The sequence below is a fragment of the Arthrobacter sp. NPDC055138 genome (assembly GCF_053607305.1).
Window position 1 is genome coordinate 253,209 of the sequence record NZ_JBSGTH010000002.1, and the last position, 56,062, is coordinate 309,270.

At 67.2% G+C, this 56,062-nt stretch carries 53 protein-coding genes and 1 tRNA gene (1 of these 54 running past the window's edge); 21 read left to right on the forward strand and 33 right to left on the reverse strand.

All coding sequences use genetic code 11. The features are described from left to right. Positions 1–114 precede the first annotated feature (114 nt). Positions 115–2,178, reverse strand: a complete 2,064-nt coding sequence (locus tag ACWF5H_RS06340) for a S9 family peptidase (protein ID WP_452035641.1) — start codon at positions 2,176–2,178, stop codon at positions 115–117. A gap of 74 nt (positions 2,179–2,252) precedes the next feature. On the opposite strand from ACWF5H_RS06340, the gene ACWF5H_RS06345 reads away from it, so the two are divergent. Beyond that, a complete protein-coding gene (locus tag ACWF5H_RS06345; protein WP_452035643.1) occupies positions 2,253–3,143 on the forward strand; it encodes a putative RNA methyltransferase in 891 nt (296 codons plus the stop codon). A 7-nt stretch (positions 3,144–3,150) separates the two neighbouring features. On the opposite strand, the gene yczE is transcribed toward ACWF5H_RS06345, so the two are convergent. Next, on the reverse strand, positions 3,151–3,813 hold the full coding sequence (gene yczE, locus ACWF5H_RS06350) for a membrane protein YczE (protein ID WP_452035645.1): 663 nt from the start codon (positions 3,811–3,813) through the stop codon (positions 3,151–3,153). Positions 3,814–4,080: 267 nt separating this feature from the next. Between yczE and ACWF5H_RS06355 the strand changes: the two genes are divergently transcribed. The 3 genes from ACWF5H_RS06355 to ACWF5H_RS06365 all read left to right on the forward strand — a co-directional run bounded on the left by ACWF5H_RS06355 (position 4,081) and on the right by ACWF5H_RS06365 (position 6,172). Continuing rightward, positions 4,081–4,554: an NfeD family protein gene (locus ACWF5H_RS06355; protein WP_452035647.1), complete on the forward strand. Its 474-nt coding sequence runs from the start codon at positions 4,081–4,083 to the stop codon at positions 4,552–4,554. 61 nt (positions 4,555–4,615) lie between these two features. After that, positions 4,616–5,548 (forward strand): SPFH domain-containing protein, encoded by a 933-nt coding sequence (locus ACWF5H_RS06360; protein WP_452035648.1) that lies wholly within the window; start codon positions 4,616–4,618, stop codon positions 5,546–5,548. Between the two features lie 276 nt (positions 5,549–5,824). After that, entirely contained in the window at positions 5,825–6,172 is a 348-nt protein-coding gene (locus tag ACWF5H_RS06365; protein WP_452035649.1) for an RNA polymerase-binding protein RbpA, read from the forward strand. Between the two features lie 76 nt (positions 6,173–6,248). Here ACWF5H_RS06365 and ACWF5H_RS06370 read toward each other — a convergent pair whose 3' ends face one another. The 18 genes from ACWF5H_RS06370 to ACWF5H_RS06455 all read right to left on the reverse strand — a co-directional run bounded on the left by ACWF5H_RS06370 (position 6,249) and on the right by ACWF5H_RS06455 (position 27,036). Beyond that, positions 6,249–6,980, reverse strand: a complete 732-nt coding sequence (locus ACWF5H_RS06370; protein ID WP_452035650.1) for a polyprenol monophosphomannose synthase — start codon at positions 6,978–6,980, stop codon at positions 6,249–6,251. A 491-nt stretch (positions 6,981–7,471) separates the two neighbouring features. Beyond that, positions 7,472–9,106, reverse strand: coding sequence for an amidohydrolase (locus tag ACWF5H_RS06375; RefSeq protein ID WP_452035651.1), 1,635 nt, complete (start codon positions 9,104–9,106; stop codon positions 7,472–7,474). Positions 9,107–9,141: 35 nt separating this feature from the next. Then, positions 9,142–11,961, reverse strand: coding sequence for a DEAD/DEAH box helicase (locus ACWF5H_RS06380; protein ID WP_452035652.1), 2,820 nt, complete (start codon positions 11,959–11,961; stop codon positions 9,142–9,144). A gap of 67 nt (positions 11,962–12,028) precedes the next feature. Then, entirely contained in the window at positions 12,029–12,883 is an 855-nt protein-coding gene (gene tatC / locus ACWF5H_RS06385; RefSeq protein ID WP_452036055.1) for a twin-arginine translocase subunit TatC, read from the reverse strand. A gap of 47 nt (positions 12,884–12,930) precedes the next feature. Beyond that, positions 12,931–13,215: a Sec-independent protein translocase subunit TatA gene (gene tatA, locus ACWF5H_RS06390; RefSeq protein WP_364647605.1), complete on the reverse strand. Its 285-nt coding sequence runs from the start codon at positions 13,213–13,215 to the stop codon at positions 12,931–12,933. Between the two features lie 42 nt (positions 13,216–13,257). Then, complete coding sequence (locus ACWF5H_RS06395) at positions 13,258–13,593, reverse strand: hypothetical protein (RefSeq protein WP_452035653.1); 336 nt, start codon at positions 13,591–13,593, stop codon at positions 13,258–13,260. 10 nt (positions 13,594–13,603) lie between these two features. Next, entirely contained in the window at positions 13,604–15,601 is a 1,998-nt protein-coding gene (locus tag ACWF5H_RS06400) for a helix-turn-helix transcriptional regulator (RefSeq protein WP_452035654.1), read from the reverse strand. A gap of 112 nt (positions 15,602–15,713) precedes the next feature. Continuing rightward, on the reverse strand, positions 15,714–16,109 hold the full coding sequence (locus ACWF5H_RS06405; RefSeq protein ID WP_127512574.1) for an FKBP-type peptidyl-prolyl cis-trans isomerase: 396 nt from the start codon (positions 16,107–16,109) through the stop codon (positions 15,714–15,716). 73 nt (positions 16,110–16,182) lie between these two features. Beyond that, a complete protein-coding gene (locus tag ACWF5H_RS06410) occupies positions 16,183–17,091 on the reverse strand; it encodes an FKBP-type peptidyl-prolyl cis-trans isomerase (RefSeq protein ID WP_452035656.1) in 909 nt (302 codons plus the stop codon). Positions 17,092–17,179: 88 nt separating this feature from the next. Further along, positions 17,180–18,541, reverse strand: a complete 1,362-nt coding sequence (gene pafA, locus ACWF5H_RS06415) for a Pup--protein ligase (RefSeq protein WP_364647620.1) — start codon at positions 18,539–18,541, stop codon at positions 17,180–17,182. Between the two features lie 2 nt (positions 18,542–18,543). Beyond that, positions 18,544–19,275 (reverse strand): proteasome subunit alpha, encoded by a 732-nt coding sequence (prcA, locus tag ACWF5H_RS06420; protein ID WP_364647623.1) that lies wholly within the window; start codon positions 19,273–19,275, stop codon positions 18,544–18,546. A 2-nt stretch (positions 19,276–19,277) separates the two neighbouring features. Next, positions 19,278–20,114 carry a proteasome subunit beta gene (gene prcB, locus ACWF5H_RS06425; protein ID WP_452035659.1) on the reverse strand — a complete coding sequence of 279 codons (837 nt, stop codon included), beginning with the start codon at positions 20,112–20,114 and terminating at the stop codon, positions 19,278–19,280. Positions 20,115–20,117: 3 nt separating this feature from the next. Then, on the reverse strand, positions 20,118–20,321 hold the full coding sequence (locus tag ACWF5H_RS06430; protein ID WP_452035661.1) for a ubiquitin-like protein Pup: 204 nt from the start codon (positions 20,319–20,321) through the stop codon (positions 20,118–20,120). A gap of 44 nt (positions 20,322–20,365) precedes the next feature. Beyond that, complete coding sequence (gene dop, locus ACWF5H_RS06435) at positions 20,366–21,964, reverse strand: depupylase/deamidase Dop (RefSeq protein ID WP_452036057.1); 1,599 nt, start codon at positions 21,962–21,964, stop codon at positions 20,366–20,368. A gap of 14 nt (positions 21,965–21,978) precedes the next feature. Continuing rightward, the gene (arc, locus tag ACWF5H_RS06440) at positions 21,979–23,736 is read right to left on the reverse strand and encodes a proteasome ATPase (protein WP_452035662.1); all 1,758 of its coding nucleotides are present in this window, start codon (positions 23,734–23,736) and stop codon (positions 21,979–21,981) included. A gap of 265 nt (positions 23,737–24,001) precedes the next feature. Then, positions 24,002–25,042, reverse strand: coding sequence for a tRNA (adenine-N1)-methyltransferase (locus ACWF5H_RS06445; RefSeq protein WP_452035664.1), 1,041 nt, complete (start codon positions 25,040–25,042; stop codon positions 24,002–24,004). Between the two features lie 111 nt (positions 25,043–25,153). Further along, on the reverse strand, positions 25,154–26,311 hold the full coding sequence (locus tag ACWF5H_RS06450) for a site-2 protease family protein (protein WP_452035666.1): 1,158 nt from the start codon (positions 26,309–26,311) through the stop codon (positions 25,154–25,156). Further along, positions 26,308–27,036, reverse strand: coding sequence for an HAD family hydrolase (locus ACWF5H_RS06455; RefSeq protein ID WP_452035667.1), 729 nt, complete (start codon positions 27,034–27,036; stop codon positions 26,308–26,310). The genes ACWF5H_RS06450 and ACWF5H_RS06455 overlap by 4 nt, the downstream gene beginning before the upstream one ends. A 186-nt stretch (positions 27,037–27,222) precedes the next feature. Here ACWF5H_RS06455 and ACWF5H_RS06460 point away from each other — a divergent pair, with 186 nt between their 5' ends. Further along, on the forward strand, positions 27,223–28,083 hold the full coding sequence (locus ACWF5H_RS06460) for a PAC2 family protein (protein ID WP_364647910.1): 861 nt from the start codon (positions 27,223–27,225) through the stop codon (positions 28,081–28,083). Between the two features lie 17 nt (positions 28,084–28,100). Here ACWF5H_RS06460 and ACWF5H_RS06465 read toward each other — a convergent pair whose 3' ends face one another. From ACWF5H_RS06465 to ACWF5H_RS06480, 4 genes are all read right to left on the reverse strand, one after another. Continuing rightward, positions 28,101–28,331, reverse strand: a complete 231-nt coding sequence (locus ACWF5H_RS06465; RefSeq protein WP_452035669.1) for a hypothetical protein — start codon at positions 28,329–28,331, stop codon at positions 28,101–28,103. Between the two features lie 156 nt (positions 28,332–28,487). Then, positions 28,488–28,922 carry a MarR family winged helix-turn-helix transcriptional regulator gene (locus ACWF5H_RS06470; RefSeq protein WP_452035671.1) on the reverse strand — a complete coding sequence of 145 codons (435 nt, stop codon included), beginning with the start codon at positions 28,920–28,922 and terminating at the stop codon, positions 28,488–28,490. A 497-nt stretch (positions 28,923–29,419) separates the two neighbouring features. Next, positions 29,420–30,682, reverse strand: coding sequence for a cysteine--1-D-myo-inosityl 2-amino-2-deoxy-alpha-D-glucopyranoside ligase (gene mshC / locus ACWF5H_RS06475; RefSeq protein WP_364647645.1), 1,263 nt, complete (start codon positions 30,680–30,682; stop codon positions 29,420–29,422). Between the two features lie 111 nt (positions 30,683–30,793). After that, positions 30,794–31,618, reverse strand: coding sequence for an undecaprenyl-diphosphate phosphatase (locus ACWF5H_RS06480; protein ID WP_364647648.1), 825 nt, complete (start codon positions 31,616–31,618; stop codon positions 30,794–30,796). A 171-nt stretch (positions 31,619–31,789) separates the two neighbouring features. Here ACWF5H_RS06480 and ACWF5H_RS06485 point away from each other — a divergent pair, with 171 nt between their 5' ends. Continuing rightward, the gene (locus tag ACWF5H_RS06485; RefSeq protein WP_452035673.1) at positions 31,790–32,725 is read left to right on the forward strand and encodes an aldo/keto reductase; all 936 of its coding nucleotides are present in this window, start codon (positions 31,790–31,792) and stop codon (positions 32,723–32,725) included. A gap of 60 nt (positions 32,726–32,785) precedes the next feature. Here ACWF5H_RS06485 and ACWF5H_RS06490 read toward each other — a convergent pair whose 3' ends face one another. After that, positions 32,786–33,064 carry a hypothetical protein gene (locus tag ACWF5H_RS06490; protein ID WP_364647654.1) on the reverse strand — a complete coding sequence of 93 codons (279 nt, stop codon included), beginning with the start codon at positions 33,062–33,064 and terminating at the stop codon, positions 32,786–32,788. 52 nt (positions 33,065–33,116) lie between these two features. Here ACWF5H_RS06490 and ACWF5H_RS06495 point away from each other — a divergent pair, with 52 nt between their 5' ends. Beyond that, a complete protein-coding gene (locus ACWF5H_RS06495; RefSeq protein ID WP_127512560.1) occupies positions 33,117–33,350 on the forward strand; it encodes a DUF5703 family protein in 234 nt (77 codons plus the stop codon). A 39-nt stretch (positions 33,351–33,389) separates the two neighbouring features. On the opposite strand, the gene ACWF5H_RS06500 is transcribed toward ACWF5H_RS06495, so the two are convergent. Both ACWF5H_RS06500 and ACWF5H_RS06505 read right to left on the reverse strand, forming a co-directional pair. Then, positions 33,390–34,547 (reverse strand): acyl-CoA dehydrogenase family protein, encoded by a 1,158-nt coding sequence (locus ACWF5H_RS06500; RefSeq protein ID WP_452035676.1) that lies wholly within the window; start codon positions 34,545–34,547, stop codon positions 33,390–33,392. A gap of 47 nt (positions 34,548–34,594) precedes the next feature. Next, the gene (locus ACWF5H_RS06505) at positions 34,595–35,899 is read right to left on the reverse strand and encodes a M20/M25/M40 family metallo-hydrolase (RefSeq protein WP_452035677.1); all 1,305 of its coding nucleotides are present in this window, start codon (positions 35,897–35,899) and stop codon (positions 34,595–34,597) included. Between the two features lie 239 nt (positions 35,900–36,138). Here ACWF5H_RS06505 and ACWF5H_RS06510 point away from each other — a divergent pair. Continuing rightward, positions 36,139–36,222: transfer RNA gene (locus ACWF5H_RS06510), tRNA-Leu, on the forward strand. Positions 36,223–36,302: 80 nt separating this feature from the next. Here ACWF5H_RS06510 and ACWF5H_RS06515 read toward each other — a convergent pair. Further along, on the reverse strand, positions 36,303–36,932 hold the full coding sequence (locus ACWF5H_RS06515) for a DNA alkylation repair protein (protein ID WP_452035678.1): 630 nt from the start codon (positions 36,930–36,932) through the stop codon (positions 36,303–36,305). Positions 36,933–37,044: 112 nt separating this feature from the next. On the opposite strand from ACWF5H_RS06515, the gene ACWF5H_RS06520 reads away from it, so the two are divergent. Then, complete coding sequence (locus ACWF5H_RS06520; RefSeq protein ID WP_452035679.1) at positions 37,045–37,596, forward strand: flavin reductase family protein; 552 nt, start codon at positions 37,045–37,047, stop codon at positions 37,594–37,596. 13 nt (positions 37,597–37,609) lie between these two features. Here ACWF5H_RS06520 and ACWF5H_RS06525 read toward each other — a convergent pair whose 3' ends face one another. Beyond that, positions 37,610–38,116 carry a hypothetical protein gene (locus ACWF5H_RS06525; RefSeq protein WP_364647669.1) on the reverse strand — a complete coding sequence of 169 codons (507 nt, stop codon included), beginning with the start codon at positions 38,114–38,116 and terminating at the stop codon, positions 37,610–37,612. 131 nt (positions 38,117–38,247) lie between these two features. Between ACWF5H_RS06525 and ACWF5H_RS06530 the strand changes: the two genes are divergently transcribed. The 5 genes from ACWF5H_RS06530 (at position 38,248) to ACWF5H_RS06550 (ending at position 43,322) form a co-directional block, all read left to right on the forward strand. Further along, complete coding sequence (locus ACWF5H_RS06530) at positions 38,248–39,423, forward strand: type III polyketide synthase (protein ID WP_452035681.1); 1,176 nt, start codon at positions 38,248–38,250, stop codon at positions 39,421–39,423. Positions 39,424–39,438: 15 nt separating this feature from the next. Beyond that, entirely contained in the window at positions 39,439–40,164 is a 726-nt protein-coding gene (locus ACWF5H_RS06535; protein ID WP_452035682.1) for a class I SAM-dependent methyltransferase, read from the forward strand. After that, a complete protein-coding gene (locus ACWF5H_RS06540) occupies positions 40,157–41,425 on the forward strand; it encodes an FAD-dependent oxidoreductase (RefSeq protein ID WP_452035684.1) in 1,269 nt (422 codons plus the stop codon). Before ACWF5H_RS06535 ends, ACWF5H_RS06540 begins: the two co-directional genes overlap by 8 nt. 122 nt (positions 41,426–41,547) lie before the next feature. After that, entirely contained in the window at positions 41,548–42,780 is a 1,233-nt protein-coding gene (mshA, locus tag ACWF5H_RS06545) for a D-inositol-3-phosphate glycosyltransferase (protein ID WP_452035685.1), read from the forward strand. Between the two features lie 29 nt (positions 42,781–42,809). After that, positions 42,810–43,322, forward strand: coding sequence for an N-acetyltransferase family protein (locus ACWF5H_RS06550; protein ID WP_452035686.1), 513 nt, complete (start codon positions 42,810–42,812; stop codon positions 43,320–43,322). Positions 43,323–43,360: 38 nt separating this feature from the next. Here ACWF5H_RS06550 and kynU read toward each other — a convergent pair whose 3' ends face one another. Beyond that, positions 43,361–44,590, reverse strand: coding sequence for a kynureninase (kynU, locus tag ACWF5H_RS06555; protein ID WP_452035687.1), 1,230 nt, complete (start codon positions 44,588–44,590; stop codon positions 43,361–43,363). 151 nt (positions 44,591–44,741) lie between these two features. Between kynU and ACWF5H_RS06560 the strand changes: the two genes are divergently transcribed. Then, complete coding sequence (locus tag ACWF5H_RS06560; RefSeq protein ID WP_452035688.1) at positions 44,742–45,185, forward strand: YciI family protein; 444 nt, start codon at positions 44,742–44,744, stop codon at positions 45,183–45,185. Between the two features lie 53 nt (positions 45,186–45,238). After that, positions 45,239–46,489 (forward strand): RNA polymerase sigma factor, encoded by a 1,251-nt coding sequence (locus ACWF5H_RS06565; protein ID WP_452036058.1) that lies wholly within the window; start codon positions 45,239–45,241, stop codon positions 46,487–46,489. A gap of 24 nt (positions 46,490–46,513) precedes the next feature. Here ACWF5H_RS06565 and ACWF5H_RS06570 read toward each other — a convergent pair whose 3' ends face one another. From ACWF5H_RS06570 to ACWF5H_RS06580, 3 genes are read right to left on the reverse strand one after another with little or no spacing between them, the layout of a single operon-like run. Next, positions 46,514–47,410, reverse strand: coding sequence for a MaoC family dehydratase (locus tag ACWF5H_RS06570; RefSeq protein ID WP_364647691.1), 897 nt, complete (start codon positions 47,408–47,410; stop codon positions 46,514–46,516). Beyond that, on the reverse strand, positions 47,407–48,747 hold the full coding sequence (locus tag ACWF5H_RS06575; RefSeq protein ID WP_452035689.1) for a 3-oxoacyl-ACP reductase: 1,341 nt from the start codon (positions 48,745–48,747) through the stop codon (positions 47,407–47,409). Before ACWF5H_RS06575 ends, ACWF5H_RS06570 begins: the two co-directional genes overlap by 4 nt. Continuing rightward, on the reverse strand, positions 48,747–50,084 hold the full coding sequence (locus tag ACWF5H_RS06580) for an acetyl-CoA C-acetyltransferase (RefSeq protein ID WP_452035690.1): 1,338 nt from the start codon (positions 50,082–50,084) through the stop codon (positions 48,747–48,749). The genes ACWF5H_RS06575 and ACWF5H_RS06580 overlap by 1 nt, the downstream gene beginning before the upstream one ends. An 80-nt stretch (positions 50,085–50,164) precedes the next feature. Here ACWF5H_RS06580 and ACWF5H_RS06585 point away from each other — a divergent pair, with 80 nt between their 5' ends. The 5 genes from ACWF5H_RS06585 to ACWF5H_RS06605 all read left to right on the forward strand — a co-directional run. Further along, positions 50,165–50,902, forward strand: a complete 738-nt coding sequence (locus ACWF5H_RS06585; RefSeq protein WP_452035691.1) for a TetR/AcrR family transcriptional regulator — start codon at positions 50,165–50,167, stop codon at positions 50,900–50,902. 18 nt (positions 50,903–50,920) lie between these two features. Continuing rightward, entirely contained in the window at positions 50,921–53,029 is a 2,109-nt protein-coding gene (locus ACWF5H_RS06590) for an acyl-CoA dehydrogenase family protein (RefSeq protein WP_452035693.1), read from the forward strand. Between the two features lie 129 nt (positions 53,030–53,158). Continuing rightward, positions 53,159–54,622 carry a DUF3375 domain-containing protein gene (locus ACWF5H_RS06595; protein WP_452035694.1) on the forward strand — a complete coding sequence of 488 codons (1,464 nt, stop codon included), beginning with the start codon at positions 53,159–53,161 and terminating at the stop codon, positions 54,620–54,622. Next, entirely contained in the window at positions 54,619–55,461 is an 843-nt protein-coding gene (locus tag ACWF5H_RS06600) for a DUF4194 domain-containing protein (protein ID WP_452035696.1), read from the forward strand. Before ACWF5H_RS06595 ends, ACWF5H_RS06600 begins: the two co-directional genes overlap by 4 nt. Positions 55,462–55,463: 2 nt before the next feature. After that, on the forward strand, positions 55,464–56,062 hold the start of the coding sequence (locus ACWF5H_RS06605; protein ID WP_452035697.1) for an ATP-binding protein. It continues 2,728 nt past the right edge of the window; only the first 599 of its 3,327 coding nucleotides appear in the window; its start codon is at positions 55,464–55,466; its stop codon lies beyond the right edge, outside the window.

The following is a 56,062-nucleotide window of genomic DNA, read 5'->3' on the forward strand; positions in this document are numbered from 1 at the left end:
CTGCGACACCCCTCTGGAGAAAACGCCGGCTCCTCCTCCGCCGGAACACACCAAATTTTCCCTCCCCCCCCCCCCCCCCCACCCCCCCCCCCCCCCCCGCTACCAAGGCGGGCCCTATGCCGGCGCAGCGGCTTTCGTGCCGGCTGCGGCGGCGAGCCCGCCGTCGTTGTTCTGCTGGGTGGGAAGGTGTATCGCCCACCACCGCAGGATCTCGTCAAAGCGCTGCCTCCGGTGCCACGGGGTGCCCGCACGGGACAACTCATGGTTCTCACCGGGGAAGATCAGCAGCTGGGTGGGAATGCCGCGCTGCTTCAGCCCCACGTAATAGCGCTGGGCCTGCTCCAGCGGACAGCGCAGGTCCTCTTCCGAATGGATGACGAACACCGGGGTGCGCACCGCATCCAGCTGGGCGAAGGGGTTCTGGCTGCGGACCCGGTCCGGATCCGTGCCGGTGTATTCGTCGGAGAAGAACCAGCCGATGTCCGAGGATCCGACGAACGACGGCGGGTCCAGGTAGCCGCGCTCCACGATCGCCGCCGCGAACCGGTGGTCCTGCGACACCGTCCAAGCGGTCAGATAGCCGCCGTAGGAGCCGCCCATGATGCCCTGCCGGCTGCCGTCCAGCTGCGGATACTTGGCGACGGCGCCTTCCAGGAACGCCAGCACGTCCGCCATGTCCACGGTCCCCATGACGCCCTTGATGGCCCGGCCATGCGCCTGGCCGTAGCCGGCGGAACCCCGTGGGTTGCACATCACGACGGCGTAGCCCGCCGAGGCGTAGACCTGCGCCTCATCGAACACCTCCCAGCCGTACTGGGCGAACGGCCCGCCGTGGATGTTCAGCAGCACCGGGTGCGGCCCTTCGCCTTCGGGCAGCAGCACCCAGCCGTGCACCGGGTAGCCGTCCGCCGAGGCAAAGACCTCTTCCCGCGGTTCGCCAATGCCGGCAGCGCGCAACGCAGCGGAGAAGTCGGTCAAACGGTCCAGCCCTGCGTCGGAAACCTGTGCCAGGTCCCCCGCGGTCCCAGCGTCGGAAAAACTGACCACAGTCCGGCCCGCGGCGTGAGCGGCCGCGGCCACATTCAGCGGGCCGTCGACCAGCACGTTGATGCCGCCCGCGGCGGTGACTTTCAGCAACTGCGCCGCACCCCGGTGCGGGTTTACGGCGAGCACGGAGTCCGGGCCGGCGGGCACCAGCCCGCCATCCAGATCCAGCGTCTCCGGATCGGTCAGCCGCCGCACCTCCTGCGGAGCGGACACTGGAGCCACATACAGTGCGGTGTTGCGGGCCACGAAGTCCGTCCCGCCGCCGATCGAGCTGCCCAGGTAGAACAACCAGCTGCCGTCGTCACTGGGCCGTGGAGAGCCGGCACCCAGCGTCTCGCCGGACAGGTTGGACATGAGCCGCGGCCGTGCATCGGCGGCTTCGGGATCCAGGGCGTAGACATCGCTCCGCAGATCCTCGTCGGCGCCGTGGTGCAGGGCTGCCGCGAAGTACAGCGTCCGGCCATCCGGGCTAAAGGAAGGACTGTCGTGGTCCGCGTCCGCGGTGGTGAGCTGACGGGCGGGTGCCACCGCAGAGAACTCCGCGCCTGCATCCTCGGTGGCTTTGCGGGCCCGGCCCAGCGGTGCAACCGTCGGTTCGGCCTCCAGATCCGGCGCATCCACGATGAACAAGTGGGTGCGCTTGTCGCCGGTGTAGCCGGCACCGTTCATCCGGTACTTGTAGCCGGTAACCAGCCGGGCATCCTCGGCACCGGGGCCAACGCCGTCCAGAGTGCCGTACCGGCCCTCTGCCGGGACCCGGGCGGCGAAGACCAAGCGGCGGGAATCGGGCGACCAGACGAACGCGGAGACCCCGAGTTTTTGCTCGGTGACGGCCACTGGCTCGCCGCCGCGGCTGTCCACAACCATCAGCTGCGGCCGCTCCCCCGGTGCCGCCGCCCGCAGGAAAGCCAGCGCCGCGCCGTCCGGCGAGTAGGCCGGGGCTGAGTCCCTGAAACCGCGGGTCAGGCGGCGCGAGGCACCGCTATCCCCGAGCGGGACTTCCCACAGTTGCCCTACATAACTGTCCGACGCAAAGTCCGGGTGGGTGACGGAAACAGCCGCGCGGTTCCCGTCCGGGTGGAGCGTCGGGACGGACAGCGAATTAAATAAAGCAATGTCTTCAGATCTCACATGTGTGAGCCTAGTCTCATCGCCGGGCCGGAGCCAATCAGCCGGGCCGGCCGCCGCTTTGCCTAGGATGGAGCATGCCCTCCGCCGCACACCCCCTGGATCTGATTCCGCTCCTGCTCTGCCCGGTCTGCGGGGAACAGCTGGAAGCCGCCGGGCAGGTTGCGGCGCAAGGCCTGCGTTGTGCGGCAGGCCACCGGTACGACGGCGCCCGGCAGGGTTACGTCAACCTGCTCACCGGCCGCGGCACCCGCTTCATTCCGGATACCGCCGAGATGGTGGCCGCCCGCGACGCCTTCCTGGGCGCCGGGCATTACGCTCCGCTGGCCCGGCAGTTGGCGGCGACGGCCGGCACACTCCTGGCCGGAACACCGACTCCGGTCTTGCTGGATGCCGGTGCCGGTACCGGGTACTACCTTGAGGCCGTGCTGCGCACCCTGGCGGATGGGCGGGCCCTGGCACTGGACCTGTCCAAGTTCGCCCTCCGCCGGGCTGCCCGGGTACTGCCCGATGCCTTGTGCGTGGTCTGGGACCTCTGGAAGCCGCTGCCGCTGGCTGCTGGCAGCACCGACCTGATCCTCAACGTCTTCGCTCCCAGAAATCCGGCCGAATTCGTCCGGGTGCTGAAACCCGGCGGGCACCTGTTGGTGGCCACGGCCGCTCCGGGACACCTGGACGAACTGCGAGAGGTGGTACCGCTGCTGGCTGTCGATACCGACAAGTCGGAGCGGCTGGGCGAGACTCTGGCTGATGGATTCGAGGAAGTGGAATCGGTGGCGCTTCAGGTGCCGCTGCAGCTGGCTGCCGAGGATATTGTCCGGCTGGTGATGATGGGGCCCAACGCGCACCACGTTGACGCCGGGGACGTCCGGGCGGCCGCAAATGCAGCCGCCGGGGCGGACGGTGCCCAGCTCCCGGTGGCAGCACGGTTCACCGTGACTGCCTACAGGCGACGCGGCCGCAGCTAGGCCAGCGTTACCTTCCCTCCGGCGAGTCATGGACGGGCGCCTGGGCGGCCTGCTTGCGGGCGGCAGGGTTCAGGTCGACGTACATCCACTTCAGGCACAGCTGGATCAGGGGTCCGATGGCCAGCACGAACACCAGCGTGCCAAGCCCGACGACGCCTCCGAGCAGCCAGCCCGCAAGCGTCACCGCCGCTTCAATTCCGGTCCGGACAATCCAAACTTGCCACCCGGTGACCGCATGCAGGCCGGTCATCAAGCCGTCGCGAGGCCCGGGGCCGAGTCCCGCTCCGATATAGAGGGCGCTTGCGGCCGCCAGCAGCAGCAGACCCGAACCGAAGGACAGCAACTGCACGGCGAGGTGGTGCCAGAGCGGAATGACCAGCAGCCCGATGTCGGCGAAAAAGCCAACGAGCAAGGCGTTGGCTATGGTGCCGGGACCGGGCTTCTGCCGCAGCGGTATCCATAGCAGCAGCACGGCGGCGCTGATCGCCACCGTGGCCCAGCCGAAACTCATGCCGGTTGTGCGGGCAACGCCCTGGCTCAGCACGTCCCAAGGGGCGGAGCCGAGATTCGCCCGGATCATCAGCGCGATCGCGATGCCGTAGGCGAAGAGCCCGGCCAAAAGGCGCAGCGTCCGCAGGGACAACCGGTTGCTGGTCAGCACGGTCTGCATGGCAAGCTCCGGGAGGCGCGGCTGGGCGGGGTTTTTAGCACCGCACCATCCTATCCAGCTTCGGGCCCCGGCCCGGGGCGATGCCGTTCTGGTTACAACTTGGCCACGATACGTCCAATACCGCTTGCAAGTGGCGAATTTCACTCCGCGGCGCTCCGCCGTCGGGCATGATGGAGGTATCAAGGGCAGCAGCAGCTCGCGGTGGATGCCTGCTTGAACGATGCAGGCTGAGGAAACGGCGGCTGCTCCAAACATCAGGGAGTGCTGATGATCGAATGGATTGTCGCCAACAGCTGGGTAACCTGGCTGGTCGTGTTTCTGATCCTGGCCATTGTCGAAATGGTGACGCTGGACCTGTTCTTCATCATGATGTCCTCCGGTGCGCTGGTGGCTTTGTTCGCAGCCCTGCTCGGACTGCCCTTCTGGCTTCAGGTGGTCATCTTCTGTGTAGTCGCGCTGTTGATGGTGCTGTTCGTCCGGCCGGTCGCGCTGCGGCATCTACACCGGGGGCCGCGGGACCTGGCCACGAACGTGGACCGGCTGATCGGCGAGTCGGCGATTGCACTGGAATCCGTCACCGACCATTCCGGCGTGGTCAAGATCGGCGGCGACACGTGGACTGCCAGGTCCGCGGATGGATCGGCCATCCCTGCCGGCCAACGTGTTTCGGTGGCCCGGATCGAGGGCGCGACCGCCGTCGTGACACCGCAGCACACCGACGGGCCGCTTCCGGCCCAGTAAAAACCGCTCCGGGCCGGGTCCCGGCGCCGTGAGCCACTGACACCACTCTTAGAGGGGAACTATGGATAGCAATATCGCAATCTGGATCGTGCTGCTGGTCCTGATCTTGTTCGTCGTGATCGTTCTGGTCCGAGCCGTACGGATCGTCCCGCAGGCGCGGGCCGGCGTGGTGGAGCGACTGGGCAAGTACCAGCGCACCTTGAACCCCGGACTCACCATCCTGATCCCCTTCGTGGACCGACTGCTGCCGCTGCTGGACCTGCGCGAACAGGTTGTGTCCTTCCCGCCGCAGCCGGTGATCACCGAAGACAACTTGGTGGTCTCCATCGACACTGTGGTCTATTTCCAGGTCACCGACGCCCGTGCCGCGACCTACGAGATCGCCAACTACATCCAGGCTGTTGAACAGCTGACCACCACTACCCTGCGCAACGTGGTGGGCGGCCTGAACCTGGAAGAGGCACTGACGTCCCGTGACCAGATCAACGGCCAGCTGCGCGGCGTCCTGGACGAAGCCACCGGCCGCTGGGGCATCCGCGTCTCGCGGGTGGAACTCAAGGCGATTGATCCGCCGCACTCCATCCAGGATTCGATGGAAAAGCAGATGCGGGCCGAGCGTGACCGCCGCGCGGCCATCCTGACAGCGGAAGGTACCAAGCAGTCCCAGATCCTGACGGCCGAGGGCCAGCGGCAGGCAGCCATCCTCGCGGCCGAAGGCGATGCCAAGGCGGCCATCCTGCGCGCCGACGGTGAAGCCCAAGCCATCCAGAAGGTGTTTGACGCCATCCACAAGGGCAACCCCACGCAAAAGCTGCTGGCTTACCAGTACTTGCAGACACTGCCCAAGCTTGCCGAAGGCGAGTCAAACAAGCTCTGGATTATACCCAGCGAAGTTGGCGAAGCGCTCAAGGGCATTGGCAGCGTGCTGGGCGCCGCGGCTCCGGACAGCGGCACGCCGGCCGTTGCCGCCGCCGACACCGAACCCCGCGGCTAGCGCCGCGGCCGAGGCCGGGCAGGGCCGGGATGCCCGGGGTTCCGCAAGTGCGGATCCGCCGGGTGTCCCGGGTTCGATTTACCGCGAACACCGGTGCGGACTATAATGGGTTGTTTGCCGGGAAGTTGCCGCTCATAACCATCCTTGACGTGGAGCAGATTGCCATTATCATCTGCGACCGGGAACAGACGGCCGCCCGCCGACGTTGAGGGTGTTAGCGAGCCATCGCGGACGTGGTTCAAACCACCGTCCGCCACAAGACAAGAGGGAGAGATCATGAGCGATCGTAGCCTGCGAGGCATGCGCCTCGGAGCGCAGAGCATGGAGACCGAGTCCGGAGTCGAGCCGGCTCCGCGCCAGCGCGTCGAGTACCGTTGCGAGGATGGCGAGCAGGTGTTCGTCACCTTTGCCGCAGAGGCCGAAATCCCCGCGGTCTGGGTTTCCAAGTCCGGCAAAGAAGCACTCCTCGTCAACGGAGAACGGCCAATAGATCCGAATGCCAAGCCCGTGCGAACCCACTGGGACATGCTCCTGGAACGCCGCAGCGTCGAGGAGCTGGAACAGATCCTCGAAGACCGCCTGACCAAGCTCCGCGAACGCCGCGGGGAACGCCGCACCGCTTAAGGCTCCGACTCAGAAGTCCTCGAAAGAGAGGGGGCAACCCGGCATCCGGGTTGCCCCCTCTCTTTTGCGTTGTGGGTTAGGCCCGATTGGCGCGGAGCCGGCGCCACTTGTCGGCAATCCCCCACTTGGTGACCAGGAGGATCGACTCGGCGACAATTCCGCCGCTCATTTTGGAGTCGCCGTACTCCCGTTCAACGAAGGTGATCGGCACTTCACGCACCGTCAGTCCAGCCTTCAGGGTCTGCCAGGTGAGATCGATCTGGAAGCAGTAACCAACCGACTCCACGGCATCCAGATCGATGGCGCGCAGCGTTTGGGCCTTGAAGGCGTTGTATCCGCCGGTAATGTCGCGGATGGTCACGCCCAGCATCAGCCGCGAGTACAGGCTGCCGCCCAAGGAAATGGCCTTGCGGTGGATGGGCCAGTTGACCACTTTCCCGCCGGGGATCCAGCGGGAGCCCTTGGCCATGTCTGCGCCCTCGCGCAACGCGGACAGCAACCTGGTCAGTTCCTCCGGTTGGTGGGAACCGTCGGCGTCCATCTCCACCAGCACGTCGTAGCCGGCGTCAAGGCCCCAGCGGAATCCGGCGATGTAGGCTGCGCCCAAACCGGCTTTGCCCTCCCGGTGGAGCACGTGGATGGCGGCATCTTCAGCGGCCATCCGGTCGGCGAGGGCGCCGGTGCCATCCGGGGAATTGTCGTCGACAACCAGGATGTCGGAATCGGGTTCGGCGGAGCGAAGGCGGGCTACGGTCTTTGGGAGGGACTCAATCTCGTTGTACGTCGGGATGATGGTGACGACCCGCACTCAGTGGCCTTTCGAGCGTTGTGCTGCAAACCGCAGATTTCATGATGCGCGAAGCGCCCAACGGGCTTCCACGTCGACGGTCCAGTATAGGCCATCGCCCGGATGGGCACGTGGATGGTTGTCGCTGCGGCCGGGAGGGAAGGGCGGGTAGGTCCGCACGCCTTCGGGCCACGAAAGCAAACCTGTTGGGGAACGCAGACATGTTTTCTACTGACATGCGGACCTACCCTGGAAAGTACCGGTTCGTCAAGGGGCAAAGGGAGCAACCGCACAGAGGCGGGCTGCCGCCAGCTGCCACTCTCCCCGGCACGGGCCGAAATCCGCGAAGAAATACCGGCCCACTGAGAACTCAGCCTACTGGCTATGTTGGAAGTGTCAATACCGCTCTGACCTGCGGTTTTGTTCAAACATGCACGTCAGAGCGGGTCTCCTTGCGGCGGAAATGAGCAGAAATTAAACATTTCATTCACATTTTCCAGACGCGATGGGACCTAGAGCACGTCATGGATGGTTATTCCGTTCACCACAGTCCGGACACACGACGGCAATCTTCCGTTGTCCAGCGACGGGAGCATCGGGGTTCCCGCGCGTGCGTCGGTGCTCCAGGCAGACACCCTCGAGTCCGGCGTCTGGATGGAAAGTTCTTCCACATCCCAGACAGCGAAGGTAGCCGGTGTGCCCGGAGCCAACTGCCCCTCCATGGGATTGCGCTCCCCTGCGGCCCGCCAGCCTGCTCTCGTGTGCGCCAGGAACGCTGCCCGTGCGGACATTTGCTCGCTCGGATTGTGGTGCTCCAGGCAGGCCTTCACGGTGGCCCACGGGCTTTGTTCGGTGACGGGAGCATCGGACCCGATGGCGACCGGAACGCCTGCGGTTTGCAGGGTTCCCACGGCGTTCATTGCCAGTGCCGCCGTCTCGCCAAGCCGGCTGGCATACATTCCCTGGGGGCCACCCCAATAGGCGTCGAAGAGCGGTTGCATGCTGGCGGTCACCCCGTGCTGCAGCAACCGCTCCAGGGCGCCGTCCGGCAGCATTTCCACGTGCTCCAGGCGCGGCCGGGCGGAACGTACCGCTGCTTGTCCGATGCGTTCGGCCGCCAAATCCATGGCATCGAGCACGCGGAGGAGCGCGGCGTCGCCGATGACGTGGAAACCGGCCTGGATGCCCTGTCCGGCCGTCACTTCGAAATGCCTCGCTGCGGCCTCGGTTTCCACGTACAGCGAACCGTGCTCGCCAGGGCGGTCGGCGTATCCGGCGCTAACGGCGGCGGAATGGGACCCGATAGAGCCATCCATGGTCAGGTCGCCGGCCAGCCCCCGCAGCCGCCCGGAAAAGCGCTCCATGGTCTCGGTGACCTGTTCGGCGGAGGTCATCAGCTCTCCCCAGTACGGCAGGATCCTCGGCCCAGGTTCGGCATCGCTCAGCGCGAGCAGCTCCAGCAGGTCCTCGGCGGGCCCCAACTGCGGGGCTGCCATTTCCGTCAGCGCGACGTACCCCCGGGAAGCAGCGTGCTGCAGGGCCCTGCGCTGGAGTTCTGCCCGCTGGCCGGCAGCGGGGGTCTGGACAGCGTGCCGGGTCCGTTCAAGGGCCGGACCGCGGACCGTGCCAGCTTCGGTCCAGCCCGGCAGTTCCGCTAACGTCAGGCGGGCCGCCAAGGCCGCGGAGACAACCCCGGAATGGACGTCCACCCGGGTGAGGAAGACCTCGGCCCCCGCTGCGGCGCGGTCCAGTTCGGCAGCGCTCGGCGCGCGGTTCTCCGGCCACCGCGTTTCATCCCAGCCGTGGCCCAGCAAGGGTGCGGAGTTTTGCCGCGCGGCTGCGGCCACGGCGTCAAGCAGTTCAGCCAGGGATGCGCAGCCGGTGAGGTCGAGCGAGGACAGCGCCAGACCGGTCTGGGTTACGTGGGCATGTGAATCCACGAACCCCGGGGCCACCAGCCGTCCGTCCAGATCGACGATGCGCATGGTGCTGTCCGCGATGGACGTGGCGGCATGCTCGGAGCCGATCCACGCCACGGTACCGCCGTCGACGAGCATGGCTGTGGCGTACGGGTCGGCGGCACTGTACACGCTGCCATTGCGGTACAGCGTGAGACCCGTGGCGGCGGGCAGGACGGACTTACTCATGGAGATCCTTTCGGGTGGTGCAGCGACGGTCCAGGCTATTCGGCCACGGCCGCGTAGGCTACGACGCCGCGGCGGACCTGGCCGATGGCCTGTCTGCCGTGCGCCGCAAGCTGTGAATCGATGTTCGGGACCTTGACCAGCTGGTCCAGCAGGTCGATCACCTGTTTGGCCCACCGGACGAAGTCCCCGGCAGCCAGGTCCGTACCCTTGAGCGCGGTCTGCAGGGAGCGGCCACTGGCCCACTTGTACATGGGCCAGACGAGTCCCAGCTCCGGCTCCCCGCTGAGCGGCAGGTGGTGCTGTTCCTCAAGGTCGGTCAGCTGCGACCATTCGCGCACGGCGATGGTGACAGAGGCTTCCATGCCCGGCGAGGGCATCTTGGGCCGGACGCCGGCCTCCTCACGCTTTGCCTGGTATACCAGGCAGGAGATAAAGGCCGCCAGTTCCGCGGCGGTGAGGCCCTCGAACGCGTCCTGCTCCAGGCACAGGGCCACCAGCAGGTCGCGGTCGCCGTAAATCCGCCGGAGGCGTTCACCTGCCGGGCTGATGGCCACCCCGTCGCCGCCGGTCTCCAGATAGCCGTAGCTGTCCAGCACTTGGCAGACACGGTCGAAGGTCTTGGCGATGGTGTTCGTCCGGCCCTGGATCTGCGCGACGAGCTGGTCGGTCTCCTTGCGGAGTTTCCACCATCGCTCGGCCCAGCGGGCATGGTCCTCGCGGTCGCTGCAGCCGTGGCAGGGATGGGCCTTCAGCTGGCGGCGCAGGTCGTTGATCTGCCGCTCGGCCTGCTGCCCGCCGGGCACCACAAAGTCACGGTGTTCGGTCCCGCGCCGCGGCGGGCGCTTGTCATGCAGGGCATTGCGCAGCGACGACGCCAGATCGCGGCGTTCCTTGGGGCTGCGCGCGTTGAACGACTTGGGAATCCGGATGCTGGAGAGGACCTCCACCGGGCCCTGGAAATCGTCAACCGAGATGCGCCGGATGTGCTTTTCCTGGGTCAGCACCGTCGGCCGGGGTTCGCGGGCCGATTCGTCCCGGTCCAGCACCACTGCGTAGCCCAGGCTCCGTCCTGCCGAGATGTCGATGATGTCCCCGCGGCGCAGCCGGTCCAGGGACGTGGCGGCCGCCGAACGAAGGTGACGGGACTGGGTGCGGGAGGCGCGTTTCTCGGCCTCGTTCAGTTCCCGGCGCAGCCGCGCGTACTCGCTGAAGTCGCCCAAATGGCAGCTCATCGCCTGTTCGTAGCCGGCCAGGGACTCTTCCCGGCTGCGCACCTGCTTGGCCAAGCCCACCACCGAGCGGTCGGCTTGGAACTGCGCGAACGAGCTCTCCAGGATTTCGCGGGCGGGGCCGCGGCCGAACTGGGCAATCAGGTTGATGCTCATGTTGTAGGTGGGTCGGAAGCTGGAGTTCAGCGGATAGGTCCGCCGCGAAGCCAGGCCCGCCACGGCCCCGGGATCGGTGCCGGGCTGCCAAAGCACCACGGCATGGCCCTCGACGTCGATGCCGCGCCGTCCGGCGCGGCCGGTCAGCTGGGTGTACTCCCCCGCCGTGATGTCGACGTGTGCCTCCCCGTTGAACTTATCCAGCTTCTCCAGCACCACCGACCGCGCCGGCATGTTGACGCCCAGCGCCAGTGTCTCGGTGGCGAACACGGCACGCACCAAACCGTCGGCGAATAGCTTCTCCACCACCTCCTTGAACGTCGGCAGCATGCCGGCGTGGTGGGCCGAGAATCCGCGGGACAAGCCCTCGCGCCAGGTCCAGAAGCCAAGGACGTCCAGGTCTTCTTCGGCAATGTCCTGGACGGCCTCGTCCACCCGGCGCACGATCAGGGCGCGTTCCGTTTCGGTGGTCAGGAGCAACCCGGATTCCAGGCACTGCTTCACGGCGGCGTCGCAGCCGTTACGCGAGAAGATGAAGGTGATGGCCGGCAGCAGCCCCTCACTATCCAGCTTGGCGATGACCTGGGGGCGGCTGGCGCGCCGGATCCTGGTCAGCGCCTGCCGCGGGGGCTCGGGGGCACGCCGGCCCCGGCGGCCGCCGGAACGACCCCAGTTGGCGCTGCGGTTGAGCTTCTGCTCGGACGAGGCCAGCTTCAGCAGTTCAGGATTGACTTCATACGCCCGGCTGCCGCTGGTTCCGGACTCCGGCACCGACTCATCGAAGGCGATGTCGCCGGCAAACAGATCGAACATGTCGGAGCCGACCATTACGTGCTGCCAGAGCGGCACCGGGCGGTGCTCGGACACCACCACACGGGTGTCCCCGCGGACGGTATCCAGCCAGGCTCCGAACTCTTCCGCGTTGGAGACGGTCGCGGAGAGCGAGACCAGTTGTACGTCGTCGGGAAGGTGGATGATCACTTCTTCCCACACGGCCCCGCGGAAGCGGTCCGCCAGGTAATGGACCTCGTCCATCACCACGTAGGCCAGGTCCAGCAAGGTATCGGAATTGGCGTACAGCATGTTCCGCAGCACTTCGGTGGTCATCACCACTACATCTGCGTGCGGGTTGACCGAGGTATCGCCGGTCAGCAGGCCGACCCGGTGGGCCCCGTACGTGGCTACCAGTTCGTTGTACTTCTGGTTGCTCAAGGCCTTGATCGGCGTCGTGTAGAAGGCCTTCAGCCCCCGCTGCAAGGCCATGTAGACCGCAAACTCCCCGACCACGGTCTTGCCCGCGCCGGTGGGGGCCGCCACCAGCACGCCGCTGCCGAGCTCCAGCGCCTCGCATGCCTCGCGCTGGAACGGATCGAGTTCGAACCCGAGCGTCTGGCTGAACGCATACAGCCGGGTCTTGGAGAAGGCCACCCGTTCGGCGGCTGCCAGATAACGCTCGGATGGGGAACTCATACCAAAAGACTATCCGCTTAAACGTGCGCAGCAGGTGGCTGCCCTTGGCGTCGGCGGACCACCAGCACTATTGGACGGTATCCGGCTTTCCATCATCGGCTTTCAACTGGTCCAGCGGAGTGGCCTTCTCTATCTGGGTGGCCTGGTCCAGCGTCGCGGCCTGGTCCAGCGTGGCGGCGACTTCAGCTTCTCGCGCCGCGCGTCGCTTGTCGCGCCGCTTGTCGTTGATCAGGCTGATCCCGGTGGCCACGAAGAACAGCGCCAACAGCGGGCCCGCCAGGAGGAACATGGACATGGCATCCGGGCCAGGCGCCGCCATCGCCGCGACCAGGCAGACTACGAACACCACAATCCGCCAGCTCTTGATCACGCGGCGGCCGGACAGCAGGCCGGCGAAATTCAGGCCAACCAGCACCACCGGGAGCAGGAACGCGACGCCGAGCGACAGGAACATCCGCATCACGAAGGTCAGGTAATCGGTGGCCAGGATCTGGTTCACGCCGCCCTGCGGCGTGAACATGGTCAGGACCTTCACGATCTCCGGGAGCACAATCCAGCCGAAGTAGATCCCGAGCAGGAAAAGCGGCACGGCGGCGAACATGAAGCCCAGCGTGTAGCGGCGTTCCTTGGATTTGAGTCCGGGCGTGATGAAGCCCCAGATCTGGTAGATCCACACCGGCGAACTGACCAGCAGACCCAGGAAAATGGAGACCTGGATCTTCAGGTCGAACGGTGAGCCGACGCTGCCGTAGTTGATTTCGGCGCGCCGGCCCTTTTCCGCCGAAATCTCCATCAACGGCTGCTGGACGGCCACCATGACCGGGTCATAGAGGAACCAGCCGACAATGGCCCCCAGCAGGACGGCGATGCCGGAAATGATCAGCCGGTTGCGCAGTTCTTTCAGGTGTGCCCTGAGCGGCATCCGCCCCTCAGGGTTGGCCTTGCGGCCCTTCTTACCGGCCACGGCCCTTACTGCTGGTGCGGCGATGGGGATCCACCGTTCGCATTCGGCGCCTGGCCGCGGTTATCAGTGTTGTTGCGCGGCGGGTTGACCACACGGCCCTCGACCGGCTCCGAGTCCGGACCGGCAGCGGACGTATCGTCGTCCTTCATCTGCTTCACCTCGGACTTGAAGATCCGCATGGACTGGCCCACGCTGCGGGCGAGGCCGGGCAGCTTCGGTGCGCCAAAGAGCAGCAGCACAATGATGACCAGAATAATGATGGTCCAAGGGTTATCGAAGAGTCGTCCCATGCGTGGTTCCTTTCGTCTTCTACATCTTATGCCATGGCGGGGTCAGGAAAGCCGCAGGTCACGCAGCGACTGCCGCTGCCCTCGGGCCGTCCTGCGGGCCACCCGACTCTGCCGGCGTTCCTCGCGGCGAAACTCTTTGCCCGCGGCGTATTCCTCCTTGAGCACGGCGGCGTCGGCGAAGATGGCCGGCCGTGGATGGTGCGGCTCCGCCAGCGGCGGTTCCGCCTGCAGGCCACTTCCCAGCCGGTCCGCCGCGGCCTCGAATTCACGCAGAGTTCGCATGAACTGGCGGAAGATCCGCCAGCCGAGCAGAGCCATGAAGATGATGGCCAGCGCGCAGAGGGCAACCCAAAGAAGTATCCAGAACCAAAGGGGCATGCTGTCCACTCTAGCCTCCGGTGGGAGCCGCTGCCGCGCGGTAGGCTGCCAGCGCCTGCCGCAGCCATTCCTGCGTCTGCTCTGCCACCTCGGCCGGCTCCAGCACAACCACCTCGCCGCCGTGCCGGGCCACCAGACCGGCCAACACGGCCGTGGTGGACAGCCGGATTTCGGCAGCCAACGAACCGTCCTCCAGCAGCGCCCGGCGCCGCGCGCCGTACTGGTCGGCCAGTTCGGCCAGTCGCTCGGAGACCTTCAGCACCACCAGCTGGTCTGTCTCCTGCGGGGTGAACAGGCTGTCCGGGAATTCGCTGCTGCGCTCCGCCGGAGGGTCAAAAGGCGCCCCGGTCTCGGTCAGTGCACGCATCCGGTCCACGCGGAACTGCCGCACGGCCTGCTGCCGGTGGCACCAGGCTTCGGTGTACCAGTGGCCGTCCACGGCGAAAACCCTCAGCGGATCGATCCGGCGGGTCGTGATCTCGTCCCGCGACGGCACCAGATACTCAATCTCCACGCTGCGCCGCGCGGCTGCGGCCTCCTGCAGCGCGAGCACTTCGGGTGCGCGCTCCTCGGCGGCCAGATCCGCAGCGACGGCGGAATGCCGCCCGGCTACCCCGCCGGCCGCAGCCAGGAGTTTGCTCAGCGCGCTGCGCAGGGCGGGCTGCTCCCCTACCCCGGGAACCGTTTCCAAAGCCTGTAGGCCCACCACCAGCGAGAGCGCCTCGTCCAGGCTCAGTCGCACCGGCTTGTCGATCTCATCTGCATTATTGATCGAGATGGTGCCGTCTTCCCAGAACGCCTCGATCAGCTGGTCCGGGCCATAGCCGGGAGTACCGCAGACAAAGAGCAGGTTGAGGTCCTTGATCAGCTGGGTGGTGCTGATGTCGAACTTCCGGGCTGTCTCCTCCAGCGCCACGCCCGGGTTGGCGGTGACGTAGGAGACCAGGTCCAGCAGCCGCGGCAGCTGGTCCAAGGAACCCGTCTTCCGGGAGGGCCGCGACGTGTCCTCCGTCAGGGAGTACGACGGCGGGTCCTCGTTTGCGGCGGCCAGGGCGCCTTCCAGCCGGCGCACCACGGCGCCGCGCAGTTCGTCCGGTTCCTGCACCCAGGCGTTGGCACCATGCGAGGCGATTTCCTCGGCCAGCACTTCTACGTCGCCGTAGCCGAGTTCCACCGCATCCCAGCCTGCCGGCGGCCGGGCCGTCTCGGCAGCCGTCGCGGCCGAACGCAGCGAATTGGCCTTGTCCTCGCGGAGCAAAAGCACCGCCGTGCCATGGTCCTGCGGCGCCTGCAGCCCTGCCAGCACGGCGCGCATGGTGAAGTCCTCCGGGATGCTGTAGCTCCCGGACAGCTTCTTCACGGTGGAGGTGACCCGGGAGAGCCGGAAGGTCCGCTGGGCATCGCGGTCCAGATCGCGGCCGGCCAAGTACCAGTGCCCGTACCGGTTGCCCAGGCCCCACGGCTCGACCCGGCGTTGCCTCGGCTGGCCGTCCCGGGGCGACCGGTAATCGAAGGAGACCGGCGTGTGTGCCAGCACTGCCTTGAGCATTGCCTCGAAAGCCGGTTCCGCGGTGCGGATCCGCGGTTCCACGCCGATCAGGGGATCACCCTCGGCGAGGGCGCCCTGAACGTCCAGCCGGCGCACGGCCCGGGCGGCGGCGGAGCCCAGCGAGGCCTGCTGCCAAAGACGCGATGCCAGCGAGAGGACGGCACTTTCCTGCGGGCTGAACTGGAGCTCCGGCAACCGGTACTTGTGCCGGTCGATCCGGTAGCGCAGCCCGCTTTGGTCGTTTTCATACAGGCTGTCGTCCGGGAACGTCTCCACCGGTACGCCCATTTCACGCAGGTCTTCTTTGTCCCGCTCGAACAGGCGGTTGAAGGCATCGTCGCCGGTTGCCTCTCGGTACGGCGGAATCAGCGCACGCAGTTCCTCCTTGCTGTAGCCGCGCCGGCGTTCCAGCAGCGCGATCAGCAGGTTCAGGAGTCGTTCGGTCTTGGAGGCGGACATGATTGAAACGTTACTGGTTGCGGGGCTTTGCGAGCGAAGTTAACGAGCAGGGGCGGAGTAACGATGAACTAACGTTCACCGCTGCTCCGCCCCGGACAGGCTGCTGTCGGACCTAGCGGACGCCGAGCAGATCGACGACGAAGATCAGCGACTCGCCCGGCGCGATGGCCGATCCCGCGCCGCGGTCACCGTAGGCCAGGTGGGCCGGAATCTCCAGCCGGCGGCGTCCGCCGACCTTCATGCCCAGCAGGCCCTGATCCCAGCCCTGGATGACCTGGCCGACACCGACGCGGAAGTCCAGCGGTGCGCCGCGGTTCCAGGACGCATCGAACTCTTCGCCGGTGGACCAGGCAACGCCCACGTAGTGGGTGGAGACGGTGTCGCCGGCTTTGGCCTCGGCGCCGTCCCCCACGATGATGTCTTCGATCACCAGATCCTGTGGGGTGTCGGTCCCGGGGAACTCGATTTCAGGTTTGGTGCGATCGTAGTCGCGCTTGCCAAAAGACATGCTGAACCTCTCTTGCTTGACGTGTATGCCGTGCTGCCGTCGGCTACGTTACCGTACCGTCCGGCCCCTGGAACTACTTGACGTCGGTTAGTTCCACATAGAAGATGAGGTCTCCCACAGCATCCCCCTGGCCCTGGACGTAGGCCATCTCGGTGGGGATGGAGAGCATGACCTTGCTGCCTTCCTTGAGGCCGGTCAGGCCCTTGGTCCAGCCTTCAATCACGCCGTCGAGCGGGAACTCGGTAGCTTCTCCGCGGGAGAAGCTGGAATCGAACTCGGTGCCTTCGGACCAGTTCCACCCGGCGTAGTTGGCCTTCACGGTACTGCTTTCCGTGGCCTGCTTGCCGTCGCCTTCTTCGATCACCTTGACGATCAGGTTGTCCGGCGCGTCGTTGCCTTCTGGGATCTTGACGGAGGGAACACCCTCCTTATCGAGGGTAACCTCGGGCAGCTTGCCGGCCTTGTCCAGTTCGGCGACCTCGGCCGCATCGGCCTTGACGGCCTTGTCCCTGACGTCCTGCACGGTCAGGAACAGAAGCTGGGGGTTCTGCGCGGGTGCCGAAGCGCTGCTGTCTTCCGGCGGCTGGACGTAGTAGGCAATCTCGCTGCCCGGGTTGGAGCCAAGCAAAGCGTCATACAGGGCCGGGTCGGCGGTTTTGAAGCCCTCGCTCAGTTCCACCGTCTGGTCGACCGGGCCGGAGTAGGTCTCGCCCAACTGCTCGCCCGAGACGGCGTCCTTGGCCAGCAGCCGGTAGCGGATCCACTGGCCGTCGGTGGCACCGTCGCCCTTGCCTTCGGTGATGACTTCGGCGCTTGAGTCGGGAAGTTCCAGCGGGGCGGAGAAGTCCACTGTGGGCGCGGCACCCTCGGCGCCGGCTTTCACCGTGATGTCGTCCAGGCTGTCCGAGCCGGAATCGTTGCTGCCGCTGCACGCCGTCAGGAGCAAGGCTGCGGGCAAGAGGATGGAGAGTATTTTGCGCACAATCGACTTTCTTATCGCGGAACATGTGGGCTCGAAGGACATTCTCGCAGAGAAAACTGGAGATCGGCTCTAAACCGCCAGCGGAAACTCACAAGGTGGCCAGAAGTGCCTCGACCCGCGGGTCCTCGCTTTTGAACGGGTCCTTGCACAGAATGGTCTGCTGCGAACGGTCGTTGAGCTTGAGATGGACCCAGTCCACGGTGAAGTCGCGGCCGTTCTCCCGGGCCGCCCGGACAAAGTCGCCGCGCAGCTTGGCGCGGGTGGTCTGCGGCGGAAAATCCATCGCATTCTTAACGTCCTGGTCCTCCACCACCCGGGCCACCTCCCCGCGGGACTGCAGCAGGTGGTACAGGCCGCGCTTGGACGAGATGTCGTGGTAGGTCAGGTCCACTTGGGCGATGCGCGGCGAGTCCAGATCGATCGATTGCCGTTCCATGATCCGGTCAATCAGCCGTTTCTTGATCGCCCAGTCAATCTCCCGCTCGATCCCGCTGTGGTCTCCCGACTCGACCGCCGCCAGCGTACGCTCCCACAGATCAAGGATGCGTTCCACATGCGGATTGTGCGCGCCATTGGCTTCGACAAACTCCCGCGCTTTGGACAAGTACTCCTGCTGCATGGCCAGCGCGGACATCTCCCGCCCGCTGGCCAGCTTCAGCGGTTTGCGTCCGGTCAGGTCGTGGGAGATGTCGCGGATGCTGCGGATCGGGTTTTCCAGCCGGAGGTCGCGCATGATCAGTCCGGCTTCGACCATCCGCAGCAGCAGGTCCACCGATCCGACCTTCAGCATGGTGGTGGCTTCGGACATGTTGGAGTCGCCGTTGATGACATGCAGCCGGCGGTAGTACTCGGCATCCGCGTGCGGTTCGTCCCGGGTGTTGATGATCGGACGGGACCGGGTGGTGGCCGAGGAGACGCCCTCCCAAATATGGTCGGCGCGCTGCGAGAACGCGTAGATGGAACCGTTTTGGGTCTTGAGCACCTTGCCGGCGCCGACCAGGATCTGCCGGGTCACCAGGAACGGGATCAGTATGTCGGCCAGCCGGGAGAACTCGAGTTTGCGCGGGATGAGGTAGTTCTCGTGGCTGCCATAGGAGTTCCCGGCAGAGTCGGTGTTGTTCTTGAACAGATAGACCCTGCCGCCGAAGCCCTCGCGGGCCAAACGTTCTTGGGCTTCGTTCATGAGGTCTTCGAGGATCAATTCGCCGGCCCGGTCGTGGGCCACCAACTGGGCGATGTCGTCGCATTCCGCGGTGGCATACTCGGGGTGGGATCCCACGTCCAGATACAGCCGGGACCCGTTCGTCAGGAAGACGTTGGAAGACCTTCCCCATGTGACCACCCTGCGGAAGAGGTAGCGGGCCACCTCTTCGGGCGAGAGCGGGCGCGAATCCGGCGCCGAATAGGAAATGCCGAACTCGGTCTCAATCCCGAAGATCCGTCGGTCCATGGCTAGCCGTCCATTCCCTCGCCCAATATCTCGGTTAGTTCCGCGGTCGCCAACCGACGGAAGGCACGTTGGCTCCCGCGGCTGGACAGCGGGTCGCGGTCCAGTACAGCTACTTCCAGTCCCTCGGGACGCAGCTCTTTGGCCTGGCCGGACTCCTGCTCGCCGGTCTTGCCGGACAGGGCAGCGACCGCGGCCCGTACCGCCCCGGCGTAGTCCCGGCCGTCCTGCCACTGCCCGCGCAGGGCTTCGCCCACAGCTTCGGCATCGCCGCCCATCACCACGAACCGGCGTTCGTCGGCGATTGATCCGTCGAAGGTGAGCCGGAACAACCGGTCCTCTGCCGGTGAAGCGCCGACTTCGGCGACCGCGAGTTCCACCTCGAACGGCTTGGTGTCGGCGGTAAAGACCGCGCCCAGGCTTTGTGCGTAGACGCTGGCCAGGCCGCGCCCGGTCACGTCCTCACGGTCGTAGGAATAGCCGCGCACGTCCGCGTAGCGTACGCCTGCCTGGCGCAGGCTCTCGAACTCGTTGTATTTGCCGACGGCGGCGAAGGCGATGCGGTCGTAAATCTCGCCGATCTTGTGCAGCGACGGCGAGGGGTTCTCGGCCACCAAGGCGATCCCGTCCGAGCAGCTGAGCACCACCACCGACCGGCCGCGGGCAATGCCTTTCCGGGCGAAGTCCGCCCGGTCCTTCATCAGTTGCTCAGGCGATACGTAGAACTGCTGCGTCATGCTCAGGCCTCCCGTCCGGCGACGGTTCGCCCGGCGATCACGGCTTCGGACGTTGTGGCGAGTTCGCGTTCCGGTATCCGGCGTGCGCCGGCGGCATTGACGGTATAAATGACCGGCCACAGCTGACGGACGGCATCCGGGCCGCCGGTGGCCGAGTCGTCGTCGGCAGCGTCATAGAGGGCTTCGATGGCGACGCGGACGGCGGCGTCCTCGTCCAGGTTCGGTTGCCAGAGCTTCTTCAGGGATCCGCGGGCAAAGACCGAGCCGGAACCCACGCTGTGGTGCTCCTGCTCCTCGTAGCGCCCGCCGGTCACATCGTAGGAAAACAGCCGGCCCACCCGGCGCTCCGCATCGAAGCCGGCAAACAGCGGAATGACGGCCAGGCCCTGCATCGCCATCGGCAGGTTGGACCGGATCATCGCGCCCAGCCGGTTCGCTTTGCCCTCCAGGCTCAGCAGCGTGCCTTCGATTTTCTCGTAGTGCTCAAGTTCCACTTGGAAGAGCCGGGTGATGTCCAGGGCAATGCCGGCCGTGCCGGCGATGCCCAGCACCGAATAGGAGTCGGCCGGAAACACCTTCTCGATGTGCCGGCTGGCGATGATGTTGCCCATCGTTGCCCGGCGGTCACCGGCCATCAGCACCCCGCCGGCGAACGTCATCGAGACGATCGTGGTGGCATGGGGCACCATCGGTGCCGCTCCCGGCGGCAACTGCTGGACCCCGCGGGCGCCCGGCAGCAGATCCGGCGCCGTACGCGCCAGATACTCGCTGAAGGAGGCGGTGGCGGAGTGCGAAATCTGGGCGAAAACAGAGCCTGGGCCGCCGGCCGGCATGTTCATCGACTACTGCCCGCCCTTCTGCACGAAACCGCGAACGAATTCTTCCGCATTCTGTTCCAGCACGCCGTCGATCTCGTCGAGCAGATCATCGGTGCCTTCGGTCTCGGCCTGTGCGGCAGGTGCGGCGGCAGGCTCGGGGGTGGGCTCGTCGTCGTACTCTTCGTCTTCGCGGCGGGAGTCCGCGTTCCTGCGGTCCTGGGTTGCCATGATGGCCTCCTTATGGTGTGACGATCGAGGTGTGTCCCTCATGCTTATGTTGCCACGTGGGGCTCGCTGCTGGGTCCCAACAACGCCGTAATAAATTCCTCCGCGGAAGTGGCCTCCTCGAAAAGCTTTCCGGTCAGCTCGCGGTTGCCGCGCAGCGGTTCCCGGGTCGGGATGCGCTGCAGCCGGCGCCGGTCGGGAAGGTCGAAAATCACCGAGTCCCAGCTGGCGCCGACCACCTCCTGCGGGAAATGCTGGATGCACTTTCCGCGGAAGTAGGCCCGGGTGTCCTCCGGCGGCTGGCTCACGGCGGTTTCGATCTGTTCGTCCGAGAGCAGCCGCTGGATCCGACCGCGTGCGGCCAGCCGGTGGTACAGGCCCTTTTCCGGCCGGACGTCGGCGTACTGCAGGTCGATCAGCCCCAGCCGCGGATCACCCCATTCCAGGCCGTCCCGGTCACGGTAGGCCTGCAGCAGCTTCAGCTTGGCCACCCAGTCCAACTGGTCGGCCGCTCTCATCGGGTCGTGGCGCAGAATGTCCAGCACCGAGGCCCAGCGCCGGAGCACCTCCGCGGTCTGGTCCGTATTGGTGCCGTGCCGCGTGCAATGCTCCACCGCCGCCTGCAGATAGATCTCCTGCAGGTCCAGGCCGGTGACCATGCTGCCGTCGCTGAGCGCGACTTTCTGCTGCAGCGACGGGTCGTGGCTGATCGCCTGCAGCGCTTGCACCGGGTCGGCCAGCTGCACGTCCGGGGCTTCACCATGCTCGATCATGGACAGCACCACGGCCGTGGTGCCCATCTTCAGGAAAATCGACACTTCGCTCAGGTTCGCATCGCCGATGATCACGTGCAGCCGCCGGTACTTGTCCGCGACCGAGTGCGGCTCGTCGCGGGTGTTGATGATGGGACGGCGGATGGTGGTCTCCAGCCCGACCTCGGCCTCGAAGAAGTCCGCGCGCTGGCTGATTTGATATCCCGGCGTGCGGCCGTTGGTGCCCAGTCCCACCCGGCCGGCCCCGCACACCACCTGCCGCGAGACGAAGAACGGGACCAAGCCGGTCACAATCTGGTTGAACGGCAGGCTGCGCGGCATCAGGTAGTTCTCATGCGCGCCGTAGGAGACCGACTTGTTGTCCGTGTTGTTCTTGTACAGGTTCACCGACGAGAACCCCGGCGTAGCGGCAATCCGGCGCGATGCCGAAAGCACGACGGCGTCGCCCGCCTTGTCCCAGCGCACCGCGTCCAGCGGGTTGGTCACCTCCGGCGAGGAGTATTCCGGGTGCGCGTGGTCCACGTAGAGCCGGGCGCCGTTGCTGAGCACCATGTTCATCAGCACGCCGGAGGACTCGTCCGTGTAGAACTCGTTGGCCGCCGCCCGCCCGCCGGCCAGCGCAATCTGCTCGGCGTCCAGGACCGGCGGCACATCCGTCAGCTGCGACGGGTCGGCCGCGTCGCGCGAGAGGTCGAATCCACGCGCATCGTGCAGCGGCTCCTCGTCGGTGTAGTCCCAGCGGGTGCCGGCCAGGTTGCCCAGGCCCTTGCGCATGGTCGCCGCGTAGGCGTTGATCACCTGCGAGGAGAGGACCGTGGAGTTGGCCAGCGGTTCGCCCGGGGCATGGATGCCATACTCCGTCTCCGAACCCATCACCCGGTAGACGCTCACAGGTATTGCCCCGTATTCGGCATCGTTTCGATGGACTTGCCGGCCTCCTGCCCGGCCTTGCCCTGCACAATGGTTCGGATGTACGTGATCCGTTCGCCCTTCTTGCCCGAAATCCGGGCCCAGTCGTCCGGGTTCGTGGTGTTCGGCAGGTCCTCATGCTCGCGGAATTCGTCCACCACCGCACGCAGCAGATGTTCGATCCGCAGGCCCTTCTGCCGGTTGATCAACAGGTCCTTGATCGCGTTCTTCTTAGCCCGGTCCACCACATTCTGGATGACGGCGCCGGAATTGAAGTCCTTGAAGTAAAGCATCTCGGTGTCGCCGCTGGCATAGGTGACTTCCAGGTACTCATTCGACTTATCGGTGGAGTACATTTCCTCGACCGTACGCTGGATCATCGCCTCGATGGTGGCCTTGCGGTCCTGGCCGTGCTCGGCCAGATCCTCCTCATGGATGGGAAGGTTGGTGGTCAGGTACTTGGTGAAGATGTCCGCGGCGGCCTCGGCGTCCGGGCGGTGGATCTTGATCTTCACGTCCAGCCGTCCGGGTCGCAGGATGGCCGGGTCGATCATGTCCTCGCGGTTGGAGGCGCCGATGACGATCACGTTCTCCAGCTTTTCCACGCCGTCGATCTCGGAGAGCAACTGCGGCACGATGGTGGTTTCCACGTCCGATGAGACACCGGTGCCGCGGGTCCGGAAGAGCGAATCCATCTCGTCGAAGAACACCACCACCGGGCTGCCATCGGACGCCTTCTCGCGGGCCCGGGCGAAGATCAGCCGGATGTGCCGCTCGGTCTCGCCCACGTACTTGTCCAGCAGTTCCGGTCCCTTGATGTTCAGGAAGTAGCTGCGGGTGTCAGTCCCGTTGCGCTCGATCGCCTTGGCGGCCAGCGAGTTGGCCACGGCCTTGGCAATCAGCGTTTTCCCGCAGCCCGGAGGCCCGTAGAGCAGGATGCCCTTGGGCGCCTTCAGCCCGTGCTCGCGGTACAGGTCGGGATGCAGGAAGGGCAACTCGACGGCGTCCCGGATCTGGTCGATCTGCGGCCCCAGCCCGCCGATGTCCTCGTAGGAGATGTCCGGAACCTCCTCGAGGATCAGGTTCTCCACTTCGCTGCGCGGGATCTTCTCCAGCGCGTAGCCGCTGCGTGCGTCGATGGAGACGGCGTCGCCGACCCGAAGCCGCTCAGACAGCAAGGCACCGGACAGCTTGACCACCCGTTCCTCGTCCGCCCGGCCGACCACGAGGATGCGATGGCCGTCGAGCATTTCCTTGATGGTGACCAGCTCGCCGGAGCGCTCGAAGCCGAGCGCCGCGATCACCGTCAGCGATTCGTTCAGCAGGACTTCCTGCCCAGGTCCGAGCAGGTCCATGTCGACCAAGGGGCTGACCGCAACGCGCAGTTTGCGTCCGGACTGCACAATGTCCACGCTCTCCTGCACCAGAGCGGCGTTGCTGACGCCCGGACGCGGCCTCTGCGCCTTGTGGACGTCGGTGATGGTGGCAAAACTGAAGGGTGTTTCGCCGTCGCGTTCGAGGGCGGACTTGAGCCGCACGATCTCCGTCTTTGCGGCCTCAAGCGTGGCGACCAAACGGGAATTGTTTTGCGTGGCAGCAGCAAGTTGCTTGTCCAGGTGGCGCAGCTTGTCCCGCAGCACGTTGATTTGGCGCTGTGCGACCGTCAGCGCATCGCGCTGTTCGTCCAGTTGTTCAGCCGGTGCCGGTTCATTGTTTTGGTTCTGGTTGTCCTTCATCACCGCGACCCGCTTCCTTGAATCGGTTCTTCCCTAGACCCTAACGGGCGCCCGAGCCGCCTGCACGTGTCTACGAAAAGAAACGCCGAATCGAAACATGGAATTCCAACGCCCGGCACGAAGAAGCTGTTGCGTGGTGTCGGATCATTACGCGAGATAACGAAAACGATGCCGCATTGGTGCCCGAAATGCGGGTAGCAGCAGCAGAATCCGGGCGCGGCGGCGCTGGCCCGGACCGGCTGAGCCCGTGCGCGGCCCCAGACGGCTAGTCGGTTTCGGGATTGACGTCCTTAAACGCGCCGCGCTGGACGGTGGAGGCGGCGTCTTTGGCAACCCGGCGCAGCCGCTTGTCCGAGACGGTCCGCTCCCCCAGGCCCTCGGCATTCCAGTCTTCCTCGTTGCCGGTCCAAGCCTGCACGTCCTCGGCGGCGAATTCGGTCTTGGACGGACGGCGCTTGGGCGTCAACCCGGTGACGCCGCCGGCCAGCCGCCGGGCGGTGAGCAGGAAGCCAGTGTGCGCCACCATCCGGTGGTCGGGCCGGACCGCCAGCCCCTCCAGATGCCAGCCCCGGACCATGGACTCCCAGCCTTCCGGCTCGGTGAACCGGCCGTCTTGGCGGATGGCTTCGGCCGTGCGGGACAACTGGGTCACCGTGGCCACATAGTTGATCCACACTCCCCCGGGCGCCAGCACCGTGGCCACCGCGTCCAGACATTCCCACGGCGCCAACATGTCCAGCACCACGCGGTCCACGCTGCCGGGTTCCTCGGCCTTGATGACTTCATCCTGGAAGTCGCCCAGCGAAATTTGCCAGGCAGGGTGCGGTCCGCCGAAGAAGGTTTCCACGTTGCCGCGGGCCACGTCGGCGAATTCTTCGCGGCGTTCGAACGAATGCAGCCGCCCGCCGTCGCCCACCGCACGCAGCAGCGAAATGCTCAGCGCGCCGGAGCCGACGCCGGCTTCCACCACCCGGGCACCGGGGAAAATATCCGCCATGGTGACAATCTGCGCGGCATCTTTGGGATAGACGACGGCGGCGCCCCGCGGCATGGACAGCACGAAGTCCGAGAGCAGCGGACGCAGCGCCTGGTAGCGGTGGCCCACCGTGTTGGTCACGACGGTGCCTTCTTCCCGGCCGATGACTTCGTCGTGCGGCAGGAACCCCTTGTGCGTATGGAAAGCACCCCCGGGCGTAAGGGTGATGGTGTTCATCCGGCCCTTTTCATCCGTGAGCTGGACCCGTTCGCCGGGCCGGAGCGGTCCGCGTCGCTGGTCGGCGCCGTGCGGGCTGGTGGAGGAGCTCATGCGTGGATCACTTCCGGTTGTTGTTGCGGTGCCGCGGCGGTACCAACCGCCGGGTTCTGTCGATTGTATTCCGACCGGCAGCGGAGTTGCTGGCGCGACCGGTGGGGCAGGTCAGAGCCTGCCCGGTTTGCCCGTGATGGCGCGGACCACGGTGCTTTGCTGCAGCACCCCGGTGACCCGGCCGCCGCCGTCGATCACCGCATATTCGCTGCCGGCCAACCGGGCCAGATACTGCACCAGTTCCTGTCCGGCGGCCACTTCGGGGACATAGGCACCCGGTGCCAACGCCCGGGAGACGGCTGCAGCAGGGGTCTGAGCCGCTGCCGACGGCGGTACCTGGCTCAGTGCACCGCGGTCAACCACTGCTTCGGGCTGGCCCGTGGCGGCGGTGAGCACCACGTTGAGCTCCGGCTCGCGCGCCAGAAGCTGCTGAACCTGGGCGACCATGGCGGTGGCGGGCAGCGACGTCGCCGGCAGTTTGAGCTGCCCGGCGCTGACGGAGGGCAAGCGCAGCCGCATCCGGGCGTGCTCGATGGCCGAGCTGGCTCCCATCCAGAGGAACCCGCAGACCAGCACCATGAGCACCACCATTTGCAGGTCCGGCGTGCCGCCCCGCAGCAACGGGATCCCGACGACGCCGATCACCAGCAGCACAACGATGACGCGGCCCGCCCAGCCTGCCGCCACGGTGCCCTTTTCCTGGCTCCCGGTCAGTTTCCAGACCGCGGTCTCCACCAGCCGGCCACCGTCCAACGGCAGCCCCGGCAGGATATTGAAAACCGCCACCAGGAAGTTCGCCAGGATGAAGATATCGGTCAGCAGGAACGGAATCGGCTCGCCGCGGAACAGCGGCAGGACCAGCGAACCGAGACCGGCCAGCGCAAAGTTGGCTACCGGTCCGGACAGCGCCACCAACAGCGACTTGCCCGGTGTGGCGTTGAAATTGTCGAACTGGGTGTGGCCGCCCCAGAGATTGAGCACAATCTTGGCCGTTGGCCAGTGGAAGGCCCGGGCGGTCAGGGCATGGGCGAGTTCGTGGACCAGCACGGAGAACAGCAGCAGCAGCGCATAGCCGAAGGCCACGCCGTAGGCGCCGACGCCAATTTCCGGCATCAACCGCTGGACCTGGGGCCCGAAGATCAGCACGATGAAGGCCGCGATCACGAACCAGGACCAGGCGAGCAGCACCGGCACGCCGAACATCCGGCCCAGCGGAATCCCTTCGCTGCGCTGTTTTTCCTCCGGCGGCCGGGGTGTCTGCGTGCTCATACTCCTGCTTCCTGGGAAGCAGGCATCAGGAGCCGCTCCACGTCCATCAGGCCCTTGCCGGCCAGGCTGTCCCACTGCGGTCGCCCGGGGGCCGGCGGGACCGGCACCACGTGCGGAATGGCCACCGTCACCAGGCCGGCGGCTTCGGCCGAGGCAACTCCGGGAACGGAGTCTTCCAGCGCCACGACGTAGCGCTTGTCCGCGCCGGGCTGCCTGCCGCTGAGCCAGTCAAAGGCACGCTGGTAAGGCTCCGGGTGCGGCTTGCCTCGGCTGACCATGTCTCCGGTGACCAGGTACTGAAAGCTGCCCTCCGGCAGCGCGCGCACCGCTTCGGCGGCCAATTTGGTCTCGCTCATGGTCACCAGCACGGTGGGGATGCGCGCCTCCAGCAGCTCGGCGAGCAGTTCGCGGGCCCCGGGCCGCCACGGGATGCTTTGACGGACCCGTTCGGTCACGGCGTCGATCAGCCGGTCTATGATGTCGCGGACGCTGAGGTCCACTCCCGCCTGCTGCAACACCTCGGCCGATTTTTCCAGCGCGTTGCCCACCAGTTTGAGGCCAAGCTCGTCACTCCAAACACCGCCGAACGAGGCGACGAGTTCCGATTCGGCTTCGATCCAATACGGTTCGGTATCGACGAGTGTTCCGTCCATATCCCAGAACACCGCCTGCAGGTCTGGCTGAAGTGCGCCGGACGCAGCGGCGGAAGGGTCAAGTGCGGGCATGGCACCAGTCTACGGTCCCCGCCGGGAGCGCCGCGGCCCCGGCTAGGCGGCGGAATCCGGCCGCTATGCTTTCCGCGAATCGCAAAGGGGCTCACTGACAAGCCGTGTCCGGAGGATTAGGGTGAAACCGTGAGTACTCAGGACAGTGGCGATCTGCCCACGGACGGCCCCGGAGAGAAGCACGGCCTGCATCTGCTGTTCCCGCAGGCCAAGGCCGGCGAGGCTCCGCGACGCTTTACCGTGATGCTGGCTGCGTTCGAAGGCTGGAACGATGCCGGCGAGGCCGCCACGGACGCCGTCAAGTACCTCAGCCGGCTGTGGGAGAGCCACAAGGTGGCCACCGTGGACCCGGATCTTTACTACGATTTTCAGTTCACCAGACCGGTTGTCCACCGCACCGGGTCCGGCGAACGCCGGATCAAATGGCCAACGACAAAGCTCACCCGCAGCAGCGTTCCCGACGCCCCGGTGGACATCATCTTTGTGCACGGCGTGGAGCCGTCCTATCGCTGGCGTGCCTACACCGCTGAGCTCCTCGCCCACGCCGAGGAGCTGGGCGTGGACTGCATCATTCTGGTGGGCGCGCTGCTGGCCGACGTCCCGCACTCGCGGCCCATCCCCGTGACTGTCACCAGCGACGACGACGACGTCCGGCGCGCCTTGAATACCGAAACCAGCCAGTACGAAGGACCCACCGGAATCGTTGGTGTGCTGGCCGATGTGGCCTCGCTGGCCGGTATCCCGACCATGTCGGTTTGGGCCGCGGTGCCGCACTACGTGGGCCAGTCGCCCTCCCCCAAGGCCGAACTGGCGCTGCTGCACCGGCTGGAGGACATTCTCCAGGTGCCGCTGGAAGTTTCAGTGCTCAGCGAAGAGGCCGAAGCCTGGGAGCGCGGCGTCGACGAACTGGCCACCGAGGACCCCGAAGTCGCGGCCTACGTGCGGCAGCTTGAGGAGGCCAAGGACACGGCCGAGCTGCCGGAAGCCACCGGCGAGTCCATCGCCCGCGAATTCGAGCGCTACCTCAAGAAGCGCCGCAAAGAATAGGGGCCAGGTAGCCCTCCTCAATGCCGGTTTCGATCGGCGAGTTCCATGTCGCACTCCCGCCCGTGCTGTTCGGCTCGGGAATCCGCCTGTTCGAGGGCCCGTGCAGAGCCTTCGCCGAGGACGACGCTTCTCAGTTGCACCGTGCGTCCGCGGTAAGCGCGGAAGACGGCCATGAGGAAACTGGCGGGAGCGGCGATGTCGCCATCCTCGTGCTCGGCTGCGACGTCTATGCGGGGTTCGTCGGCCATGCGCAGGCCCCACGCTCCACGGCATCCGGTGCGGCGCGGTCGGAACGGGCTCGCCGTTCATCGCCGCCGGGACTCGTGAAGAGGGCGTGGCCCCTGATACAGGACGGCGAACGGTGGGACCCGACAAGGGTGCCGATGCCTGTTTCCGGAGCCGGGTCAGGGAGCCGAGGGACGGAACCGCTTGTTTCCCGTGTTCCGGATGATGTCGCTGAGTTGTGCCTTGAGGGCCGCCCGTTCCCGGCCGTCGCCGATCAGCAGGTGCTCCAGTCGGGCCGCCTTTTCAAGGGCAAGCACGCCCTGCTCGGATACGGAAACCAATTGCTGGCGGCGGTCCGCTTCGCTCCGTGCACGCGCAACGTGCCCGCAGGCTTCCAGTCGGGCCACCGTCTTGCCCATGGTCTGGGCCTCCACCCGCACCCTGTCGGCCAGCCGGCTCTGGGTCATCTCCCCTTCGGCGGCCAGCACTTCAAGGACGATGACTCCGGCATGGGTCAGGTTCAGCGACGCCAGAGACTCGTCCCACGCGTACTCGACCAACCGCGCCGCGGTCGACAGCAAGCGTGACATCGGCCAGTTCGACAAATCAGGCATCTACAAATCATAAGGCTACTTATCAAAAGCTTCAATCTGCGGCTTCTAAGTCGGGCAGCCGTTCGCCGACGTGGATACGCGCGGATGGGATAGTCCGGAAGGCCATGGCCGGCCGGCGGCTCACCAGCCCAAGCAGCACGGGCCCTGCCCCCGGCAACGCGCGCTTACCTATGTTCCGGCGGCAGCCCCGCCCGTTCCCGCGCTTGGAATCAGTCTCATAGCGCCGTCGCCACCATCGAGGACGGCGGCTTCTGGCACGTTATCGAAAGGACGCGCGCGGCCGCGGGGGGAAGCATGCTGTCTACCATCCTCTCCAAGCCTCAACAGCCCGGTTTCTGAATTCAAAAGCCGGAGGAAACAGGCGGAGGCCGGAACAGACAGGCCTCGCCGAGCGAGGAGGGCGGGGCGGGCAGGGTCCCGGCGTGGCGACGAAGTCGACCCGGCAGTGCCCGCCCCAACCGGCTAACCGGCGTGCTGTTGCGGCGCAGGCCGCGCGTTTAGAGCCGGATTCCCAGGAGCGCGTCGAGCAGGGCGGCGAACTGTTCGGCGCCGTCCTGCGTTTGGCCGTTGGCCTGCTCGCGGGAGTGCTCGGCGAAGCCGTCGATTTCGGCCAGTGCGGCGGGGGCATTGAGGTCGTTGGACAACGCACGCCGCACCTGCTGCGCGAGCTCCGGAACCTGGTCCGCCTGCACAAAGGGTGCGGCACCGCGCCAGGCAGCCAGCCGCGCCTGCGCCTTCTGGAGGAGTTCCTCGGTCCAGAACCAGTCGCTGCGGTAATGCTGGCCCAACAGCACGGTGCGGATGGCAGCAGGCTCCACGCCGTCCTCGCGCAGCGCCGAAACCAGCACCAGGTTGCCCTTGGACTTGCTCATCTTTTCGCCGTCGAGGCCCACCATGCCGGCGTGCACGAAGTGCTTGGCCAGCGGCTTGCCGGCGAGGGCGTAGGCGTGGCCGGCGCTCATTTCGTGGTGCGGGAAGCTCAGGTCGGAGCCGCCGGCCTGGACATCGAAGGTTTCCGGCAGGAACTTGCGGGCAATCACCGAACATTCAATATGCCAGCCGGGCCGGCCGTCGCCGAGGGAGGCACCCGGCCACTCGGGTTCGCCGTCGCGGGCCACGCGCCACAACAGCGCATCCAGCGGGTGCTTCTTGCCCGGGCGTTCCGGGTCTCCGCCGCGCTCGCCAAAGAGCGGCAGCATCTCCTCTTCGGTCAGCCGGGAGGTGGCGCCGTTATGCCAGCCCGGTCCGGCGGCAGCAACGGAGTCGAAGTAGACGTCGCCGTCGGGTTCGCCGTCGGTGCCGGGTACCCGGTAGGCCAGGCCGCGGGCCAGCAGGTCCTCCACCGCCGGAACAATCCATTCGATGGATTCCACCGCACCCACATACTGCTCGGGCGGGATCACGTTGAGCTCTTCCATGTCCGTGCGGAACAGCTCCGTCTGGTCCTTCGCCAGGATCTGCCAATCCACTCCGGTGGCGTTGGCACGTTCCAGCAGCGGATCGTCGATGTCTGTCACGTTCTGCACGTAGTTCACCGTGCGGCCGGCATCGCGCCAGTAGCGGTTGAGCAGGTCGAACGCTACATACGTGGCGGCGTGGCCCATGTGGGTGGCGTCGTACGGGGTGATGCCGCAGACGTAGAGGCTCCCGGTGGCGGAGGGTTCAAGCGCTACCAGCGACCCCACGGAGGTGTCGTGGATGGTCAGTTCGTCTTTGCCGCCCGGAATTTCGGGTACGGCATGGGCATTCCAACCAAGCACTCTTGAGTTTCCTTCCAATGAGGTGGACCGGCCGCAGAGGCGCGGTCCCGCCGTCGTACATTAAAGCTCCTAACGTTTAAGGACGCAGGAGCCGGATAAATTCCCGCTCTGTCAGGCGTTGATGATCCCGAAGCCCAGCAGCACGAATAACAGGGTGCCTAGGCCGATCCGGTACCAGACAAACAGGCGGTAGCTGCGGGTGGACACGTACTTCAGGAACCAGCCGATGATCACGAAACCCACGCCAAAGGCCACGGCCGTGGCCAGCGCGGTCTCGCCCAGGCCGTAGGGGCCGGGTTCATCGAAGCTCTTCGCCAACTGGTACAGGCCGGAGGCGAAGACCGCCGGAATGGCCAGCAAGAACGAATAGCGGGCCGCCGCCCCGCGCGTGTAGCCCATCAACAGGCCGGCGGTGATGGTGCCGCCGGACCGCGAAACGCCCGGCATCAGCGCCAGCGCCTGGGCCAAGCCGTACAGAATGCCGTGCTTGTAGGTGAGTTTGTCCAGTGTGCGGGTATGGCTGCCAATGGTGTCCGCGACGGCCAGGAACAGGCCGAAGACAATCAACATGGTGGCCACGATCCACAGGCTCCGGAAAGTGGATTCGATCTGGTCCTGGAACAGCAGTCCGAGCACGCCGATGGGGATCGAACCGATGATGACCAGCCAGCCCATCCGGGCGTCCGGATCGTTGCGCGGCACCTTGCCGGTCAGCGAGCCGAACCAGGCCTTGACGATGTTGACGATGTCGCGCCAGAAATAGACGACGACGGCGGTCTCGGTGCCAAGTTGGGTGATGGCGGTGAAAGCAGCCCCGGGATCGGCGGCGCCGGGCAGGAACTCGCCCACAATGCGCAGGTGTGCGCTGGAGGAGATCGGGAGGAACTCGGTCAGGCCCTGCACCAGGCCCAAGAGGATAGCTTCTAGCCAATTCACACACTAGACCCTATGGCACGCGGGCCCCGGAAACGGAACCAGACACAGTCGCCCGGGCGAAGTTCCACCCGCGGTATGAGGACGGTGTCCCTGCCCGGGCAGGGAGGATCGGGGCGCGGCGTCGGCGGGCCGCTGCCAAGGGCACGGCGCCGCAGGCCATAAGCTGGCTGTATGGAGCACAAGCGCTTGGGTAACAGCGGGCTGAAGGTCCCGCAACTGTCGCTGGGAACGATGACCTGGGGCGAGGAGACGGACGAGGAGGGGGCCGGCGCCATGCTGCGCGCCTATCTCGACGCCGGCGGCACCCTGCTGGACACCGCCGCGCCGTACGCCGAGGGCCGCAGCGAGGCCATGCTCGGCGCGTTCCTTGGCGAGCTGGTCCCCCGGCAGGAAGTGCTGGTGGTCTCCAAGGCCGGCGTGACCCGCAGCGATGGCCGGCGCGAGGTGGACACTTCCCGCGGCGCCATGCTGCGCAGCCTCGACGCCAGCCTGGCGCGGCTGGGCACCGACTACCTGGATCTGTGGCTGGTCCATCTCTGGGACGACGACTCGGCTCCGCTGGAAGAAACCCTGTCCGCGCTCGAGCACGCCGTTTCCTCCGGCCGGACGCGCTACGTGGGCGTATCCAACTATTCCGGGTGGCAGCTGGCCCGGGCGGTCTCGGTCAGCCCGGTTCCGCTGGTTGCGGTGCAGAACGAATACTCGCTGCTGCAGCGCCGGCCGGAGCATGAAGTGATTCCGGCCGCCACCGCGCTGGGCCCGGGAGTGATGGCGTGGTCGCCGCTGGGACGCGGCGTCCTGACCGGTAAATACCGCACCGGCACACCGGCCGACTCACGGGCAGCCTCCGAGCAGCATGCCGGCTTCGTGGAGCCGTATCTGTCCGGCCGGCCGGCCCGGATTGTGGATGCGCTGGCCACGGCAGCCCGTGGCCTGGATGTGCAGCCGCTGGACCTGGCCCTGAGCTGGGTGCTGCAGCGGCCCGCCGTCGGCACCGCCGTGGTGGGACCGCGAACGCCGGCGCAGTTGGACGAGATCCTCAAGGCTCCGCTGGATGCTTTGCCCGCCGAGATCGCCCAGGTGCTGGACGAAATTTCCGCGCCCTGATCCCCACAGAATCGATGCCGGCGCGGTGATCCCCGCCGCGTTGATAACGGCGCGCAGGTCCTACTTCTCTTCGATTTCCAGATCGTCGTCGAACGGGTCCGCCACGTCGTCGGAGTCGTCCATGTCGTCCTCGTCCGACTCATCGTAAATGACCAGCGGCGTCACTTCGCCGTAAGCATCGTAGAGCGCGTCCTCATACGTCTCAAAGGATTCCATAATGGACGAGAAGGCTGCTTCCACGGCAGGATCGTCTTCACCTCGGCGGCTCGAAGCGGCGGCCAGATGCTCCTGTAGCGCGGAAACCAGTGACTCCAGTGCGACACGCGGATCAATGCTCATGATGTAGACGTTAGCCGCAATGTGGAGAATAAGTGAATAGAACAGGAGGGCAATGAGAGAACAATTTCTGGGTGCCGCTGTCACCCGCGAACGTGACTACGCCAGGCAGTACGAATACCTGGTCCTCACTGTCAGCAAGGGCGAATCAGTCGGGGAGGCACGCCGCGTGCTGACCGACCACGCCGAGTACGGCAAATGGGACCTGGTGCGCACCCGGCTGTATCTGGGTGGCGGCCGCAAATACTGGCTGCGCCGCAGGGTGCTCAGGGTCGAACGCACCGCCTGAACCCGCCAGGCGGTGCCCCGCACCGCAAGAGCCGGCCGGTCAGTCGTCCAGCGGCCCCAACCAGGCCGTAGCTACGGTGCTGTGCGCCGACTCGTCGTCCGACGGGTGGTAGAGCCCGGCCAAAACGTCCCGGTACAGCCGTTCAAGCTCCCGGCCGCGGAAGTATCCCCCGCCGCCGGAGACGCGGACGGCCTTCTCCACCACGTCCTTGGCGGTTTCGGTAGCCCGGATCTTGATGCCGGCCAGCTTGGCGAACCAAAACTTTCCGTGGTCGGCCAGCGTGTCCACGTCGCGCGCAATGGACGCCAGCTGCGGGTACAGCCCGTCCATCGCGAGTGCGGCATCGGCCACCCGCCAGCGGATGTCCGGATCCTGCGCGTAGCTCTTGCCTGTTTTCAAGGAACGACGGCGGTGCACGGCTTCCACCGCGAGGTCCAGGGCGCGCGTGCCGATTCCCGCATACACGGAGGAAAGCAGGATTTCGAAGCACGCGAAGATGCCGAAGATCAGTGCATCCGGGTTGGGTCCCACCGGCAGCTTCCGGAAGATCCGGTCCGGCGCCGCAACCGCGCCTTCCAGCACGGTGGTGTTGGACCGGCTGGCGCGCATTCCCAGCGTGTTCCAGTCGTCCTTGATCCGGTAGCCCGGCTTGTCGCGGTCGATGAAAGCCCACACCAACTGCGGTGCCACCCCGGAGTCGTCGCGGCCGAAGATGCCCAGCCGCGTCCAGGCCGGAGACAAGCTGGTGAAGACCTTCGTCCCGGTGAATTCATAGCCGCCGTCCTCGCGGGGCGCCGCCACCGTGCGCGAGTCAAACAGGACCTGGTCATTGCCGGCCTCGGACACGCCGAAGCCGAAGACTTCGCCGCGGCCGGCCTCGGCCAGCACATAATCCAGCGAGTTGTCGCCGCGGGCTTGGAGCACGCGGGCAACGCCGGTCCAGACCAAGTGCATGTTGACCGCCAACGCCGTGGCCGGAGCCGCGCCGGCCAGCCGCATCTGCGCCCTTACCGCCTCCTCCAACGAGTAGCCAAGGCCTCCGTCCGCTTCCGGCACAAACATTTTCAGGTAGCCGGCCTCGACCAGATCGGCGAAGTCCTCGTGGAAAAAGCTGTTCGCCTCGTCGTAGCCAGCGGCCCGTCCGCGGATGGTTTCCAGCAGGGCGTCCGGGAGCAGTTCTTCAACACTGGCAGGCATGCCGGTGATCCTTTCGTCGTGCGTGTACAGAGTGGGTCGGGAAGAGATCAGTAGGTGGTGAGCAGCCGCTGCAGCACCCGGGTGCCGAACTTCAGCGATTCCACCGGCACCCGTTCGTCCACCCCGTGGAACATGCCGGTGAAGTCCAGCTCCTCCGGCAGCCGCAGCGGGGCAAAGCCGTAGCCGGTGATGCCCAGCCTGGCCAGCGACTTATTGTCGGTGCCGCCGGAGAGCGTGTACGGAAGCACCACCGCGTCCGGATCCTCGTGTTTGAGCGAGTCCACCATGGCATCCACCAGATTGCCGGCGAACGGTACTTCAAGCGACCTGTCCTGGTGCACGTAGCTCACGTCCACCTCCGGCCCTGCCAGCTCGCGGATGGTGGCCAGCACCAACTCCTCCTGGCCAGGCAGCGTCCTGGCGTCGATCCGCGCCTCGGCAAGGCCGGGAATCACGTTCTCCTTGTATCCGGCCTTGAGCACGGTGGGATTCGAGGTGTTCTGCAGCGTGGCGCCGACAAAGCGGGCCACGGTCCCCAGTTCCTTGAGCAGAATCTCCGGGTTGTCCGGATCAAACTCGACGCCGGTCAGTTCGGTCACGCCGTCCAGGAACTGCCGGGTGGTATCCGTCAACTCGATGGGCCACTGATGTGATCCGATCCTCGCCACCGCGGCAGCCAGCGTGGTGACCGCGTTGTCGGTGTTGATCTGCGAGCCGTGGCCCGCGCGGCCTGCAACGGCGAGGCGGAGCCAGGCGATCCCCTTCTCCGCGGTCTGCAGCAGGTAGGCCCGCCGGCCGCCAATGGTGGCCGAAAAGCCGCCCACTTCCGAGATCGCCTCGGTGGCCCCGTCGAAAAGCTCCGGCCGGTTCTCCACCGCCCAGCGTGCCCCGTAGGTCCCGCCGGCCTCTTCATCGGCGAAGAACGCGAAGATGATGTCCCGGCGGGGCTGGATGCCGTTGCGGGACATATGCCGCGCAAGCGAGAGAATCATCGCGTCCATGTCCTTCATGTCCACGGCCCCCCGGCCCCAGATCAGCCCGTCCCGCTCCTCCCCGCTGAACGGGTCCACCTGCCAGTCTTCGGCCTGCGCCGGCACCACATCAAGGTGGCCGTGCACCACCAGCGCCGGTGCCGACGGGTCCGAACCGGCCATTCGCGACACCACGGAAGCCCGTCGCGGCGCGGACTCGAAGACTTCGGTGGCCAGCCCGGCCTCTTCCAGCAGGCCCGCCGTGTACTCGGCCGCCTGCCGCTCCCCCGGGCCTTCATTGCCGCCATAGTTGGAGGTGTCGATCCGGATCAGCTCCTGGCAGATCCGGACCACTTCATCGTGCGGGTTCGGTGCGGTCATGAAGGCTCCCTCAAAGTCGATGTATGTCCCCAGCCTATCCAGCAGCGGCGCCAGGGCCAGCAGGAGCGCCAGAGTTGCGCCTCCGCAGCATCCACGCAGAGCCGGCGCGCTGCCCGCACCACCGGACACGCGGCGTCGCGATTCAACAGTTCCGGCAAAACATGTTAGAGTTTTTCTCGCTGCTTTCGACGGAATCAGTGCGCCTGAGGGCTCCTGATCATCGTTCGAAAACTCCACCTGCGCGGGTGGCGGAATGGTAGACGCGCTAGCTTGAGGTGCTAGTCCTCTTATTGAGGGTGAGGGTTCGAGTCCCTTCCTGCGCACAAGGAAAGCCCCGGAATTCCGGGGCTTTTTTGTGTCCGCCGACCGTCCCTCAGTGGGAACCCTTCCGTCTGTGCAGCGGCTAGCGGGACGGAACCCGCCCGGGATGGTCTTTGGCCCATTCGGCGCACAGCAGGGCGAGCGCCTCCCGGACAAGGTCATTGTCATCGTGCTCCGCGGCAGCACATGTCCGGCGCAGCACCGCGTCCGCGTCCATGCCAGCGGAGCGCACCGCCCGCAGCGGGGCGAGGATGGCAGCCCGGCGCAGCCACGGGTCCGGCTCCCGTGCCCAGCGGTCGAGGATTGACTCGGCCCGGGCACGGGAGCCGTCCGTCAGACCGTGGATCAACGGGCCCACCACGTCGACCGCCAGCGGATCCAACAGCGCCGCCGTGCGCGCGTCCCGCAGAAAACCTTCGATCCGTGTCAGGTCGGAGTTCCGTAAGAGACGCTGGTGCGACTGCAGCAGGACCACGGCAGCCAGGCGCAATTCGAAGACCGGACGCTTCCACAACTCGGAACTGAGTGACGTGACCTGATCATGCGAGAGCGGCCGGAACTTCCGGGCGGCGTCGCGGACTGTGCCCCGCACCGCACCGATGGACGCGCCGTAGTAGCGCAAACCGTCGCCCGATCCCTTCGCTGCCCGAGCCCGTTCCTCGCTGGCCTCCCGCTGCAGGGTTAAGTCGATGAACTCAGCCGCCTCACTCATGTGAAGATTCTTTCCCGCACCGTCGGTGCTGTCGAGCCAGCGGTGGCCGCCGCGCGGCGCCGTTCCCTGCAGGCGCAAACGCTTCCGGGGTACCGCGTGCAAAGATGGCGGCATGGAACTGGACGGAGAACTGGCGGGCCATCAGCTTCCGCCGGACGCGCCGGACCAGCGGGACATCGACCTGTACCGCAGCCTGAGCGCGGACATCGCCGCGGGCGTCGCGGTGGTCTCCACCCGGTGGCGGAACCGGGACTATGCGGCGACCGTCAGCGGCTATCTCTCCGTCTCCTATGACCCGCCCACCATGCTGGTCAGCCTCTATGAGGAATCCCGGATCTGCGACGCGGTGGCGAGCTCCGGGACCTGGGCGCTGAGCCTGCTGGCGGCCCATCACCAAGGCACCGCGAACTGGCTGGCAAGCCCCGGCAACCCGGTGGAAGGCCTGCTCAATCAGGTTCCGTACCGGCGCGGCCCGGCCACCGGCGCTGCCGTCATCGGCGGGGCTCCGGCATGGTTCGAGCTGAAGACCACCGCAATGCATCCGGCGGCCACCCATTTACTGATCGTCGGCGAGGTGCTCGCCATGGGCCGCGACGCTCCCGGCGCGGAGAGCGCCGATCCGCTGATCCACTTCGCGTCCTCCTACCAGCGTCTCCGCCGGTAGTACCGGGGCCGGGCTAGGGCAGCGGCGGCGGCTCGGAAAAGCGCCCCTCCCAGACCGCCCTCGATCCGGACTCACCGGTCAGCACCACCGCCACCGTGGCGCCGGCGCAAACGGCCAGCACGACGACGACCAGCACCGCCGCGAGGATCCGGTACCCGGCGCCGAGCCTGCGCCGCCAGGCGGCGGCCGCCGTCGTGCCATAGCGGAACCAGAGCCACAGGCCCAGCGCCACAACGAACAGGCCGATCACCCAGGGCAGCATCATGTCGCCCAGGCGCATGTGTTCCATGGCCAGCGGCGTCTGCTCGATCCGCAGGAACAACCAGTGCCCGGCCTGCTGGGAAAGCGGCACCAGGACCAATGCCAGCAGCGCAATCAGGGGGGTGGCGATCCCCAACCGGCGCCGCGCCGCCGGCCAGAGGAGGCTGAGCACAATGCACAGCGCACTGAGTGGGATGAACACCACCGTGGCGTGGACCAGGAGCACGTGCAGCGGCAGCGCATTGACTTCGTAGTCCATCGGATTCCGCTCCTTAGGCTCCGGGCAGGGCCCTCATCCGGTAAGACGTGCGCGCCGGTGATGCGGTTCAGCGCGGGTATCCGGGTGGTCGGTCCATTGTTTTCCCGGGCCGGCTGCCCTAAGAATGGACTATGACGGTCACGCTGAGGTCCTTGGAAACCGCTGTTCCGGAGACGGTCCTGATCCAGTCCGAGGCGCGTGATGTGTTTGCCACGCAGCCCGGCTTGACGCGCCTGGGCCAGCGACTGGTGACCACCTCGTTCGACCAGTCAGGCATTGACACCCGGCACGCCGCCGTCGACGAACTCACCACGGCCAAACGGGCCGAGAATCCGGTGTTCTTCGACGCCGGGACGCGGCAGCTGCTCTCCCCCAGCACCAAGGTGCGCAACGACTTTTTCGCGGCCAAGGCCACCCCGCTGTTCATTGAGGCCGCCGGCAAGGCGCTGGCCGCCTGCGACGGGATCGGCCCGGCAGACATCACGCACCTCATCACCGTCTCCTGCACCGGCTTCTTTAATCCCGGCCCGGACTACAAGGTGGTCCGGGCGCTCGGACTCAACCCGGGCGTGCAGCGCTTTCACCTGGGCTTTATGGGCTGCTACGCGGCCTTCCCGGCGCTCCGCGCGGCCAAATCGTTCTGCGACGCGGATCCGATGGCCGTTGTCATGGTGGTGACGGCGGAGCTATGCACGCTGCACGTGCGCACGTCCAACGACCCGGACACCATCGTCGGCTCGTCGCTGTTCGCGGACGGTGCAGCGGCCGCCGTCATCACCGCCCGCGATCTGGAGGAGACCGGCCCCGCCATCCGGCTGGACCACTTTGAAACCACCCTGACGCCGGTGGGCGAAGAATCCATGGCTTGGAACATCGGCGACGAAGGCTTCGAGATGGTCTTGGGCACGTATGTTCCGCACATCATCGACGAACATATCGTCGGCGCGCTGGAGCCGTTGTTGGCCCGTGAACCGGGGTTGGCGGCCAAACCCTACCGCGACATCGAGCACTGGGCGATCCACCCGGGCGGTCGAAGCATCCTGGACAAGGTGGAGGCCAAGCTCGCACTGACCGAGGAACAGTTGGTGCCGGCCCGCGAAACGCTGCGGCGCTACGGGAACATGTCCAGCGCCACGGTGATGTTCGTGCTCAAGCACATCCTGGAGCAACCGCCGGGCGCCGCCGAGGAAAGGATCTGCTCCATGGCCTTCGGCCCGGGGCTGACGGTGGAGACCGGCCTGTTTACCAAGACCGTCCCGGCCGTGCTGCTGCAGGCCGAACACGCCGCCGCAGCAGCAGCGGTCTAGCCGGAGCGGACCGACGTGGTCCCCAGCTCGCCGGCGTCCGGCAGGTCAACGTTCCTCGCCGCCCGCGCCATCGATGCGGTGGAGGAAATGGACAAACCGGACTGCGATCCAGCCATGCTCAGGCGGACCTATGCGCAGTTTCCGCTGATCAACCGGGCGGTCTCGGGCTGGCACGGCATCTACCGGCGGCTGCTCCGGCCGCGTCTGGCCGCCATCGAGCATCCCACCTTGCTGGATATTGGTTCCGGCGGCGGCGACGTGCCGCGGATGCTCGCACGCTGGGCGGCCCGCGACGGCCTGGGCTTGCGCATCACTGCTATCGATCCAGACGCCCGCGCGCACGACTTCGCCAGCTCTCGGCCGCCGCTGCCGGGACTGGAGTTCCGCCAGGCCTTCAGCTCGGAGCTGGTCGCCGAAGGGCGTCGTTTCGACGCGGTGGTGTCCAACCATCTGCTGCACCACCTCACCGCCGCGGAGCTGGCCGGACTGCTGGAGGATTCGCGCCGGCTGACGCGTTCCCTGGCGGTGCACAGCGACATCATCCGCAGCCGGCCGGCATATCTGCTGTTTGCGGCCGGGACGCTGCCGTTCTTCCACCGATCCTTGATCCGCCGCGATGGCCTAACCTCCATCCGCCGCAGCTACACGCCGGCCGAGCTGCGCGCTGCGGTACCGGCGGATTGGCAGGTGGTACGGGACTCACGTTTCCGGCAGCTGCTGATGCGAGGGGCCGATGACTGAGCCACAGTCCCCGCAGCGCCGGGCCGGCGTCCCTCCGGCCGAGGACAAGCTGCACGATGTCGCTGTGGTGGGCGGCGGCCCGGTGGGACTGTTGATGGCCCTCCTCCTGGCCCGGCGCGGAATGGACGTCACGGTGCTGGAGCAGCGGAGGGCGCGCAGCAGACATTCCCGCGCCATCGGGATCCATCCGCCGGCCTTGGCCGTGCTCGACGACGCCGGCGTGGGTCCCGCGCTGCTGGCGGCAGGAGTCCGTATCCGTCGCGGCACGGCGCGCAGCCGCGGCCGCGAGGTCGCAGCGCTCTCCTTCGCGGCGGTCCCCGGCCGGCATCAGTATGTGCTGGCCGTGCCGCAGGTGATCACCGAACACCTGCTGGAGGAGCAGCTGGAAGCGCTGCGTCCTGGTGCCCTGCGGCGCGGCGTGCATGTGCACGCCGCGGACGACGGCGCGGCTTCCGTCACGCTGTCCTGCCGCGTGGGCGCGGAGCCGGGATCCGAAACACCCCCGGGCAGCGGGCCGGAACGGGCAGCGGACCCGGGTGCCGAACCTCCGGCCGGTCCCGCTGCGGACACGGTCCGCGCCCGGCTGGTCGTGGCTGCCGATGGCGCGTACTCGGCGCTGCGCCGGCAACGCGGCGTCGCGGTGCGTACGCGGACCTATCCGGACGCCTACCTGATGGGAGATTTCGCCGACACCACCCCGGACGAGAGCACCGCCGTGCTCTATCTGGAGGCCGGCGGCATCGTCGAGTCCTTTCCGCTGCCCGGCGGCATCCGGCGTTGGGTGGCCCGGATGCCCGGCGTGGTCAGCCATCCCACGCCCGCCGGCCTGGCTTCCCTGATCGCGCGGCGCACCGGCATCGGACCGGCACCGGAGAGCTGTTCCATGCTGAGTGCCTTCTCGGTCAGTTCCCGGATGCCGCGCCGCCTGGTCGCGGGCCGTCTGGCGCTGATCGGGGATGCGGCACACCAGATCAGCCCGATCGGCGGGCAGGGCATGAACCTGGGCTGGCTGGACGCGGCGGCTTTGGCGCCGATCATGGCCGCGGCGCTGAGGGGCGAGCCGACGGCGGCGGCGCTACGGCAGTTCGAGGCGGACCGCCGGCGGGCCGCGGCCACCGCCACCTGGCAGGCTCACCTGAACATGGCGTTGGGCCGGCCGCTGCCGCCGGCAGTGCTCGCCGCCCGCAACCGTGTGTTCGGCGCGCTGACCCACATCCCCGGGGCCGCCGACGCGGTGGCGAACCGCTTCACCATGCACTGACTTGTCATCGAGCGGCTGCCGCTGGTCCGGACGGCTAAAGTTGCTGCTAGATAAAATCGGCAGCAGGTCGGTTTTCCACGGCTGGAGACGTACCGGCCGGGCACACGGCACGGAGGTGGAGCATGGTCGGCGCGGAGCGCATCGCCGTGCTGTCGTTGCATACCTCGCCGCTGGCCCGCCCCGGCGGCGGCGATGCCGGCGGCATGAACGTCTACGTCCGCGCGCTGGCGAGGGAACAGGCGGCGCTGGGTACCGCCGTCGACGTTTTCACCCGCTCCCAACATGACGGCCAGGAACCGGTGGAACATCCCCGGGCCGGCGTGCGCGTGATTCACCTGGACGGGGCGCCGGCCGACGTCGTGGCCAAGGAGCAGGTGCCGCAGCGGCTGGCCGCACTCGAGGCGTCGCTGCGCCAGTTCACGCAGCGGGACGGTGCCAGATACGACGTGCTGCACTCGCACTATTGGCTCTCGGGTGCGGTGGGACTGCGCCTGCAGCAGGACTGGCAGGTTCCGCTGGTGCATTCGATGCACACCATGGGGCTGGTCAAGAACCTTCATCTGCAGCCCGGCGAGGCACCCGAGCCGGAAACCCGGGTCCGCGGCGAACAAGCCATCGCCGCCGGGGCGGGCCGGCTGATCGCCAACACGCTGACCGAGGCCAGCGAACTGGCCGACCTCTACGGCGCCGATGAGGGGACGGTGGACGTGATCCCGCCCGGCGTGGACCTGCGGACATTCCGTCCGGAGGGCCGGCAGCGGGACCGGGCGGCAGCCGGACTAGGGGCGGATACCTTCCATCTGGTGTTCGCCGGCCGCATCCAGGCGCTCAAGGGGCCGCAGGTGCTGCTGGCCGCTGCGGCGGAACTTCGCCGGCAACGGCCGGACATTAGGCTGCGGATCTCCATCACCGGTGAGGCCAGCGGGGCCGCCGAACTGGACCTGCCTGCGCTGGCCACGCAGTTGGGGCTGGACGACATCGTGGCGCTCTCGCCGCCGGTGGAGCCGGCCGAGCTGGCGGCCACCTTCCGCAGCGCCGACGTGGTGGCGGTTCCGTCCTTCAGCGAATCGTTCGGACTCGTGGCCTTGGAGGCGCAGGCCTGCGGCACCCCGGTGGTCGCCACCAACGTGGGCGGACTGCCGGTGGCGGTCAGCCACGGCCTCACGGGCCTGCTGGTGGACGGACACGACCCTGCCCGGTGGGCCGGTGCGCTGCGCGAACTGCACGACTATCCGGAGTTCCGCCGGCGGCTGGGCGCCAATGCCGCCGTGCACGCCTCCTCCTTCGGCTGGGAGCAAACCGCGGCGCTGACGGCCCACAGCTACCAGTTGGCGGTGGACCACTTCCGCCGGTGATGGCGTGGCCGCACCGCTAAGATTCATAGGTGCCAACTCCCGATTACCGCGTCCGCCGCGCCACCAGCGATGATGTTCCCGCCACCTTGGATATGAAATTGGCCGCGTGGCGGGAAACCTACGCCACGCAGCGTCCCGCATCCTTCTTCACCGCCGAAGCTGCCCGGCGGAAGCAGCAGATCGATTGGTGGGCACGCGGCCTCGCCGCAGGGGCAGAACTGTGGATTGCCGAGGATCCCGCTGGCCGGATCGTGGGTTGTTCCGGCGCAGGACCTGTCCAGGACGACGACGCCGATGCCGGAGTCCGGTACGAACTGCAGATGCTCTACGTGTTGGCGCAGGCCTACGGCACCGGGCTGGGCCTGCGGTTGCTGGAGTCCGCGGTCGGCAGCAAGCCGGCGCTGCTGTGGGTCCTCGAAGACAACCCACGCGCCCAGGCGTTCTACCGCAAGCACGGGTTCGCCCCGGACGGGCGCCGCGAGCCGCTGACCGACCAGTGGGCCGGCCTGCACGAGATCCGGATGGTCCGCAGCGCCGGTTAGGCCCGACCAGTCAGGCTCGTGCGGTGACGCCCTTGACGTCAGGCGCGTTCCAGCTCGGCCCGGATTGCCGCGATGCCGCGCCAAACTTCCTCGAAGCTGGTGGACAGCGGCGAGAGCCCCAGCCGGATACCGTCCGGTTCGCGGAAGTCCGGGATCACGCCCTGTTCCCAGAGCTGGGCCGTGACGTGTTTGAAGGCCGGGTGGTCAATGGTGACGTGCCCACCGCGTTCCGCCGGATCCAGCGGCGAGGCGATGGTGACGCCGAAACCGGCCAACGTTGCCTGCACGGCCTCGATGGCGAACTCGGTCAGGGCGACGGACTTGTCCCGGACCGCGGCCAGGCCGACCTCGTCGATCAGCGCGATCATGTCCTGGATGGCGGTCATCCCGAGGATCGGCGGCGTCCCGGAGGCGAACCGGCGGATGCCGCCGGCCGGTTGGTAGCCCTGGCCCATCTCGAAGGGTTCCGTGCTGCCAAGCCAGCCTTGGATCGGCTGCTGGAAGTGCTGGTGTTCAGTCCGCACGTAGGCCCAGGCGGGCGCCCCCGGGCCGCCGTTGAGGTACTTGTAGCTGCAGCCTGCGGCCAGGTCAACGCCCCACGCATCAAGTTCCACCGGCAGTACCCCGGCGGAATGGCACAGGTCCCACAAAACCAAGGCACCGGCGTCGTGCGCCGCGGTGGTGATGGCGGGAATGTCCGCAATGTAGCCGGAGCGGTAGGCCACATGGCTGAGCAAAACCAGCGCCGTGTCCGGCCCGACGGCGGCGCGCACGGCTTCCGCCGTGACTCCCCCGCCATGCGGCGGTTCGAGCCAGTCCAGTTCGAGCCCGCATTCGGCGGCAATGCCCTCCACGATGAAGCGGTCAGACGGAAAGTTGTCCCGGTCCACCAGGATGCGCCGCCGGCCGGGACGGGCCGCAATCGCGGCACGGGCCAGCTTGTAGAGCAGCACAGTGGTGGAATCGGCCACCACGCACTGGCCCGGGGCTGCACCCAGCACCACCCGGCCCAATTCGTCGCCAATCCGCTCGGGCAGCGCCAGCCAGCCCTCGCCCCAGGCCCGGATCAGCCGACCGCCCCACTGCTGCAGCATCACGTCCCGGACCCGGTCCACGCTGGCGGCCAGCGGCCGGCCCAGCGAATTGCCATCCAGATAGGCGGTGACAGATTCGTCGTCGTGGCCCACAAAACGGGAACGGTAAGCGGCCAGCGGGTCGGCGGCATCGAGCGTCCGGGCGCGGTCGGCTAGCTGAGCATCGGCGGTCATAGGGACAGCATAAGCGCGGGCGGCAGCGGCCGGAACGAAGGCCGACACGGGGCCGCGAAAAAGTTTTCCGCCCGTGTCGATATCCCTGTTCGCCGTTCGACGGCATAGTAGAAGGCGCACACCGCGTCCTCGGTCACAGAAGGAGATAGCCGTGAAGTACATGTTCATCATGCGGTCCACCGACGAAGCCCTCGAGGCTTCCAAGGCCATGCCGTTCGAAGAAATGATCAACAAGATGGGCGCCTACAACGAGTCCATGATCAACGCCGGCATCATGCTCGGCGGCGACGGACTGGCCGACCTGTCCGACGGGACGGCGTTCGTCGTCGACTTCTCGCAGGATCCGCCCATCGTCACCGACGGCCCCTACGGTGAAACCCACGAGCTGTTCAACGGCTTTTGGATCGTCCAGGTGGCGTCCAAGGAGGAAGCTGCGGAGTGGGCCAGTCGCTGTCCGCTGGGCCCCGGCTCCAAGCTGGAGGTGCGCCGCGTGACCGAGGCCGCCGACTTCGCCGAATTCTCGGACAACGAGTACATCCAGAAGGAAGAAGGTTGGCGCGAACAAGAGGCGAAGCTGCGCGCGGAGAACGCGTAGCCGCGCAGCGGTAGGGGTCGGCCGTGGCAGAGACGGACGCGAAGCGGGCAGCGGTGGCGGGCACTGACGCGGAAGGGGCAGCGGCAGTCCGGCGCCGGCTGGATGCCGTGTGGCGCATCGAAGGCGCCCGCATCGTTGCCGCGCTGGCCCGGGCCACGGGTGACGTCGGGTTTGCCGAGGACATGGCGCAGGAAGCCGTAGCCGATGCCCTGCTCCAATGGCCGGACACCGGCATGCCGCGCAATCCTGCCGCCTGGCTGACCGCGGTGGCCAAGCGCAAGGCGATTGACGCCTGGCGGCGGTCCGAACGCCTCGACGACCGCTACCAACTGCTGGCCCGCAGGCTGCAGGACGAGGATGCCGCGTCCTGGGATCCGGTGCCGGACGACGTGCTCCGGCTGATCTTCACTGCCTGCCATCCGGTGCTCTCCCGGGAGGCGCAAGTGTCCCTGACCCTGCGGGTTGTGGGCGGTTTGTCCAGCGAGGAAATCGCCAGGCTGTTTGTGCTCCCGGTGGCCACGGTCCAGCAGCGGATTGTCCGTGCCAAGAAGACGCTGGCCGCCGCGAAAGTCCCCTTTGATGTCCCGGAACCGAACGAATGGGGGCCGCGGCTGGGCGGCGTCCTCCGGGTCATCTACCTGATGTTCACGGAAGGCTATGCGGCAACCTCCGGGGAACGCTGGATCCGGCCGGAGCTGGCCGGCGAGGCCCTGCGCATTGGGCGAGTGCTGGTTTCGCTGGTGCCGCGGGAACCCGAGGCGCACGCGCTGGTCGCTCTGATGGAGCTTCAGGCCTCGCGCTTCGGGGCTCGAACCCGGCCGGACGGCACCCCGGTGCTGCTGGCGGACCAGGACCGCACCCGCTGGGACCGCGCACAGATTGGACGAGGCCGCGCGGCGCTGGCCCGGGCGGACAGGCTGGGCCGCGGCCGCAGCAGTTACGCGCTGCAGGCAGCCATCGCCGAGTGCCATGCGGCGGCGCCCAGCGTCGACCGGACCGACTGGGCGCAGATCGTGCTGCTCTACGAGGCGCTCGGACGGATTGCGCCCAGCCCGGTGATCGAGCTCAACCGGGCCGTGGCGGTGTCCATGGCCACCGGGCCCGCCACGGCGCTGGCCATCGTGGACGGCTTGACCTCGGCGGGGGCGCTGCGCGGATCGCATCTGCTGCCCAGCGTCCGGGCCGAGCTGTTGGCCAGGCTCGGCCGGCCAGACGAAGCGCGGGCCGAGTTCGCCGCAGCAGCCGCCTTGGCCAAGAACGACCGCGAACGCGACGTGCTGGAACGCAAGGCGGCTGCCACCTGAACCAGTGGTCGCCGGGGCCCCTTGCTACCGCGCGAGGGTATTGACGCTGCCCGTGAAGTGGAGCCGGTGGCTGCGCTCTCCCCAGCCGGTGAACTCGGAGGCTTCCCACGATCCGTCCCGCTCCGTGTCATGGATCCGTACCGCCACCGTGGCGGGAAGGAAGACCGGGGCAGCGAAATCAATCCGCCAAGCAAAAGGTTCGCTGGCCGTGGCTTCCACGCTGGTCAGGACCCGGGAGGCCAAGTACATGCCGTGCGCGATGGACCGCTTGAGTCCCAGCATCTTGGCCGACACAGCGCTCAAATGGATCGGGTTGAAGTCACCGGAGACACCGGCGTACTCGCGGCCGGCTTCGGGACCGAGCCGCCAACGCGCCGTCGGCTGCGGCGGGATGAAATCAGTGCGCTCCGGCCTCAAGGCCTTGTCCAGTCCGGGCAGATAGACCGCCTTGGCCAGATAGTCCGAGACGCCTTCCCACACGGTTTCGCCGCCAGCTTCGATCCGGGTATGCAGTTCCACCTGAGTGCCGGCGTGGTGGCCGCGCAGGCCTTCGGCCCAGGCCGTCACGGTCAACGGCTCTGCGAAGTGGACCGGCCGCAGGTGGTTCACCCGGTTGGCCAGATGCACCATGCCGAGCAGCGGGAGCGGGAAGTCCGGCCGTGTCATCACGCTCATCGCCACCGGAAAGGCAACCGAGTGCAGGAACACCGAAGGCAAGGTGTCCCGCACGGTGCCGTGCATCAGTTGCTGGAAGCCGCTGACCCGCTCCGGGGCGATGTGCACGCCGTCGACGGTGTGCCGCACCGCCGGAAGCTGCTCGGCCTGCTGGCCTACGCCCAGCTTGTGCCGCGCCGCCGTGGAGGCAGCTGTTAGATACAGCCGCGAGAGCGTGGGCATCTCCCCCAGGATGACCTCGCTCATGCGCCGACCATGCTCTGGCCGCAGACACGCAGCGTCTGGCCATTGATTCCGCCCGCAGCATCGCTGGCCAGGAAGGAGACCGCTTCGGCAACGTCCAGCGGCCGGCCGCCCTGCTGCAGCGATGACAGCCGGCGTGCCACTTCGCGGGTCACGAACGGCATCCGGGCGGTCATGTCCGTCTCGATGAAGCCGGGGGCGACCGCGTTGATGCTGCCGCCGGCGTCGGCAAAGTCGACCGCGGACGCGCGGACCATGCCGATGATGCCAGCTTTGGAGGCGGCGTAGTTGGTCTGCCCGCGGTTGCCTGCAATCCCGCTGGTGGAAGCCAGCGACACCACCCGCGGTGCTTCGCGGAGGACGCCCGACGCCAGCAACTGCTCGTTCATCCTCAGCTGCGAGGAAAGATTGACCGCGATCACCGAGTCCCATTTCGCCTGATCCATGTTGGCGAGCAGTTTATCCCTGGTGATGCCTGCATTGTGCACCACAATGTCCAGCCCGTGGTTCCGCTCGGCGGCGTGGGCAGCGATCTTTGTGCCCGCGTCCGGGGCGGTGATGTCCAGTTGCAGCGCGGTGGCACCGATCCGGTTGGCCACCTGAGCCAACTGCTCCCCGGCGGCAGGGACGTCGACGGCGATGATCCGGGCGCCGTCACGATGCAGGGTCTCGGCGATCGCTGCGCCGATGCCGCGGGCGGCTCCGGTAACGACGGCGACCTTGCCCGCCAGCGGACGGTCCGGCTCCGCCGGCAGCGAGGCTGCGCCGGAATCAACCAGAAGGAACTGCCCGTTGACGTAGGCGCTCCGGCCGGAGAGCAGGAAGCGCAAGGCACCGAGGACGGCCGGCGCGCCGGCATCCACGCCCTCGGCCAGCAGAATCCCGTTGCCGGTGGCACCGCCGCGCAGCTCGTGGGCCAGCGACCGCAATGCCCCGTCCACCGCCTGCCGGGCGGCAGCCTGGGCGGGCTGTGCAGCGCCGGTTGCGGGGCGGGAGATCGTGACGATCCGGCCGCCGGGAGCCAGGTCCCTTAGGCTGGAGCCGGCGGTGAGCATTGGATCAGCAAGTTCGTCCGGCGAGGCCAGTTCGTCGAGCACCAGGACGATGCCGCCCAGCCGTTCCTTCGGCGCCACATGCCGCCGGACATCCAGGTCCCAGCCGAGCAGCTCCTTGGCCAGGACGTCGGCGCCGGAACCGGAGCCCAGCACCAGGACGGGACCGGGCAGCAGCGGAGCCCCCGCCCGGTAGCGCCGCAGCACGGCGGGCTGGGGCAGTCCCAGTTTTTTGGCCAGGCTCTTCACGGGCCCGGCGTTGACCAGGTCGAGGTAGCGGTCGGCCATTAGTTTGCCTCCAGGATGGCCACCACGCCCATGCCGCCGGCGGCGCACACGGAGATCAGACCACGGGTGGGGCGCGACTCGGCGTCGGCCTTTTCGCGCAGCATCTTGGCGAGGGTAGCCACCAGCCGGCCGCCGGTGGCAGCGAAGGGGTGCCCGGTGGCCAGCGACGAACCGTTGACATTCAGGCGGGTCCGGTCGATGGCGCCCAGCGGCTTCTGCAGGCCCAGCTTGTTGCGGCAGAATTCCTCGCTTTCCCACGCCGCCAGGTGGCACAGCACGGTGCCGGCAAAGGCTTCGTGGATCTCGAAGTAATCGAAGTCGGCAAAGGTCAGTCCCTGCCGGGCCAGCAGCCGCGGGACGGCATAGGCGGGGGCCATCAGCAGGCCCTCCTTGCCGTGCACAAAATCCACCGCGGCGGCCTCGGAATCGACCACCTCGGCCAGCACCGGCAGGTCATTGCTCCGGGCATAGTCGTCCGAACCGATCAGCACTGCGGAGGCGCCGTCGGTCAGCGGTGTGGAGTTGCCCGCGGTCATGGTCGCTTCGGCGCCCAGGTTCTTGCCGAAGACCGGCTGCAGCTTGGCCAGCTTCTCCAGCGTGGTGTCGGCACGCAGATTGGAGTCCTTGGCAAGGCCGCGGTAAGGCGTCATCAGGTCGTCGAAGAAGCCGCGCTCGTAGGCGGCCGCCAGATTGCGGTGGCTGGCCAGGGCCAGCTCGTCCTGCGCTTCGCGGGTGACGTTCCACGCCGCGGTGGTCAGCGCCTGGTGCTCGCCCATGGACAGCCCGGTCCGCGGTTCGGCCGTGTCCGGCGCGTTGGGCGCCAGGTCCTTGGGGCGCAGCTTGGCCAGGGCGGTCAGCTTTTGCTGGACGGTTTTGGCGCGGTGCAGTTCCAGCAGGACAGCCCGGAGCCCCTCGCTCACGGCGATCGGTGCATCGGAGGCCGAGTCGACGCCGCCGGCGATGGCGGAATCGATCTGCCCCAGCTTGATCTTGTTGGCCAGGCCCACCACCGTTTCCAGTCCGGTGGCGCATGCCTGCTGCAGATCATAGGCGGGTGTTTCCGGCGACAGCGCTGATCCAATCACCGCTTCCCGGGTCAGGTTGAAATCGCGGGAGTGCTTCAGCACCGCGCCGGCGGCGACCTCGCCGATCCGTTCATCCTGCAGCCCGAAGCGGGCCACCAGCCCGTCCAAGGCGGCAGTCAGCATGTCCTGATTGCTGGCCTGGGTGTAGGCCCCGTTGGCGCGGGCAAACGGGATGCGGTTGCCGCCGATGACGACTGCCTTGCGCAGTACGTTGGCGGGACGGGTGCCGGTGGCGTCAGGTGAAGCGGCCATGAAGGCTCTCCTCGTGAATCGGGTGCAGGGCGGAACAAAGACAGTTACCGTAACCAAGCGTACCTGATACGCTGGGTAACGTGAATAGCGCCACAGTCCGCCCTGTGACCCCAACGTCCGGTCCCGACGGCCGCTCCGCCCGCTGGGACCGCCACCGGACCGAGCGCCGCCGGGAGCTGATCCGCGCCGCCCGGCACGCGGTGCACCGGCTGGGGCCCGACGCTTCGATGGAGGACATCGCGGCGGCCGCGGGAACCTCCAAGCCCGTCTTCTACCGGTATTTTGGCGACAAAGCCGGGCTGCAGCAGGCCATGGGCGAAGTGGTGATCGGCCGCATGCAGGCCCGGCTGCAGGAGGCGGCCGCCAGCGCGACCACTCCGCAGGAAGGCCTGACCGCCATGGTCTCGGTCTACTTGCAGATGGCGGAATCCTCGCCGCACGTCTACGCGTTCGTCACCCGGGACGGCCCCTTCGATCCTTCGGTGCCGCAGCAACTTGGCGGCGAGCCGGCACCGGCCGACATGGCCCCGGAGACCGGCCGGTCCGCGGTGTTGCACGATTTCTTTGCGAACGTGACGGCAATGATAGAAGCCCCGCTGCGCGGCCACCTGAGCGCTTCCGCGGGCAGCGCCGCGGAACTGGCCGCGGCATCCTACTGGCCGCGGGCAGCCATCGGCATGGTGCGTGCTGCCGGCGAACGCTGGCTGGCCGCGCCCGATGACGGCAGCAAACCGAGCCGGGAACTTATGACCAGCCTGCTCACCCAATGGCTCCTCCACGGTGTCGCTCGCAGCGCAGACCATCCGACCCATTCGTGACGACTGAAGGAACAACCGATGACGTATACCCCCACTGCCGAAACGCCGGAACCGGTGGAAGACAGCGGCGCTACCGTTGACGTGGCCGGGCTCGGCGAGGTCCTGCTGGGCCGTTGGGCCGAGATCCGCAAGGCCGCGCGCGACCTCGCCGGCCGGCCGGAAATCCACCGGATCGACGGCCTGCCGATGGGTGAGCACCGCGAACGCGTGGTGGGCCAGTTGAAGTACCTGGTGGACGCCGGGGCCGTGCACCGTGCCTTCCCCCGGCGGCTGGGCGGCGAGGACAATCACGGCGGCAACATCGCCGGGTTCGAGGAACTGGTTACAGCCGACCCCTCGCTGCAGATCAAGGCCGGGGTCCAGTGGGGCCTGTTCGGAGCCGCCGTGCTGCACCTGGGCACCACGGAACACCACGACAAGTGGCTGCCGGACATCATGAGCCTGAAGACCCCCGGCGCGTTCGCCATGACCGAGACCGGCCACGGTTCCGACGTTGCCAGCATCGGCACGACCGCCACGTACGATCCGGAGACGCAGGAATTCGTCATCCACACCCCGTTTCGCGCAGCTTGGAAGGACTATCTGGGCAACGCCGCCAATGATGGTCTGGCCGCCGTGGTGTTCGCGCACCTCATCACCCGCGGCGTGGACCATGGCGTCCACGCGTTCTATGTCCCCATCCGCGACGAGCAGCGTAACTTCCTGCCCGGCATCGGCGGCGAGGACGACGGCTACAAGGGCGGCCTGAACGGCATCGACAACGGCCGTCTGCACTTCAACCAGGTCCGCATTCCGCGCACCAACTTACTGAACCGGTACGGCGACGTGGCCGAGGACGGCACCTACTCTTCCCCGATCGCCAGCCCCGGCCGACGCTTTTTCACCATGCTGGGCACCCTGGTGCAGGGCCGGGTCTCGCTGGACGGCGCCGCGGTGGCCGCCAGCAAGGTGGCACTGGCCATCGCCGTCCGCTACGCCACCGAACGGCGCCAGTTCAACGCGTCCTCGGACACAGCCGAAGAAGTGCTGCTGGACTACCAACGCCACCAGCGCCGGCTGCTGCCCCGGCTGGCCACCACCTACGCGGCGTCGTTCGCTCACGAACAACTGCTGCAGAAGTTCGACGACGTCTTCTCCGGTGCGCATGACACGGACGAGGACCGGCAGGACTTGGAAACCCTGGCGGCGGGCCTGAAATCGCTCAGCACCTGGCACGCCCTGGACACGCTGCAGGAGTGCCGCGAGGCGACCGGCGGCGCGGGCTTCCTGGCCGAAAACCGGTTCGCCGCACTGCGCGCCGACCTGGACATCTACGCCACTTTCGAAGGCGACAACACCGTGCTGCTGCAGCTGGTCGCCAAGCGCCTGCTGGCGGACTACGCCAACGAATTCCGCCATGCCGACTTCGGTGTCATGGCCCGCTGGGTGGCGCACCAGGCGGCCGACGTCACCCTGCACCGCACCGGCCTGCGCCAGGTCGCCCAGACCTTCGCGGACAGCGGATCGGAACGCAAGAGCGCCAACTACCTCAAGGACCCGGAGACCCAGCGCCAGCTGCTCACCGACCGGGTCTCCACCATGGTGGCGGGCATCGGCGGCGCCTTGCGCAACGCCACCCGGCTTCCGCAAAGGGAGGCCGCGGCGCTGTTCAACGAACACCAGCATGAGCTGATCGAGGCGGCCCGTGCGCACGCCGAACTGCTGCAGTGGGAAGCCTTCACCGCCGCGATCACCCAGATCGACGACCACGGCACCCGGCAGGTGCTCACCTGGCTGCGGGACCTGTTCGGGCTGTCGCTGGTGGAGAAGAACCTGGGCTGGTACCAGATGTACGGCCGGCTGTCGGCGCAGCGCGCCCGCATCCTCGGCACCTACATCAACCGCCTGCTGTCCCGGCTGCGCCCGCACGCCCGCGACCTGGTGGACGCCTTCGGCTACGGCCCGGAGCACCTGCGCGCGAAGATCGCCAGCGGTGCGGAGCAGGAACGGCAGGACGAAGCCATGGCGTATGCTCGCTCCCGGCGCGCCAGCGGCGAGGCCCCGGTGGACGAAAAGGTGCTCATCGCCCGACGCAAGGCCGCGGAGAAGCTCAGCCAGAAGCGGCAGAAAGTGGAAGCCAAGGGCTAAGACAACGACGGCGGGGCTCTCCCCGGGCGACACGGCTCGCCTTGGCGGGGCCCCGCCGTCGTGAGCGGAGCCGGACCCGCTAAGATTTTCTGGGCCCGCTACTCCCTTCCGCGGGCGGAAAGCACTTCCATGTCCTTCACCCAGAATGCCCTTGCCCGCTGGCAGGAGCTGCAGGCGCTGGCCGCCACACCCGGCCTCAAGCTCGCCTCCGCCAGCCCGTGGGTACCGGCGCTGTTCAGGACCGCTTTCACCCGTTCCCGGCCGCAGTTGCCGCTGGAAGAGTTCCACCGCAGCACCGACTCGTTCCTGGCCGAGCTGCGCCAGGCCGGGGTGGACCTGCGCGCGGACTGGTCAGCCCGCCAGTATGCCGATGACTGGGTGGCCCGGCGCTACCTGTCCCGGACGCGCGAAGACGGCCGGTTCGTGTACGAACCCACCGAAACCACCGTTCGGTTCCTGGAATACCTGGATGGCCTGACCGGGACATCCTCGTCGCTGAACAGTTCCCGACTGGCCACACTGCTCACCCGTGTTGAAACGCTGGCCCACGAAACCGATCCCGATCCCGAGGCCCGGATCGCCGTGCTGAAGGCTGAAATCGCCCAGCGGCAGGAGAAGATCCGCGCGCTGGAGGCGGGCGAGGCACCGGCGTCGTTGCCCGACGCCACAGCGGTGGAGGCCGCGCGCGATGTCTTGGCGCTGGCTGCCGGCCTGCCTGCCGATTTCAAGCGGATGCGGGATGGCTTGGAGCTGATGCTGCACACCCTGCGCGCCGAAATCGTGGAGTCGAACGCCACCAAGGGCATCACCATGGGCGAGGTCCTCGAGGCGGACAAGCGGCTGCGCGGCACCAGCGAAGGCCGGACGTACGAGAGCTTCACGGCCTTCCTGAATGACGAGGAGCAGCAGCAGCGCTTCCGGCAGGCCATCGCCGAGGTGCTCGAGCGGGATTTTGCCGACGCGCTGGACGCCGAGGACCGGCGGGCATTGCAGCGGCTCATGCCGCAGCTGCGGGCGCAATCGGCGGAGATCCACCGCATCTACGGCCGGCTTTCGGAGAGCATGCACACCTTTGTGCAGTCGGACGACGTGCGCGAATCGATCCAGCTGCGGCAGGCCGTCCGAGCCGCCGAGGCCGCCATCCTCAAGTCCCGGCGCAGCCTGCCGGGCCGCCGCGCGGTGATCCCCGCGCCCGAACTCTTCGGCTCCGGCTTTGAATCGGTGAGCATGGTCCGGCTTTACGACCCGCAGGACCACCAGGCACCGGCCAAGCTGCCGCCGCCGCCGGCGTTCACCGAGGCAGACATCCACCGTGCGGTCCGCACGCCGCAGGCGGACGAGGCGGTCCTCTCCCACACCGTCCGCACCGCCGTGGAGGCCCGCGGGCCGGCTCCGTTGTCCGCGGTCTACGCCCAGTTGGAACCGCAGCACCGGCACCTGAACAGCCTGCGTTGGCTGCTCCAGCATGCCTTGAATTCCGGTGCCACGCTGGACGCCGATGCAACCGACACCGTGACCCTGATCCAGATCGACGGCAGCGAACGCACCGCGGTGCTGCCCGCCGTTACCTTCACGAAAGCTGCAGATTCATGAACGAGATGACCGAGGTCCGCGTTGAACCCGACGGAGCTCCGGACGACGGCGTCGCGCTACACGAGGCGGCGGAGCTTCGAGAACAGGGGCGTGACGACCGGGCAGTGCTGGACGACCGCGCAGGTCTGGACGAAGAAACCGGGCTGGAAGAACCGGACGAACGCGAAGCACCTGCCCGGGACGAGGTCCGGGACGGTCCCGAATTGTTCGACGGCGACACCGGCACCCTGCCGCTGAAGCTGCGCCAGGCCCTGGTCAGGCTGCTGCGCGGCCCGTACCTGGACGCCAATTCCACCGACCGGGTCTACGACACCGTGGTGGAACACCGGCGGATCCTCGCTTCCCGGCTCAGCGACCTGTTCCTGCAACTGGTCATCGATGACGACCGCAAGGTCGCCATGCTCCGCCCTGTCCCGATGGCCGAGCCGCACACCACCGCCCTGCAACGGCAGCGGGACATGACCCGGGAAGAGACGCTGCTGCTGCTGCGCATGCGCCTGGTCCAGGACCGGCACGCCGGCACCGGAACCGAGCCGCTGATCAGCCGCACCGACGTCATCGATGTGCTGCAGGACTACGTGGATCCGGAACAGCGCGATGCCAAGCACGTGGAGGATCTAGCCGACGCCTCCATCCGCAAGCTGGCCAACGAGCGCCGGCTGTTGCAGGCAACCGAGCTTCCGGATGTGTGGATCATCTCGCCGGCACTGCCGCTGGCCCTGCCCTTCGAGAACATCGGCGACATCCCTGCGGTGATCGGCTCGCTGGCCGGCGATGCCCTACCGGCGGACGGGCCGCCGGAAACGGACCAGTTGGCTTTCGACGGCGGGGAGGCCTGAGCATGAGCATTGAGACAATCCTGCCGATGGACGGGCTGCTCAACCCGGGCCAGCACCGGCTCACGTCCGTGCAGCTGGTCAACTGGGGCACCTTCGACGGCGCCCACACCATCCGGGTGGACCGCGCCGGCACGCTGTTGACCGGCGGCTCCGGCGTGGGCAAGTCGACCATCTTCGACGGCATGCTGCAGGTGTTGGACGCCCGTCCCAGGATGAACGAGGCGGCGCAGACCAACTCCGGCCAAGCGTCCGAGGAACGGCGCACCGCGTTCAGCTACATGCGCGGCAGGCTGGGTGCCACGCCGGCCGACGGCGATGATTCCCAGACCGCCACGTTCTACCAGCGCCCCGGCGCCATCTGGTCGGCGGTCTGCCTGACCTTCGACAATGCCCTGGGCCAGACCACCAGCCTCGCCGTGATGCTGGACCTCCCGGCGAACGGCACCGAACACAACGTGGGCCGCTTCTACGTCCTGCACAACAAGCCGCTGGACATCCCCCGGCTGGAGTCCGGCATGGCTGGCCGCTTCAGCAAGACATCGCTGGAGACAATGCTGCCGGGCAGCCAGGTCTTCGATTCGCACAAGGCCTTTGCGGAACG

Bases quoted from the DNA above. Each gene is read 5' to 3' on its own strand.
- pafA (WP_364647620.1), bottom strand. From the start codon at position 18,541: ATGGACCGACGGATCTTCGGGATTGAGACCGAGTTCGGCATTTCCTAT.
- tatC (WP_452036055.1), bottom strand. From the start codon at position 12,883: ATGCCGCTCAGGGCACACCTGAAAGAACTGCGCAACCGGCTGATCATT.
- ACWF5H_RS06500 (WP_452035676.1), bottom strand. From the start codon at position 34,547: ATGCCTGCCAGTGTTGAAGAACTGCTCCCGGACGCCCTGCTGGAAACC.
- ACWF5H_RS06525 (WP_364647669.1), bottom strand. From the start codon at position 38,116: ATGGACTACGAAGTCAATGCGCTGCCGCTGCACGTGCTCCTGGTCCAC.
- prcB (WP_452035659.1), bottom strand. From the start codon at position 20,114: ATGAACATGCCGGCCGGCGGCCCAGGCTCTGTTTTCGCCCAGATTTCG.
- ACWF5H_RS06520 (WP_452035679.1), top strand. From the start codon at position 37,045: ATGGAACTGGACGGAGAACTGGCGGGCCATCAGCTTCCGCCGGACGCG.
- ACWF5H_RS06485 (WP_452035673.1), top strand. From the start codon at position 31,790: ATGGAGCACAAGCGCTTGGGTAACAGCGGGCTGAAGGTCCCGCAACTG.
- ACWF5H_RS06505 (WP_452035677.1), bottom strand. From the start codon at position 35,899: ATGACCGCACCGAACCCGCACGATGAAGTGGTCCGGATCTGCCAGGAG.
- arc (WP_452035662.1), bottom strand. From the start codon at position 23,736: ATGAAGGACAACCAGAACCAAAACAATGAACCGGCACCGGCTGAACAA.
- ACWF5H_RS06530 (WP_452035681.1), top strand. From the start codon at position 38,248: ATGACGGTCACGCTGAGGTCCTTGGAAACCGCTGTTCCGGAGACGGTC.
- ACWF5H_RS06365 (WP_452035649.1), top strand. From the start codon at position 5,825: ATGAGCGATCGTAGCCTGCGAGGCATGCGCCTCGGAGCGCAGAGCATG.
- ACWF5H_RS06345 (WP_452035643.1), top strand. From the start codon at position 2,253: ATGCCCTCCGCCGCACACCCCCTGGATCTGATTCCGCTCCTGCTCTGC.
- kynU (WP_452035687.1), bottom strand. From the start codon at position 44,590: ATGACCGCCGATGCTCAGCTAGCCGACCGCGCCCGGACGCTCGATGCC.
- mshA (WP_452035685.1), top strand. From the start codon at position 41,548: ATGGTCGGCGCGGAGCGCATCGCCGTGCTGTCGTTGCATACCTCGCCG.
- ACWF5H_RS06515 (WP_452035678.1), bottom strand. From the start codon at position 36,932: ATGAGTGAGGCGGCTGAGTTCATCGACTTAACCCTGCAGCGGGAGGCC.
- ACWF5H_RS06430 (WP_452035661.1), bottom strand. From the start codon at position 20,321: ATGGCAACCCAGGACCGCAGGAACGCGGACTCCCGCCGCGAAGACGAA.
- prcA (WP_364647623.1), bottom strand. From the start codon at position 19,275: ATGACGCAGCAGTTCTACGTATCGCCTGAGCAACTGATGAAGGACCGG.
- tatA (WP_364647605.1), bottom strand. From the start codon at position 13,215: ATGGGACGACTCTTCGATAACCCTTGGACCATCATTATTCTGGTCATC.
- ACWF5H_RS06580 (WP_452035690.1), bottom strand. From the start codon at position 50,084: ATGGCCGCTTCACCTGACGCCACCGGCACCCGTCCCGCCAACGTACTG.
- ACWF5H_RS06575 (WP_452035689.1), bottom strand. From the start codon at position 48,747: ATGGCCGACCGCTACCTCGACCTGGTCAACGCCGGGCCCGTGAAGAGC.
- ACWF5H_RS06465 (WP_452035669.1), bottom strand. From the start codon at position 28,331: ATGGCCGACGAACCCCGCATAGACGTCGCAGCCGAGCACGAGGATGGC.
- ACWF5H_RS06405 (WP_127512574.1), bottom strand. From the start codon at position 16,109: ATGTCTTTTGGCAAGCGCGACTACGATCGCACCAAACCTGAAATCGAG.
- ACWF5H_RS06570 (WP_364647691.1), bottom strand. From the start codon at position 47,410: ATGAGCGAGGTCATCCTGGGGGAGATGCCCACGCTCTCGCGGCTGTAT.
- ACWF5H_RS06495 (WP_127512560.1), top strand. From the start codon at position 33,117: ATGAGAGAACAATTTCTGGGTGCCGCTGTCACCCGCGAACGTGACTAC.
- ACWF5H_RS06470 (WP_452035671.1), bottom strand. From the start codon at position 28,922: ATGCCTGATTTGTCGAACTGGCCGATGTCACGCTTGCTGTCGACCGCG.
- yczE (WP_452035645.1), bottom strand. From the start codon at position 3,813: ATGCAGACCGTGCTGACCAGCAACCGGTTGTCCCTGCGGACGCTGCGC.
- ACWF5H_RS06540 (WP_452035684.1), top strand. From the start codon at position 40,157: ATGACTGAGCCACAGTCCCCGCAGCGCCGGGCCGGCGTCCCTCCGGCC.
- ACWF5H_RS06355 (WP_452035647.1), top strand. From the start codon at position 4,081: ATGATCGAATGGATTGTCGCCAACAGCTGGGTAACCTGGCTGGTCGTG.
- ACWF5H_RS06400 (WP_452035654.1), bottom strand. From the start codon at position 15,601: ATGTCCGCCTCCAAGACCGAACGACTCCTGAACCTGCTGATCGCGCTG.
- ACWF5H_RS06380 (WP_452035652.1), bottom strand. From the start codon at position 11,961: ATGAGTTCCCCATCCGAGCGTTATCTGGCAGCCGCCGAACGGGTGGCC.
- ACWF5H_RS06455 (WP_452035667.1), bottom strand. From the start codon at position 27,036: ATGCCCGCACTTGACCCTTCCGCCGCTGCGTCCGGCGCACTTCAGCCA.
- ACWF5H_RS06590 (WP_452035693.1), top strand. From the start codon at position 50,921: ATGACGTATACCCCCACTGCCGAAACGCCGGAACCGGTGGAAGACAGC.
- ACWF5H_RS06595 (WP_452035694.1), top strand. From the start codon at position 53,159: ATGTCCTTCACCCAGAATGCCCTTGCCCGCTGGCAGGAGCTGCAGGCG.
- ACWF5H_RS06375 (WP_452035651.1), bottom strand. From the start codon at position 9,106: ATGAGTAAGTCCGTCCTGCCCGCCGCCACGGGTCTCACGCTGTACCGC.
- ACWF5H_RS06490 (WP_364647654.1), bottom strand. From the start codon at position 33,064: ATGAGCATTGATCCGCGTGTCGCACTGGAGTCACTGGTTTCCGCGCTA.
- ACWF5H_RS06360 (WP_452035648.1), top strand. From the start codon at position 4,616: ATGGATAGCAATATCGCAATCTGGATCGTGCTGCTGGTCCTGATCTTG.
- dop (WP_452036057.1), bottom strand. From the start codon at position 21,964: ATGGGTTCGGAGACGGAGTATGGCATCCATGCCCCGGGCGAACCGCTG.
- ACWF5H_RS06450 (WP_452035666.1), bottom strand. From the start codon at position 26,311: ATGAGCACGCAGACACCCCGGCCGCCGGAGGAAAAACAGCGCAGCGAA.
- ACWF5H_RS06600 (WP_452035696.1), top strand. From the start codon at position 54,619: ATGAACGAGATGACCGAGGTCCGCGTTGAACCCGACGGAGCTCCGGAC.
- ACWF5H_RS06395 (WP_452035653.1), bottom strand. From the start codon at position 13,593: ATGCCCCTTTGGTTCTGGATACTTCTTTGGGTTGCCCTCTGCGCGCTG.
- ACWF5H_RS06445 (WP_452035664.1), bottom strand. From the start codon at position 25,042: ATGAGCTCCTCCACCAGCCCGCACGGCGCCGACCAGCGACGCGGACCG.